This is a genomic window from Embleya sp. NPDC001921, assembly GCF_053594475.1.
This window is the reverse complement of sequence record NZ_JBSFEO010000012.1, coordinates 57672-115342: the sequence shown is the minus strand read 5'-3', so window position 1 is coordinate 115342 and position 57671 is coordinate 57672. Positions and strand designations below refer to the sequence as shown.

Annotated in this window: 46 protein-coding genes and 1 pseudogene (2 of these 47 cut by a window edge); 26 read left to right on the top strand and 21 right to left on the bottom strand. The window is 72.6% G+C overall.

Annotated elements, in window-relative coordinates; genetic code table 11:
* The 3 genes and pseudogenes from ACWCPW_RS16750 to ACWCPW_RS16740 all read right to left on the bottom strand — a co-directional run.
* Positions 1–523: the 5' portion of a fumarylacetoacetate hydrolase family protein gene (locus tag ACWCPW_RS16750; RefSeq protein WP_449762283.1), read on the bottom strand. It extends 332 nt beyond the left edge of the window; 523 of the gene's 855 nt are visible here — the first part of the coding sequence; the start codon lies at positions 521–523; its stop codon lies beyond the left edge, outside the window.
* Positions 520–1437 (bottom strand): DODA-type extradiol aromatic ring-opening family dioxygenase, encoded by a 918-nt coding sequence (locus ACWCPW_RS16745; protein WP_449762282.1) that lies wholly within the window; start codon positions 1435–1437, stop codon positions 520–522. Before ACWCPW_RS16745 ends, ACWCPW_RS16750 begins: the two co-directional genes overlap by 4 nt.
* 5 nt (positions 1438–1442) lie before the next feature.
* Positions 1443–2900: pseudogene (locus tag ACWCPW_RS16740) on the bottom strand (aldehyde dehydrogenase); the annotation flags it as partial.
* 291 nt (positions 2901–3191) lie between these two features.
* Between ACWCPW_RS16740 and ACWCPW_RS16735 the strand changes: the two are divergent.
* Both ACWCPW_RS16735 and ACWCPW_RS16730 read left to right on the top strand, forming a co-directional pair.
* Entirely contained in the window at positions 3192–4673 is a 1482-nt protein-coding gene (locus tag ACWCPW_RS16735; protein WP_449762281.1) for an aldehyde dehydrogenase, read from the top strand.
* 85 nt (positions 4674–4758) lie between these two features.
* Entirely contained in the window at positions 4759–5475 is a 717-nt protein-coding gene (locus ACWCPW_RS16730) for a gamma-glutamyl-gamma-aminobutyrate hydrolase family protein (RefSeq protein ID WP_449762280.1), read from the top strand.
* Between the two features lie 38 nt (positions 5476–5513).
* Here ACWCPW_RS16730 and ACWCPW_RS16725 read toward each other — a convergent pair whose 3' ends face one another.
* A complete protein-coding gene (locus ACWCPW_RS16725; protein WP_449762279.1) occupies positions 5514–7418 on the bottom strand; it encodes an alkyl/aryl-sulfatase in 1905 nt (634 codons plus the stop codon).
* A 191-nt stretch (positions 7419–7609) separates the two neighbouring features.
* Positions 7610–8182 carry a MarR family winged helix-turn-helix transcriptional regulator gene (locus ACWCPW_RS16720; RefSeq protein ID WP_449762278.1) on the bottom strand — a complete coding sequence of 191 codons (573 nt, stop codon included), beginning with the start codon at positions 8180–8182 and terminating at the stop codon, positions 7610–7612.
* A 164-nt stretch (positions 8183–8346) separates the two neighbouring features.
* On the opposite strand from ACWCPW_RS16720, the gene ACWCPW_RS16715 reads away from it, so the two are divergent.
* Complete coding sequence (locus ACWCPW_RS16715) at positions 8347–9819, top strand: APC family permease (protein ID WP_449762277.1); 1473 nt, start codon at positions 8347–8349, stop codon at positions 9817–9819.
* A 173-nt stretch (positions 9820–9992) separates the two neighbouring features.
* Here ACWCPW_RS16715 and ACWCPW_RS16710 read toward each other — a convergent pair whose 3' ends face one another.
* Positions 9993–10799, bottom strand: a complete 807-nt coding sequence (locus tag ACWCPW_RS16710) for an acetoacetate decarboxylase family protein (RefSeq protein ID WP_449762276.1) — start codon at positions 10797–10799, stop codon at positions 9993–9995.
* A 251-nt stretch (positions 10800–11050) separates the two neighbouring features.
* On the opposite strand from ACWCPW_RS16710, the gene ACWCPW_RS16705 reads away from it, so the two are divergent.
* From ACWCPW_RS16705 to ACWCPW_RS16680, 6 genes are all read left to right on the top strand, one after another.
* Positions 11051–12409, top strand: a complete 1359-nt coding sequence (locus ACWCPW_RS16705) for a glutamine synthetase family protein (protein WP_449762275.1) — start codon at positions 11051–11053, stop codon at positions 12407–12409.
* A 149-nt stretch (positions 12410–12558) separates the two neighbouring features.
* Positions 12559–13806 (top strand): cytochrome P450, encoded by a 1248-nt coding sequence (locus tag ACWCPW_RS16700; RefSeq protein ID WP_449762371.1) that lies wholly within the window; start codon positions 12559–12561, stop codon positions 13804–13806.
* A 489-nt stretch (positions 13807–14295) separates the two neighbouring features.
* The gene (lanA, locus tag ACWCPW_RS16695) at positions 14296–14475 is read left to right on the top strand and encodes an SCO0268 family class II lanthipeptide (protein ID WP_395859213.1); all 180 of its coding nucleotides are present in this window, start codon (positions 14296–14298) and stop codon (positions 14473–14475) included.
* 199 nt (positions 14476–14674) lie between these two features.
* The gene (locus ACWCPW_RS16690; protein ID WP_449762274.1) at positions 14675–17866 is read left to right on the top strand and encodes a lantibiotic dehydratase; all 3192 of its coding nucleotides are present in this window, start codon (positions 14675–14677) and stop codon (positions 17864–17866) included.
* Complete coding sequence (locus ACWCPW_RS16685) at positions 17859–19214, top strand: lanthionine synthetase C family protein (protein WP_449762273.1); 1356 nt, start codon at positions 17859–17861, stop codon at positions 19212–19214. Before ACWCPW_RS16690 ends, ACWCPW_RS16685 begins: the two co-directional genes overlap by 8 nt.
* Positions 19215–19375: 161 nt before the next feature.
* Positions 19376–20350, top strand: coding sequence for a PI-PLC domain-containing protein (locus tag ACWCPW_RS16680; protein ID WP_449762272.1), 975 nt, complete (start codon positions 19376–19378; stop codon positions 20348–20350).
* 273 nt (positions 20351–20623) lie between these two features.
* On the opposite strand, the gene ACWCPW_RS16675 is transcribed toward ACWCPW_RS16680, so the two are convergent.
* Together ACWCPW_RS16675 and ACWCPW_RS16670 are read right to left on the bottom strand one after the other, a co-directional pair.
* Positions 20624–21322: an HU family DNA-binding protein gene (locus ACWCPW_RS16675; protein ID WP_449762271.1), complete on the bottom strand. Its 699-nt coding sequence runs from the start codon at positions 21320–21322 to the stop codon at positions 20624–20626.
* Between the two features lie 711 nt (positions 21323–22033).
* Positions 22034–22423 carry an MmcQ/YjbR family DNA-binding protein gene (locus tag ACWCPW_RS16670; RefSeq protein ID WP_449762370.1) on the bottom strand — a complete coding sequence of 130 codons (390 nt, stop codon included), beginning with the start codon at positions 22421–22423 and terminating at the stop codon, positions 22034–22036.
* Between the two features lie 107 nt (positions 22424–22530).
* Here ACWCPW_RS16670 and ACWCPW_RS16665 point away from each other — a divergent pair, with 107 nt between their 5' ends.
* From ACWCPW_RS16665 to ACWCPW_RS16650, 4 genes are all read left to right on the top strand, one after another.
* Positions 22531–23058, top strand: a complete 528-nt coding sequence (locus tag ACWCPW_RS16665) for a gamma carbonic anhydrase family protein (RefSeq protein ID WP_449762270.1) — start codon at positions 22531–22533, stop codon at positions 23056–23058.
* Between the two features lie 599 nt (positions 23059–23657).
* Positions 23658–24830, top strand: coding sequence for a globin domain-containing protein (locus tag ACWCPW_RS16660; protein ID WP_449762269.1), 1173 nt, complete (start codon positions 23658–23660; stop codon positions 24828–24830).
* Positions 24831–25030: 200 nt separating this feature from the next.
* Positions 25031–26137, top strand: coding sequence for a nitric oxide synthase oxygenase (locus ACWCPW_RS16655; RefSeq protein ID WP_449762369.1), 1107 nt, complete (start codon positions 25031–25033; stop codon positions 26135–26137).
* Positions 26138–26359: 222 nt separating this feature from the next.
* Positions 26360–26569 carry a cold-shock protein gene (locus tag ACWCPW_RS16650; protein ID WP_449762268.1) on the top strand — a complete coding sequence of 70 codons (210 nt, stop codon included), beginning with the start codon at positions 26360–26362 and terminating at the stop codon, positions 26567–26569.
* A 134-nt stretch (positions 26570–26703) separates the two neighbouring features.
* Here the strand turns inward: ACWCPW_RS16650 and ACWCPW_RS16645 are convergent, their stop codons facing one another.
* Positions 26704–27084, bottom strand: a complete 381-nt coding sequence (locus tag ACWCPW_RS16645) for a hypothetical protein (RefSeq protein ID WP_449762267.1) — start codon at positions 27082–27084, stop codon at positions 26704–26706.
* Between the two features lie 188 nt (positions 27085–27272).
* Between ACWCPW_RS16645 and ACWCPW_RS16640 the strand changes: the two genes are divergently transcribed.
* From ACWCPW_RS16640 to ACWCPW_RS16630, 3 genes are all read left to right on the top strand, one after another.
* A complete protein-coding gene (locus ACWCPW_RS16640) occupies positions 27273–29258 on the top strand; it encodes an ABC1 kinase family protein (RefSeq protein ID WP_449762266.1) in 1986 nt (661 codons plus the stop codon).
* 173 nt (positions 29259–29431) lie between these two features.
* Positions 29432–30136, top strand: a complete 705-nt coding sequence (locus tag ACWCPW_RS16635; RefSeq protein ID WP_449762265.1) for a hypothetical protein — start codon at positions 29432–29434, stop codon at positions 30134–30136.
* Between the two features lie 248 nt (positions 30137–30384).
* Positions 30385–31143, top strand: a complete 759-nt coding sequence (locus ACWCPW_RS16630) for a class I SAM-dependent methyltransferase (protein ID WP_449762264.1) — start codon at positions 30385–30387, stop codon at positions 31141–31143.
* Positions 31144–31260: 117 nt separating this feature from the next.
* Here the strand turns inward: ACWCPW_RS16630 and ACWCPW_RS16625 are convergent, their stop codons facing one another.
* On the bottom strand, positions 31261–32862 hold the full coding sequence (locus ACWCPW_RS16625) for an ABC-F family ATP-binding cassette domain-containing protein (protein ID WP_449762263.1): 1602 nt from the start codon (positions 32860–32862) through the stop codon (positions 31261–31263).
* 300 nt (positions 32863–33162) lie between these two features.
* Between ACWCPW_RS16625 and ACWCPW_RS16620 the strand changes: the two genes are divergently transcribed.
* The 3 genes from ACWCPW_RS16620 to ACWCPW_RS16610 all read left to right on the top strand — a co-directional run bounded on the left by ACWCPW_RS16620 (position 33163) and on the right by ACWCPW_RS16610 (position 36135).
* On the top strand, positions 33163–33360 hold the full coding sequence (locus ACWCPW_RS16620) for a hypothetical protein (RefSeq protein WP_449762262.1): 198 nt from the start codon (positions 33163–33165) through the stop codon (positions 33358–33360).
* A 641-nt stretch (positions 33361–34001) separates the two neighbouring features.
* Complete coding sequence (locus tag ACWCPW_RS16615) at positions 34002–34868, top strand: tRNA-dependent cyclodipeptide synthase (RefSeq protein ID WP_449762261.1); 867 nt, start codon at positions 34002–34004, stop codon at positions 34866–34868.
* Positions 34869–34929: 61 nt separating this feature from the next.
* Positions 34930–36135 (top strand): cytochrome P450, encoded by a 1206-nt coding sequence (locus tag ACWCPW_RS16610; RefSeq protein ID WP_449762260.1) that lies wholly within the window; start codon positions 34930–34932, stop codon positions 36133–36135.
* Between the two features lie 128 nt (positions 36136–36263).
* Here ACWCPW_RS16610 and ACWCPW_RS16605 read toward each other — a convergent pair whose 3' ends face one another.
* The 3 genes from ACWCPW_RS16605 to ACWCPW_RS16595 all read right to left on the bottom strand — a co-directional run bounded on the left by ACWCPW_RS16605 (position 36264) and on the right by ACWCPW_RS16595 (position 38771).
* Complete coding sequence (locus ACWCPW_RS16605) at positions 36264–37253, bottom strand: DUF6777 domain-containing protein (RefSeq protein ID WP_449762259.1); 990 nt, start codon at positions 37251–37253, stop codon at positions 36264–36266.
* Between the two features lie 487 nt (positions 37254–37740).
* Positions 37741–38049, bottom strand: a complete 309-nt coding sequence (locus ACWCPW_RS16600) for an AzlD domain-containing protein (protein WP_449762258.1) — start codon at positions 38047–38049, stop codon at positions 37741–37743.
* On the bottom strand, positions 38049–38771 hold the full coding sequence (locus ACWCPW_RS16595; RefSeq protein WP_449762257.1) for an AzlC family ABC transporter permease: 723 nt from the start codon (positions 38769–38771) through the stop codon (positions 38049–38051). The genes ACWCPW_RS16600 and ACWCPW_RS16595 overlap by 1 nt, the downstream gene beginning before the upstream one ends.
* A gap of 124 nt (positions 38772–38895) precedes the next feature.
* On the opposite strand from ACWCPW_RS16595, the gene ACWCPW_RS16590 reads away from it, so the two are divergent.
* Positions 38896–39426: a helix-turn-helix domain-containing protein gene (locus ACWCPW_RS16590; RefSeq protein ID WP_449762368.1), complete on the top strand. Its 531-nt coding sequence runs from the start codon at positions 38896–38898 to the stop codon at positions 39424–39426.
* 262 nt (positions 39427–39688) lie between these two features.
* Here the strand turns inward: ACWCPW_RS16590 and ACWCPW_RS16585 are convergent, their stop codons facing one another.
* From ACWCPW_RS16585 to ACWCPW_RS16575, 3 genes are all read right to left on the bottom strand, one after another.
* The gene (locus tag ACWCPW_RS16585; protein ID WP_449762256.1) at positions 39689–40609 is read right to left on the bottom strand and encodes a DUF3152 domain-containing protein; all 921 of its coding nucleotides are present in this window, start codon (positions 40607–40609) and stop codon (positions 39689–39691) included.
* A complete protein-coding gene (locus ACWCPW_RS16580; protein ID WP_449762255.1) occupies positions 40606–41541 on the bottom strand; it encodes a hypothetical protein in 936 nt (311 codons plus the stop codon). The genes ACWCPW_RS16585 and ACWCPW_RS16580 overlap by 4 nt, the downstream gene beginning before the upstream one ends.
* A 285-nt stretch (positions 41542–41826) precedes the next feature.
* Entirely contained in the window at positions 41827–42339 is a 513-nt protein-coding gene (locus tag ACWCPW_RS16575) for a SigE family RNA polymerase sigma factor (protein ID WP_449762254.1), read from the bottom strand.
* Between the two features lie 147 nt (positions 42340–42486).
* Here ACWCPW_RS16575 and ACWCPW_RS16570 point away from each other — a divergent pair, with 147 nt between their 5' ends.
* From ACWCPW_RS16570 to ACWCPW_RS16560, 3 genes are all read left to right on the top strand, one after another.
* Positions 42487–43791, top strand: coding sequence for a WS/DGAT domain-containing protein (locus ACWCPW_RS16570; protein ID WP_449762253.1), 1305 nt, complete (start codon positions 42487–42489; stop codon positions 43789–43791).
* A gap of 295 nt (positions 43792–44086) precedes the next feature.
* Positions 44087–44653: an NADPH-dependent FMN reductase gene (locus ACWCPW_RS16565; protein ID WP_449762252.1), complete on the top strand. Its 567-nt coding sequence runs from the start codon at positions 44087–44089 to the stop codon at positions 44651–44653.
* A 420-nt stretch (positions 44654–45073) separates the two neighbouring features.
* Entirely contained in the window at positions 45074–45571 is a 498-nt protein-coding gene (locus tag ACWCPW_RS16560) for a cupin domain-containing protein (protein ID WP_449762251.1), read from the top strand.
* 254 nt (positions 45572–45825) lie between these two features.
* On the opposite strand, the gene ACWCPW_RS16555 is transcribed toward ACWCPW_RS16560, so the two are convergent.
* Positions 45826–46377, bottom strand: coding sequence for a flavin reductase family protein (locus tag ACWCPW_RS16555; RefSeq protein WP_449762250.1), 552 nt, complete (start codon positions 46375–46377; stop codon positions 45826–45828).
* Positions 46378–46557: 180 nt separating this feature from the next.
* Entirely contained in the window at positions 46558–46989 is a 432-nt protein-coding gene (locus ACWCPW_RS16550) for a DUF2000 family protein (RefSeq protein ID WP_449762249.1), read from the bottom strand.
* Between the two features lie 50 nt (positions 46990–47039).
* On the opposite strand from ACWCPW_RS16550, the gene ACWCPW_RS16545 reads away from it, so the two are divergent.
* On the top strand, positions 47040–47933 hold the full coding sequence (locus tag ACWCPW_RS16545; RefSeq protein WP_449762248.1) for an AraC family transcriptional regulator: 894 nt from the start codon (positions 47040–47042) through the stop codon (positions 47931–47933).
* Between the two features lie 114 nt (positions 47934–48047).
* The gene (locus ACWCPW_RS16540) at positions 48048–52511 is read left to right on the top strand and encodes a hypothetical protein (RefSeq protein WP_449762247.1); all 4464 of its coding nucleotides are present in this window, start codon (positions 48048–48050) and stop codon (positions 52509–52511) included.
* Positions 52512–52563: 52 nt separating this feature from the next.
* On the opposite strand, the gene ACWCPW_RS16535 is transcribed toward ACWCPW_RS16540, so the two are convergent.
* Positions 52564–53586: an ABC transporter substrate-binding protein gene (locus ACWCPW_RS16535; RefSeq protein ID WP_449762246.1), complete on the bottom strand. Its 1023-nt coding sequence runs from the start codon at positions 53584–53586 to the stop codon at positions 52564–52566.
* Between the two features lie 260 nt (positions 53587–53846).
* Between ACWCPW_RS16535 and ACWCPW_RS16530 the strand changes: the two genes are divergently transcribed.
* Positions 53847–55244 (top strand): aminotransferase class V-fold PLP-dependent enzyme, encoded by a 1398-nt coding sequence (locus ACWCPW_RS16530; RefSeq protein ID WP_449762245.1) that lies wholly within the window; start codon positions 53847–53849, stop codon positions 55242–55244.
* Between the two features lie 51 nt (positions 55245–55295).
* Here ACWCPW_RS16530 and ACWCPW_RS16525 read toward each other — a convergent pair whose 3' ends face one another.
* Positions 55296–56981 carry an ATP-binding cassette domain-containing protein gene (locus tag ACWCPW_RS16525; protein WP_449762244.1) on the bottom strand — a complete coding sequence of 562 codons (1686 nt, stop codon included), beginning with the start codon at positions 56979–56981 and terminating at the stop codon, positions 55296–55298.
* A gap of 91 nt (positions 56982–57072) precedes the next feature.
* Positions 57073–57671, bottom strand: partial view of a helix-turn-helix transcriptional regulator gene (locus tag ACWCPW_RS16520; RefSeq protein WP_449762243.1) — the 3' end only. Its footprint extends 2374 nt past the window's final position; only the last 599 of its 2973 coding nucleotides appear in the window; its start codon lies off the right edge, out of view; it ends in the stop codon at positions 57073–57075.

Below are 57671 nucleotides of genomic sequence, written 5' to 3'. Positions count from 1 at the left end.
TGCGCAGCGCCTTGCCGCGGAAGTCCCAGCCCTCGACCAGGCCCGGGCCCAACGGGCACAGCGTGTCCGAGCCCTTGACCCGCAACATCGAACCCGCGTCGGTGTCCCGGAAGTCGTGCAGGCCGTAGTCGTTGGCCACCGTGTAGCCGCGGATGAAGGCGCCCGCGTCGGCGGGGGCGATGTTGCGACAGGTGCGGCCGATCACGATGGCGATCTCGCCCTCGTAGTTGAGGTATTTGCAGCCGTCCGGGCGCACGATCGCGCCGCCGTGGGCGTTCAGCGACGACGTGGGCTTGTGGAAGTAGGTCGGCGCGGACGGCAGCGAGGTGCCGAATTCGGCCACCCGGCTGCGGTGGTTGAGGTGTACGGCGATGATCTTGCCGGGCTCGACCGGCGGCAGGTGCCGGGCATCGGCGGTCTTGGTCATTCGGCCGTCCGCGGCAACCAACTCAGCGCCCTCGTGGACGACTTCGACGATCGCGCCGTCGAGCAGGATGCGACGGTACTCGGTGGTGCGGCTCATGTGGTGGGTCCTTGGCTGCCGGGGGTCGGACCGGCGGACGCGGTCCAGCCGTCGAGGGGTCGGTCGAACCAGACGTGGGCCTGGCCGGTGCCGGTGGCGTTCTCGTAGTCGCCGACCAGCCGGCCGGGCGCGGTGCAGCGTTCCTCGCCGAGCGCGCCGAGCATCATCAGGTAGTGCCCGAAGCGGGCCTCGGGCTTGTGGCGCAGGAACTCCGGCATGCCCGCGAGCACGCTCGCGTGGTCGCCGCGTTCCATCCAGGCGATCCGCTGTTCGTCGGCGGCGCGGGCCTGCGGGGTGCGCACGTGGACCGGGTCGGACGCCTCGTGGGCGCGCAGTTCGCGCAGGTTCCAGAAGGTGTGCGAGAAGGCGCCGGAGGCGACCAGCAACACCTTGCGATCGGTGGCCGCGATGCCGTCGGCGAGCGCGCGCCCGAGCCGCAGGTTGTCCTCGACGTCCGCGGTCTGGCAGCAGCCGATGCCCATCCAGCGCTTGCCGGGCACGCCGAGGTGGTGCCACAGGTTGACGGTGGCGTAGTGGATCGGCAGGTACGGGTCCCCGATCGGGGTGATCCAGGTGCCGTGTCGGTCGGCGAAGCCGGCGGTGGCGTGCGCCAGTTCCGGATCGCCGGGGAAGTCGTAGGGGATCTGCCGCATGCCGCGCGGCAGTTCCTCGGAGGTGTACAGCCCGCTGCGCCGCGGTTGCGCGGCGATCACGTACTCGACGGTGGTCGCCCAGTGCGAGTCGAAGACCACGACGGTGTCGTAGTCGAGCCGCTCGAACACCTCGGCGCGCAGCTCGGCCAGGGCCGGGACCAGGCTGATCTCCTTGCCCTCGTTGAGCTCGTGGCGGACCTCGCTCGGCAGCATGATGGTGGGCGAGTGGGCCAGGATGCCCGCGCCGACGATCTCGCCCATGGTCAGCGCCACCCGTTCGGCGCCGTGACGGTGTTCTTCACGTCGCAGTAGAAGTCGAAGCTCCAGGTGCCGCCCTCGCGGCCGACGCCGGATTGCCGGGAGCCGCCGAACGGGGCGCGCAGGTCCCGGACGAAGAAGCAGTTGACCCACACCGTCCCGGCGACGAGTTCCCCGCCGACCCGCGTCGCGCGTTCGCGATCTCCGGTCACCAGCGTCGCGGCGAGCCCGAATCGGGTGTCGTTGGCGAGCCTGATCGCCTCGGCCTCGGTGGTGAAGGTCTGCAGGGTCAGCACCGGGCCGAAGACCTCCTCCTGGACGATCTCGCCGTCCTGGGCGACGTCGGTGAGCAGGGTGGGTCGGTAGTACAGGCCGCCGAGGTCGGTGTCGCGCCCGCCGCCGAGCAGGGCCTTGGCGCCGGCGTCGAGCGCGCGGCGGACGAAGCCGTCCACCCGGTCCACGTGTTCGGCGTGGATGTTGGGACCGACGTCGGTGGCCGGGTCGCGCGGGTCGCCCTGGACCAGGGTGCGCGCCCTGGCCAGGAAGCGGGTGGTGAACTCGGCGGCGATCGAGGCGTCCACGAGCAGCCGGGTGGCGGCCAGACAGACCTGGCCGGCGTTGTCGTACTGTTCGACCGCGAGTTCGACGGCCAACTCGAGGTCGGCGTCGGCGAAGACCAACAGTGGTGACTTGCCGCCCAGTTCGAGGCTGACCGGGGTCAGATTGGCGGCGGCCGCGGCACCGATGTGGCGGGCGGTGGGCACCGAACCGGTGAAGCTGATCCGACGCACGTCCGGGTGGGCGGTCAGCGCGGCGCCGACCTCCTCGCCGTAGCCCTGGACCACGTTGAACACCCCGGCCGGCAGGCCCGCCTCGGCGGTGATGTCGGCGAGCAGCGACGCGGTCAGCGGCGTCCACTCGGCGGCCTTGAGCACGACGGTGTTGCCCGCCGCGAGCGCCGGCGCGATCTTCCAGGTGGCCAGCATCAGCGGCGCGTTCCACGGCGTGATCAGTACGCACGGCCCGGCGGCGTCCCACGAGACGTGGTTGTCGTGGCCCCGGGTCTCGAAGTCGTCGTGGCGCAACTGCCCGGTGAGCCAGTCCGCGAAGAAGCGGAAGTTGTGCGCGACGCGCGGCATCACCCCGCGCAGGTGCGAGCGCAGCAGCGCGCCGTTGTCGGTGGTCTCCACGATCGCCAGCTCGGCGAGCCGGGCCTCGACCCCGTCGGCGATGGCGTGCAGGAGGCGGGCGCGCTCGGCGGGCGTGGTCGCGGCCCAGGCCGGGAACGCGGCGCGGGCGGCGGCGACGGCGGCGTCCGCCTCGGCGCGGCCGGCCCGGGCGATCTCGCCGATGACGGTGCCGTTGATGGGCGAGACGTCGGTGAAGGTGTCCGAAGACCCGACGCGCTCGCCACCGATCCAGTGCCGGGTGTCGACGCGGACGCCCGCAACGGTGACCTCGGTCATGTGGATAACCCTCCCAATCGTTTGACCCCAAACAATCTAGCCGGCCGCGATCGGGACGGTCAAGGGGTGCGCGCGGACCCGCCCCGGTTCCCGATGCCCGGGTTCGCGGGGGCCGGCCCCGCACCCCCGACGCCCGGCTTCACGGAGTCGGCCGCGTACTCCCGACGTCCGGGCGCGCGGGGCCGGCCCCGCGTTCCCACACCCGGACCCCGGGACCGCGTCGCATTCCCCGCACCCGGCTTCCGTTGTATCGTTTGCTCCCAAACAATCTCGTCGGCGAAAGCGGGCAGCATGTTGCGGCTCTCCCACCAGGACTGGCTCGAACGGGCGGCGCGGCTGCGCCCGGTGACCGTCCATCACATCGACGGCGCCGACCACGCCGGCGACGGCGACACGTTCACCGTGATCGCACCGCGCGACGGGACACCGCTCGCCGACGTGGCGCGGGCCGGGCGGCGCGAGGTGGACCTGGCCGTGGCCGCCGCCCGCCGCGCCTTCGACACCGGGGCCTGGCCCCGACTCGCGCCCGCCGAGCGCGGCCGCGCGCTGATCCGGTTCGCGGACTCGATCCAGGCGCACCGCGAGGAACTCGCGCTGACCATCGCGCTGGAGATGGGCAAGCCGGTCACCGAGGCGTACACCATCGAACTGCGCGCGGTGGCGGCCTGCTTCCGCTGGTACGGCGAGATCGCCGACAAACTGGTCGACGAGGCGCCGCAGACCGCCTCGGACGCGCTCGCGCTGGTCACCCGGGAGCCGGTCGGCGTGGTCGCGGCCGTCGTCCCGTGGAACTTCCCGCTCACCATGGCCGCCTGGAAGGTCGCCCCCGCGCTCGCGGCCGGCTGTACGGTCGTGCTCAAGCCCGCCGAGCAGTCACCGCTGTCCGCGCTGCGCCTGGGCCGGCTCGCCGCCGAGGCCGGCCTGCCGCCGGGCGTCTTGAACGTGGTCGCGGGCGAGGGCCCCACCGCCGGCCGCGCGCTCGGCCTGCACCCGGACGTCGACGTGCTCGCGTTCACCGGCTCGACCGCGGTCGGCCGACACTTCCTGCGCTACGCGGCCGACTCCAATCTCAAACGGGTCTGGCTCGAACTGGGCGGCAAGTCGCCGAACATCGTGCTGCCCGACGCCGACCCGCTCGCCGCCGCGGCGAGCGCGGCGTGGGGCGTCTTCTTCAACCAGGGCGAGATGTGCACCGCGCCGTCCCGCCTGCTCGTGCACTCCTCGATCGCGGACCGGGTGACGGACGCGGTGGTCGAGCGGGCCCGGGCCCTGCGTGTCGGCGACCCGCTCGACCCGGCCACCACCATGGGCGCGCTGGTGAGCGCGGAGCACCTGGTCCGGGTCCGCGAGCACATCGCCCGCGCGCACGCGGCGGGCGCCCGGCTGCGCACCGGCGGGGCGCGGTTGGAGCGGGCCGGCCACTACCTGGAGCCCACCGTGTTCGACCGGGTCGCCCCGGACATGGCGCCGGCCCGCGAGGAGGTGTTCGGACCGGTGCTCGCGGTGCTGACCTTCGACACCGAGGACGAGGCGATCCGGCTCGCCAACGCGAGCGAGTACGGCCTCGCGGCAGGCCTGTGGACCACGAACCTGTCCGCCGCGCACCGGATCTCGCGCGCGCTGCGGGCGGGCACCGTATGGGTCAACTGCTACGAGGAGGGCGGCCTGAACGTACCCTTCGGCGGCGTCAAACAGTCCGGCCACGGACGGGACAAGTCGCTGCACGCGCTGGAGAAGTACACCGACCTGAAGACCACCTGGATCGCGCTGTGACCCGCGGCCCTCGCCGTCCCCGAAGCGACCGACGCCCACACCGCCGCCACCGCCCCCACCGCCCCCGAGACCCGCGGAGCCCGCTGTGATCCGTCCGTTGATCGCGCTGCCGTGCCGGTTCGCGGCCACCACGTCCGCGCTTCGCCACGCCGCCGAGGTGACCGCCCGAGCCCTGGCCGAGGCGGTGTACGCGGCGGGCGGCGAGCCGTTCATGATGCATCCGGCCGAACCGGACGAGGCCGCGTCCCGCCTGTCCCGCGCGGACGGCCTGCTGCTGCCCGGCGGCGGCGACCTGGCACCGAGCAGCTACGGCGCGCGCACCGTGCACGGCGAGGTGTACGACGTCGACGCCGTACAGGACGCCTTCGACCTCGCCGCCGCCCGGTACGCCCTCGCCGTCGGCCTGCCCACCCTGGCCGTGTGCCGCGGCCTCCAGGTGGTCAACGTGGCCCTGGGCGGCACCCTCACCCAGGACATGCCCGTCCACCACCGCCACGTGATCCACCCGGTGATCCTCACCCCCGACTCGGCCACCGCCCGCGCCGCCGGCACCACCGAACTCGACGCCTCCTGCTACCACCACCAGGCGGTGGAACGCCTGGCCCCCGGCCTCCGCGTCACCGGCACCTCCCCCGACGGCACCATCGAAGCCCTCGAACCCACCACCCCCACCGGTTGGTTCGTAGCCGTCCAATGGCACCCCGAAGACACCGCCCGCACCACCCCGGCCCAACAATCCCTCTTCGACACCCTCACCGAGTCGGCCCACCGATACGCCGGCCGGACTCCTTCACCGGCCTGAGCCCGAGCGGCCCGGGCGCGGAACCGGGAGTCCGCGGGTCACGGGGTGACGATGGGGAAATTCGGGTCGAAGGTGTCCAGGAGGGAGGCGAGGGAGGGCAGGAGGGACTTGTCGCCGGTGAGGGTGATCGTGCCGGAGTCGGCCAGGGCGTGGGCGCTGTCGGGCTCGAGGAGGGTGGCGACCAGGGCGGGCTTGGGGCCGGTGACGGTGAGCGCGGCGTCGGGGGACGCGCCGGGGCGGGCGTTGAGTACTCCTCGGCGCACCCACATGGTCCAGGTCCGGTCGAGATCGGTGAAGTGGAAGTCGATGCGCAGGTCCGCGTCCGCCGCCTTGTCGCCGATCACGTGCACGGCCACGAAGTCGAAGAGGATGTCGATCGGCATCGCCAGGATGGTGTCCGGGCTCGCTGACGCGAAGGTGGCGGGTCGGACGCCCTCGCGCAGTTCGCGGGCCGCGGTCAACAGGATGCCGCGCCACTGCGGGCCCTCGGCCTGGTAGCCCAACTGCTCGTAGGCGTCCGCCTGGAGGTCCCGCGCGACGTGGTTGTCGGGATCGGCGAACACCAGGGTGTGCAGGATCTGCGCGGCCCAGCGGTAGTCCGCGGCCGCGAAGGCCCGCCGCCCCTCCTCGACGATCCTCTCCGCACCGATCAGGTCGACGAAGCGCCGCGCGGTCTCCACCGGCGGATGCGGGTACAGCGAGACCGGGTCGCCGTCCCACATGCCCAACTCCTTGGTGTACACCGCCCGTACGTCGTGGTGGAGTGTGCCGTGGTAGCCCCGGTTGTACCATTTGCGGCCGAGTTCCTCGGGCAGTTCGATCAGTTCGGCCGCCTCCAGCGGGGTGTGGCCCTTGTTGGCCAAGCGCAACGCCTGGTCGTGCAGGTACTTGTAGGTGTCGCGCTGGGACTCCAGGAAGGCCGTCACCGCGGCGTTCTCCCACACCGGCCAGGTGTGCGGGCCGTAGTGCACCCGGACGTCGTCGCCCCAGCGCTGGAGCGTCTCGTCCAGGTAGCGGGCGAAGTTGCGCGCGTCCCGGGTCCGCGCCCCGCGCAGCGTCTGGATGTTGTGCAGCGCGTGGTTGGCGTTCTCCGCGCAGGTCAGCGCGCCCAGTTCGGGGATCCAGATGTGCATCTCCTCGGGCGCCTCGGTGTCCGGCGCGTACAGGAACTCGAAGGTCAGCCCGGCCAGGTCGCGCCGGGTCCCGGTCTCGGTGATCGGGTCGGTGGGGGAGAGGTAGGAGATGGTGACGCCGGGGACGGTGGTGATGCCGATCCCGCACGTGACGCAGCCGGTCGGGGACAGATCCAGCAGGCTGCCGAACGCGTAGCCCGCACGGCGCGACATCGCGTTGCCGGCGATCACGTTCTCACCGATCGCGTGCTTGTCGAACGAGGCGATCGTGCCCGGCGCGATGATCGGCACCTTGCCCGACGCGACCTGTTCGGCGCTCAGCACGCCCTTGACCCCGCCGTAGTGGTCGATGTGGGTGTGCGTGTAGATCACCGCGGCGACCGGTTTGTCGCCGACGTGCGCGTGGATCATCGCCATCGCCTGGGTCGCGGCCTCGACCGAGGCCATGCAGTCGATCACCACCAGTGCGTCGTCACCCTCGATCACGGTGAGGTTGGCGATGTCGTTGTTGCGGACCTGGAAGACGCGGTCCGCGACCCGGTACAACCCGCCCTTGCGGATCAGTTGGGACTGCCGCCACAGGCTCGGATGCACGGTGTCCGGCGCCGGCGCGTCGTCGGCGATGTAGTCGAACCGTGCCGCGTCGAAGATGACCCGCCCGTCGGCGCCGTGGAGTCGGTCCGGGAGCGGGGCGATGAAGCCGCGTTCGGCGTCGGCGAAGTCCTGCCGGTCGTCCATGGCGTAACGGGCGACGGCCGCGCGATTGGCCTCGGCGGTCGCCCGGGTGGCGGGCTTGGGCGCGGGGGACATGATCGTTCTCCTGTCCACGACGGCGAGGGGCCGGACACCCCCGAACCGAGGACGGCGCACATGCCCGACCGATCCACACTCGCCCGCCGGCCGACCTCTCGCAACGCGACCGGCGTCGCGGACACCCTGTGCCCATCGGCGATCACACCCGGACACGGACCCGCGCGTCGGGACCGGCCCGTGATCGCGGTTCAGCCCTTCGCGCGCCGCCCGCCGCGGCGGGGTTTGGGGGCGCCGCCGGCCAGCAGGTCCTGGCGGCGCTCCTCGCCCTTGGCCTCCAGGCGGGCCACGATGCGGCGCAGCGAGTCGGCGAGGGTCAGGCACTCGTCCGCGCTCAGGTCGTCGGTGACGAAGGCCTCCTCGGCGTTGAACGCCGGGAAGACCCTGGCCATCAGGTCCTCGCCGGCGGGGGTCAGCGAGAGCAGGACGAGCCGCCCGTCGGTGGCGTGCGCGGCGCGGGCGAGCAGGCCGCGGGTCTCCAGCGTGCGGGCGACCCCGGTGAGCGTGCCCTTGGAGATGCCCGCCTCCTCGGCGACGTGTCGGGTCTCGCTCTCGCCCCAGATCCACACCTCCCACAGCACGGTGAACGCGGTCCAGGTCAACTCGGCGTCGCGCAGCACCGAGTTCTCCAGGTGCTGGCGCACCGCGGCGGCCGCGCGGTAGATGTTCGACACCGCGGCCATCTGCTCGCGCCGCAGCGGGATGTCGCCCAGGCGCGCCTGGACGGCTTTCTCCGTTTCGGTGATGGACCGCTTGCCGACCACGTGCTCCGCCTTCTTCGTCGTTCGCGTCCGAGGGTGACCCGTTACGCCTTCCGCACCCCGAAATCTAGCCCTTGTGGGGACCTGTTTGCATCCGTACGATCAACGGCACCCGCAGATCGTACGGGCCCAAACGAATGGGTTCCCGCCCCTCGGAGGCGCCGGGCATGGCATCCAGACAAGCGTCGACGACCAGCACCAGCACCAGCACCAGCGACCCCGAAGCCGCCCCCGCACGCGGTTCGCTCGGCGTCGCGCACATCGTGTTCTTCGTGGTGGCGGCCTCCGCCCCGCTCACCGTCGCCGCCGGCGGCATCCCGCAGAGCCTCGCGGTCACCGGCACCTCGGGAATCCCCGCGGTCTACCTCGTACTGGCCGCCCTGCTCGCGATCTTCAGCGTCGGCTACGCCGCGATGAGCCGACGGATCACCGGCGCCGGCGCGTTCTACGCGTACGTCGCCCAGGGCCTGGGCCGGGCCGCCGGACTGGGCGCAGCGTTCGTGGCGCTGATCTCCTACAACGCGATGCAGATCGGCATCTACGGCCTGTTCGGCTTCACCACCGCCGACTTCCTGGACGCCAAGCTCGGGTGGCACGTGGAGTGGTGGGTGGTGGTCCTGGTCGGCATCGTGGTCGTGGGCGTGCTGGGCTACCTGCGGATCGACCTCAACGCCCGGGTGTTGGCCGCGCTGCTGATCGCCGAGACGGCGACCGTGCTCGTCTTCGACATCGGCGCGTTCACCCAGGCGCCGGACGGCATCTCGCCGCACCCGTTCTCCTGGGACGCGCTGACCTCGGGCTCGATGGGCGCGGCGTTCTGTTTCGTGATGGCGTCCTTCACCGGCTTCGAGTCGGCCGCGATCTACGGCGAGGAGTGCGTGGATCCCAAGCGCACCGTGGCCCGCGCGACGTACGTGTCGGTCGGCGTGATCGGCGTGTTGTACGCGCTCACCGCGTGGGCCCTGATGAGCGGCGCCGGTACCGACAAGGCGGTGGACGCGGCGACCGAACACGGGCCGAACCTGATCTTCGTCCTGGGCGGCGACCGGATCGGCTCGGGCTTCGCGGACCTGGCCCAGGTGTTTCTGATCACCAGCCTGTTCGCGGCGCTGCTGTCCTTCCACAACGCGGTCGCGCGCTACTTCTTCGCGCTGGGCCGCGAGGGTGTGCTGCCCACCGCGCTGGGCCGGACCCACCCGCGCACCGACTCGCCGCACCTGGGCTCGGCCACCCAGACCGCGCTCGCCGCCGCGGTGGTGATCCTGTTCGCCGTGCTCGACCGCGACCCGATGGCGACGCTGTTCAACTGGTTCACCAACCTGGGCGCGCTGGGCGTACTGCTGTTGCTGGTGCTGACCTCGCTCGCGGTGGTCGCGTTCTTCGCGCGCGACGGCGCCGACGGCGAGAGCGCGTGGAGTCGGCTGATCGCGCCGGCCGGATCCGCGCTGCTGCTCGCGGCGGTGTTCGTCGCCGCGCTGGACAACTTCGGCGTGCTGCTGGGCGTCGACTCCGGCTCGGCGCTGCGCTGGGTGTTGCCCGCGCTGGTGCTCGGCGCGGGCGTGCTCGGCGCGCTGTTCGCGCTGTACCTGCGCGCGGCCCGGCCGGGCGTGTACGCGGGCATCGGACGCGGCCGGAGCTGACCACGCGCACACCCGTGCGCGGCCGGAACCGAACGCGTACGCGCTCGCGCCTGGCCGGAGTCGAACGCGCACGCACTTACGCGCGACCGGGGCCGAACGCGCACGCACGAGGGCCCGAGCACCGGATCGCGGTGCTCGGGCCCTCGTGCGCGTACCGCGCCCCGCACGGCGCCCTACGCCGCGCCCGAGCCGCCGCTCGCCAGGAGCGTGCCGCCGTTCCAGACCACGCCGACCTGGCGGTAGTACGCGCCGATCACCTCGCGCACCTCCAGTCGGGCCAGTTCCTCGGTGGGCGCCTCGAACAGGGTCAACTCCGCGTCGCCCGCCCAGGCCCCGCCGCCCTCGGCGGACTCCGCGCCGGTGGCCACGAGTTCGTCCAGGGCCAGGCCCTTGCCCGGTTCGATCGAGGGCAACCAGCGGTGGTGCGCCATCGGGTGCCCGTTGACGAAGCCGTTGGTCGGCGACGGCTCGCGCAGCGTCACCACGGCCTCGGCCAGCCGCCGGTCGGCGGCGGCGAGCGTGGCGCCGAACATCGCGCCGGCCTCGATCCGCGGCGCCGGGCCGTACGGGTGCGGCCGGGTCTGGTGGATCGACCCGAGCTTCTTCGGATAGCCCTGGTGCAGGCCGCGCGCGATGGCGAAGTCCTTGTCGACCCAGATGTACACGCAGCGCGAGTAGGTCACCCCCGCGTACCGGCAGCGCACCACCGCGAAGCACTCCTTGTACTGCCCGCGCACCGGGTCGAGCAGTTCCGCGCCCGTGGTCGAGCAGGACTGCCAGTCGGCCCAGATCAGCGCCACCGCGCCCGGGTCCTCGTCGGCGAGTGACAGTTGCGGCGGCAGCAGTTCGGCGACCCGCGCGGGGTCGGTGCGGTACTCGATGGTGAGCAGGTCGCCCGAGTACCGCCACGGCGGCGCCGGAATCATCGAGGACCGGCCCGTGCCGGTCTTGGGGTGGAAGAAACCGTGTACACCGGTCATGGCGACTCCCTCGAAGCACGGTGCGGCCCGGAACGGGTTCGGAGCCGATAGGTCGTTTGGGTCCGTACGATATGCCTCCCGTCGCTCGTTGTCACGCGCGTGCGACCACCCGCCGACACCCGCCCCGCCTCCCGCCGCCACGCGCGCAAAGGCTTGCCCCAAACCCTTGTGCGCCACCGGCGACCTCCATATGGTTTGGGCTCAAACGAATCGGCCGTCCTGCCGCCGCCCGTCTGTGCGAGGAGAAACCGGTGAATCCATCAGCAGTGGACCGGGCCCGCGACGTCGTCGCCGACCTGAAGGCGCGGGGCATCGACGTGGTCCGGATCGCCTACCCGGACCTGATCGGCACCGATCGCGGGCGCGACGTGCTGGTGGACCACCTGCCCTCGGTGTGCGCCCACGGCCTTGCCTTCTGTCGGGCGGTCTTCCACACCACCCCACAGGGGCAGACCGTCCCGGTGGCCGGCGGCATCGACGCGGGCCTGCCGGACATCTGCGTGTTCCCGGACCTGGACACCCTCGTCGCGATCCCGTGGGAGCCCGGAGTCGCGTGGTGCCTGGGCGATACCACGGACCCGGCGACCGGCCGGCTCGCCGCCGAGGCGCCGCGCTCGCTGCTGCGCGACGTGCTGACCCGGATGGCCGACGAGGTGGGCCTGCGGCCGGTGGTCGGGCCCGAGTTGGAGTACTTCCTGTGCGAGCCGGACCCGGCCCGTCCGGGCGGTTGGCGGCGCTACGGCGACGCCCCGGGCAACGTGTACGTGGCCGGCCGACGCGGCGACCCGGACGGACACCTGCTGCGCACGCTGCGCGGCCTGGGCGCGCTGGGCATCGGCGCCACCACCGGCAACCACGAGTACTGCTCCGGCCAGTTCGAGATCAACCTGGACCACTCGCCCGCGCTCGACGCCGCCGACCGGGCCTTCCGCTTCAAGGCCTCGATCAAGGAACTCGCGCGCCGGGAGGGCCGGTTGGCCACCTTCATGGCCAAGCCCTTCAACGACGAGGGCGGCTCCGGCTTCCACCTGCACCTGAGCTGCCTGGACCCGGACGACGCCAACGCCTTCGACGACCCGACCGGCCCGCACGGCCTGTCCCCCGCCGCGCACCACGCGATCGGCGGCGTCCTGGCACACGCGCCCGCGCTCGCCGCGCTGCTGAACCCGACGGTCAACTCGTACAAGCGGTTCGGCCCGGACACCCTCGCGCCGTGGCTGATCGACTGGGGCCCGGACAACCGCAGCGCGATGGTGCGGATACCGCCCGAACGCGGCACCGGCACCCGCCTGGAGGTCCGGCTCGGCGACGCGAGCGCCAATCCGTACCTGGCCGTCGCCGGTCTGCTCGCCGCCGTGCACCTGGGCCTGCGCGAGAAGACGACTCCGCCGCCGCCGTTGCGGGGCTACGGCTACGACAGCGCCAAGGCGCCGATCCTGCCCGCGACGCTGACCGAGGCGCTGGACGCGTTCGAGGCCGACACCGCGCTCACCGCGCTGCTGGGCGCGGACTTCGCCGACGCGTTCCTGACCTACAAACGCGACGAGGTCACCCGCTTCCGCCGGCACGTCACCGACTGGGAGTTCACCGAGTACGCCTACCACCTCTGAGCCCGCCGGCGCCGCCGCGCCCGCGCACCCCGCGCACCGCGCCGCCCCGCGGACCCGCCGATCCGCGCCGCCGCGCCCGCACCCCGCCGATCCCCCCGCGAGGAGTCTTCGTGAGCACCCCCACCACCGCCGCCGCGGTCCCCGAGCCGATGCCCCTCGACGAGATCGACCTCGCCGACAACGACCGTTTCCTGGACGGCGAAACGCCCTGGCGGATGTTCCACACGCTGCGCCGCGAGGACCCCGTGCACTGGCAGCCGGAACCGGCCCCCAACAGCGGCTTCTGGGCACTGACCCGGCACGCGGACATCGTCGCCGTCGACCGCGACCCGGACACCTTCACCTCCACGCGGTTCACCAACCTCGAGGAGGTCGACGACTCGCAGATCGCCATCCGCCGCTCGCTGCTGGAGACCGACGGGCTGCGCCACACCGCGCTACGCAAGCTGCTCCGGAAGCAGTTCACCCCGCGCGCGATCGCCGACTACGGCACGTTCCTGCGCGGACTCACCGCCCGCACGCTGGACACCGCGCTGGCCAAGGGCACCTTCGACTTCGTGCACGAGGTCAGTGCCGACTTCCCGATCAACGTGCTGGCCAAGATGCTGGACGTGCCCGGCGAGGACACCGGGAAGCTGATCGACTGGGGCAACCGGATCATCGGCAACACCGACCCGGACTACGCGGACGTGCTCCTGGAGAGCAGCGAGAGCGAGCGCTACCGCGACCTGCCCTTCCGCAGCCCCGCCTCGTTGGAAGTCTTCCAGTACGGAAGGGAGTTGGCCGCCAAACGGCGCGGCGGCGAAGGCACGGACCTGGTCAGCCGACTGGTCAACCAGGCCCCCTCGGACGGTGTCCCGCTGTCCGGACACGACTTCGACAACTACTTCCTGCTGCTGGTGGTGGCCGGCAACGAGACCACCCGGCACGCCATCTCGCTCTCGATGCTCGCGCTGCTGCGCAACCCGGGGCAGTTGGAGCTGCTGCGGGAGAACCTCGCGCTGATGCCGGACGCGGTCGAGGAGTTCCTGCGCTGGGCCTCCCCCGTCTACCACTTCCGCCGCACCGCGACACGCGACACCGACCTGGGCGGCAAGTCGATCCGCGCGGGCGACAAGGTGGTGCTGTGGTTCGCCTCGGGCAACCGGGACGAGGCGGTGTTCGAGAACCCGTACGACTTCGACGTCACCCGCCGCCACGTCGACCACGTCACCTTCGGCAAGGGCGGCCCGCACTTCTGCCTCGGCAACGCGCTCGCCCGCCTGGAGATGCGCGTCATGTTCGAGGAACTCCTGCCGCGCATCGCCGACATCCGCCTGGCGGGCGAGGTCCGCCGGGTGCGGTCCAACTTCGTCAACGGCATCAAGGAACTCCCGGTGACGGTGACCCTGGCGTAGGTCGCGGCCAGGGCCGGTGCCGGAACCGGGCCCGGACCCGGACCCGAAGCCGGAGCCGGAGCCGGAGCCGGAGCCTGCGGCCCGAACGGCGCCGAATCGCTCCCGAAGATCATTTCCGATTCGGTCCGGCGGAGCATTCGAACGCCTTGAACGGAAAGATACGGCGAGCGCCGAAAAATTGCCGAGTGGAATGTTCGCGACGCAGAAGGTGTCGACGAAATCGGTTAACGGTAATTCACCGGCCGACCTCGTCGAGGCGAAGGCAACCCCCTCGTGAAGAAGCCGGACGAGCCCACGCCCGCCCGGCATCCTTGCAGGGTAGGAGCCTGGTCACGGATTCCGCAGGGAGATTTCCAGCCGCTCCGAATGGCCAATAATCGTTCTTGTTCGGCCGCCTATTCAACGCTTAGCGTCCTCCCCGAGATCAAACAGATCTCCTCGAATCGCAGCGCCCACCAAAGCATTGCGACCGATATCGCGGGAGTTGTCATGAACGACAAGATTCTGCTCGAAGAAACCACCGAGACGCGCGACTTCGCCGACCTGGACCTCGACGTCCGCATCGCGGACGGCGAGCTGGAGGCGTCCGCCTTCGGCTCGGCCGGCGGTGGCTGGACGTCGCCGAGCACGTACGGTGTGCAGTCGCGCTGTCCGATCTGCTGCGCCTGACCTGTACTTCCGGGGGCGGGCGGGTCTGCCCGCCCCCGGGTGTCAACCTCCGGCGAGAGCCGCTCACACGGGCATGGGGTCGGTGCGGAACACGGTGCGACACTCCGAGCGGAATGCCGAGCGCGAAGACGGTCCGAACACTGGCCGACACGACGCGCCGAACAGCGAATACGAACCGGCCGGGCTCGTCTTCGTGCGCATGGCGAGTGTGCCGCGCGCGGACACAGACCCGGGCCCGGACCGCGTCGAGCCGGTCGTGGACACGGCCGACGCGCACACCCTCGAGGGACTGCGGCGGATCACCGCCGACCCGCTGCTGCGCGAGGCCGTCAGGGTCGCCAGCGGCAGTCTGTCCGCCGCCCTGGACCGGATCGACGAGGGCATCGACCCCGGCCCGAAGCGGCTGGCCGGCACCGCGCTGTCGGTGACCCGGTACGCGCTGCGGATGGCCGGCCGACCCACCCCGTTCGGCCTGTTCGCGGGCGTGACCGCGGCCCGTCTGGGCGCGTCCGCCCAGGTGAGCGTGCGCGGCCCCGGTGACAAGGCGGTCCGCCTGGACGCCGGTCGACTCGACGAGCGGGTCCGGGACTGGCTCGCCGCCCCCGAGATCCGAGGCCGCGTCGACGTGCTGCTCAACGACCTGTGCCGGGTGCGCGGCGACCGCCTGGTGCTGACCGGGCCCGAACGCGAGATCTCGGTCCGACACAGCCCCCTGATCGCGCACCTGCGCACGATCGCGACCCACCCCGTCCCGTACGAGACCCTGCTCGACCGGGTCGGCGAGGCCTTCCCCGGCGCGCCGCGCGATCGCCTCGACGCCTCGGTGGCGCAACTGCTGCGGCACGGCTTCCTGCTCAGTTCGATCACCCCGCACCGCCTGGACGACGCGCTGCTCGATCGTATCGACGCCGCCGTCGAGGAAATGCCGGACGTGGCAAGGGAGTTCCGGGCGACCCGGGCCGCCGTGCGCGAGTACGAGAAGGCCCGGCCCGGCGAAGGCACCGCGCCCTGGCGCCGGTTGATGACCCTGGTCGATCCGCACACGAACGCCGCCCATCCGCCGATCCAGGTGGACCTGCGGATGGACGCCGAACTCACCCTGCCCCGGGCCGTGGCCGAGGAGGCGAGCACCTACGCCGGCGCGATGTGGGCCCTGTCCGACGCGTGGGTCACCCACGAACACATGCGCGACTACCGCAACCGCTTCGTCGAGCGGTACGGCACCACCCGCACCGTGCCGCTGGCCGAACTCGTCGACCCACACCGCGGCCTGGGCTTCCCGACCGGCTACGGCGAACGCCTCGCCGTGGGCGACCGGCCGACCACCGGCTACCGGCCCGGCCGCGACCGACGGGTACTGACCGCCGAACTGGTCCAGGACGCCCTGCTGCGCGACGATCGCGAACTGCGGCTCACGCCGGAGCTGATCGACCGGCTGGCCGACACCGCACAGTCCGAGCACGGCGAGCCCGCCGCGCCGCCGAACTCGCTCGATCTGTGCTTCCAACTGCTCGCGCACGACGTCGCCGCCTTGGACCGGGGCCGGTTCAAGCTGGTCGCCACCCCGCACGCGGGCTCGTGGGTGGCCGGCTCGATGGCCGGCCGCTTCGCCGAACTCACGGACAGTACCGCCGAGTTGGCCAAGCTGGTGCGCGCCGCGGCGGACCCCGGCACGCTGCCCGCCCAGGTGACGTTCCGGCCGCACACCGCCCGTGCGCTGAACATGATCCAGGTACCCGAACTGCTGCCCCACCAGATCCCGGTCGGGGTGTACGCCGATCGGCGCGATCCGCACTGTCTGGACTGGCGCGCGTTGCTCGTGGGCGTCGACGCCCACGGTCTGACGCTGACTTCGGCCGAGACCGGACAACGTGTGATGCCCGTGGTGCCGCACATGCTGGCGCTGGATCGCGAGGCGCCCAAGGTGGTCCGGCTGATGGTGGACATCGTCTTCGGCCGGTCCCGGACCTGGACCGGCTGGGACTGGGCGGGTCTGGAGGCGCTGCCGCTGCTGCCCCGGGTGAGCTTCGGCCGGGTCGTCGCCGCGCCGCGCCGCTGGACCCCGGACCACGCGATGCGCGCGGCGGTCGAGGATCCGCGCGAGTTCGACCGCGCGCTGCGCGAATGGAGCGATCGGTACGGCGTGCCGGACCGGGTCCAGGTGGTGCACTGGGATCGGGTCTACGGGCTCGACCTGGGTGAGTCCTGGCACCGCACGCTGCTGCGCCACGAGGTGCGCAAGGGCCGGCTCGCCCTGTTCGAGGACCTGACCGAGGACGGTCGCGGCTTCGGCTGGGCCGACGGGCACGGCACCGAGGTGGTCGTCCCGCTGACCCGCCGACCCGAGGCCGGGACCGCGACCGCGACGGCGACGGCGACGGCGACGGCCGGACCCGCCGACGCCGACTACCGTCTGCCGGGCGAGGACTGGCTGTTCGCGAAGCTGTACGCGACCTCGGACACGCACGACGAGCTGCTCCGGGTGCACCTGCCCGCGCTGCTCGCCGAGGTCGGGGAGCGGGTCGACCGCTGGTTCTTCATCCGCTACGTGGACCCCGAACCGCACATCCGGATCCGGCTGCACGGCGATCCGGCGGCGCTGGCCGAGCGCGTGCTGCCGGAACTGGCGCGACGCGTACGGGCGATGCGCGAGGCGGGCGCGATCCGCACGATGGCGCTGGACGTGTACGAGCCGGAGACCGAACGCTACGGCGGGCCGGACGCGTTGGCCGCGGCCGAGCGCCTGTTCACGCTGGACAGCAGGTCGGCGCTGGCCCAACTGGGCCTGCGGGCGCGCGGCGCGCTCGCGGTGCCGGACGAGGTGCTGATCGCGGTCAACCACGCACTGCTCCTGGAGAGTCTGGGCGACTGGGACTGGCCCTCGTGGGTGCGGTACGCGTTCGCCAAGGAACCCGACCAGAGCGCGTTCCGCCGGCATCGCGCCCTGGTCCGGGAGCTGATCCGGCCGGGCCGCACGGCCGCGGCGGTCGGCGAGCGCCTGGGCGTCCCGGCGCTCGCCGAGTTGTGGTCCCGGCCGCCGTACGGCCGGGCGTACGGGGAGATCGTGCTGTCCGACGCGGGCCGCCGTCCGGCCGGTGCCGCGCACGAGAACGCCGTACTCGGGCTGTTGCACATGCAGCACAACCGGCTGCTCGGCATCGACCGGGCGGGCGAACAGCGCGGCTACACGATCCTGCGCGGCATCGCGTGCGACCACCTGGGCCGGCTCGCGCACGCGCCGGCGCGGACCGGTACCGCGCACCCGGGCGCCGCCGGCTCCACTGCCGCGCACGCGGGTGCGGGTGCGCGATCGAGCGTCGAGAACGCGGCGGGCGCCACCACGGGTTCCGGTGCCGCGAACGACACGGAGAGGGGCGGTCGGGATGGCTGAGCCGACGGCGGCCGGCGGCACGGCGGTCGGCACGACCGCCGAACCCCGCCACGCGGGGCGGGCGCGGGTGATCGTGGCCCGGGTCTTGGACCGGCTGGCCGATCCGGCGGCCGTCGCCGCCGACACCGAGGTGCTGGCCGGCGCCTCGCGGGACGGCGGCGAGCAGCCGCTGTGGACGGACCTGTCGCTCTCCAGCGGGTTCCCCGGCGTCTCCCTGGCCTTCAGCGGCAGCACCAGGCGCGCTCCCGGGCACGCCGAACGCGCGCACGCCCACCTGGCTCGGGCGATGGCCGTACTGGCCCGGGAGCGCTTCCCCGCGGGCGGCATCTTCACCGGACCGGGGTCGGTCGCCTTCGCCACCCTGGTCGCGCACCGGGCGACCGGCGGGTACGTGAGCGCGCTGACCCGGATGGACGAGCACCAGCGCCGGGTGGTCCGGGCAGCCCTGCCGCGCCCGCGCACCAACGCACCGCTCGCCACCAACGGCGAGTTCGAGACCGTGCGCGGACTGACCGGGATCGGCCGCTACCTGCTGGCCCGCGACGCCGACGGCGACGAGTTGCGGATGGTGCTGTCCCACCTGGTCGGGCTGGCCGAAGGCGAGATCCTCCACCGCGGTCGCAAGGTGCCGCGCTGGTGGACCCTGGCGGCGCCCAAGCTGGGCCAGGAGGTCGAGATGCCCGCCGGGCATCTGAACCTGGGCCTGTCGCACGGCGTCGCGGGACCGCTGGCCTTGCTCGCGCTGACCTGGCGCGCGGGCGTACGGGTACCGGGCCAACACGCCGCGATCGAGCGGCTGGTGGCGCTGCTGGCCGGATGCGCGGTCCCCGCCGGCGACGGCCTGTGGTGGCCGGCGTATCGCACCCTGGAGCAGTGGGCGTCCGAGCCCGACCCCGACTCCCCGGCGCAGCGCCCGTCCTGGTGCTACGGCGTCCCCGGGGTCTCGCGCGCGGTGCAGTTGGCGGCGCTCGCCCTCGACCGGCCCGACTGGCACGAACTCACCCGCCGTTCGTTGTCCGGTCTGCTCGGCACGCCGATCACGGAGTGGGGCATCGACGATCCGGCGCTGTGCCACGGCTGGGGCGGACTGTTGCACCTGCTCGGTTTGCTGGCCGAGCACCTGGACGACGCCCGACTGCCCGCCGTCCGGGACGAGTTGGCCGCGTTGGTGCTCGCCCGATATCGCGACGAGTACCGCTTCGGCTTCCGCTCGACGATGACCCGCGTCGCGCGGGGCGTGGACGTACCGGCGTTCCTGGAGGGCGCGGCGGGTGTCGTGCTCGCCCTGGACGCGTACGCCGAGGGTCGCCCGACGGCGGGCTGGGATCAGGCGCTCCTGGTGGTGTGACGCCGGTGCGCGGAGAGGGGTCAAAAGCCGGATGGTCCCGTGTACGTTCCCCTGCCATGGACTCTTCCAGCGGTATATCGGCCGCTCCACCCGGATCCGGCGGACCTCCTCGGTCCTCCGGCGGATCCCGCCCGGCGGGCCGGCCCCGGAACGCGCTTCTGGTGGTCGTGCTCGCCCTCCTGGCCGCCCTCGTCCCGTCCGCGGCCTCCGTCGCCACGACCACCCGTGCCACCGCGGCCACCCTCACCGCCGCGGAGCAACGGTGGGGCAACGACCGTCTCGACCAGGTCACTTCGCTGACCACGCACAACTCGTTCACCAACTACGAGGATTCGCGGTGGTCCTCGGTCAACCAGTCCGAGTCGGTGCGCGGGCAGTTGGATCGCGGCGTGCGCGGGCTGATGCTCGACACGCACTGGTACGAATACAGCACCGGCCTGTGCGTCATCAGCTTCGGCAGCGACTGCTACCCGAGCGACGTGTACCTGTGTCACGGCGACTGCAAGGCGTTCGCGGGGGTGACCTACGCGCTGCCCCGGCAGAGCTTCGCGGCGACCATGCAGACCGTGGTGGACTTCCTGAACGCGAATCCGCTGGAGGTGGTGACCGTGTTCCTGGAGGACTACGTCGACACCGATCGGCTGCGTCGGTCCCTGGAGCGGGTGCGCGGGCTGCCGGAGCTGCTGTTCCGGCCGGACACCGCCGGGGTGCGGGACAGCGGCTGGCCGAGGGTGGCGGACCTGGTCACCGCGAACAAACGGCTGCTGGTGTTCTCCGACAAGCCCGGCAAGGAGCGCCTGGGGGTGATGTACGACAAGGACTGGACCGTGCAGAACTACTGGAGTCTGGGCGACCTGGGCAACGACCTGGCCTGCACGAGTCGATGGTCGGACGTGCCGCTGAACCGGACCGAGCCGGGCTTTCGTCGGTTGTTCGCGATGAGCCACTTCCGCAATGTGCCGACGATCGGGACGGCCGCCCTGGACAACGGGACCAAGCTGCGTGATCGCATCGCACAACAGTGCGGGACGGCCGCGGGCCGAAGCCCGAACTTCGTCGCCGTGGACTTCCATCGGCAATCCGACGGGAGCGGGCATTCGCCGGCATCGATCGTCGCGGAGCTGAACGCGGGCTGAGCGGGCCGGCGGATCAGGGCCGTACGGGTGACCGGGCTCGTACGCATGGGCCCGACCCGCACGAATGGGCGAGTCGGGGCGGTCGGGCGGGCCGAGGCGGACGGGCGGCCGAGGCGGACGGGCTCCGACGGCGGCGTTGACCGGCGACACGAGTGTGCCGGGCGAACCGCCGTCGGAACGCTCCGTCGGGACCTCCGAGGCGTTCCGTCACGGCGCCCCCGGTCGGACCGCCCGGCGCGGGCGGTCCGACCATCGCATCCGACCGGGTGGTCCTCAGGCGCGCTTGGCGGTGCGAGCGCTGGTCGTGCGCTTGGCCGCGGTCGTCTTGCGGCCGGGCGTGCTGCGGCTGGTGGGCTTGGCGGTGGTCTTCTTGGCGGTGGTCTTCTTCGCCGTCGCCTTCGCGGTGGTCTTCTTGGCGGTGGTCTTCTTGGCGGTGGTCTTCTTCGCCGCGGTCGTCTTCGCGGCCGTGGTCTTCGCGGCCGCCCTGGGGGTGGCCTTCTTCGCCGCGGTCTTGCGGGCCGGGGCGGCGGTCTTGGCCGCGGTGGCCCGCGTGGTCGCCTTCTTGGCGGTCTTCTTGGCGGTGGCCTTCTTCGCGGTGGTCTTCTTCGCCGCGGCCTTCTTGCCCGCGACGGTGGTACCGCCGGTCACCGTGCCCGGCGAGGCCTTCTTGATCGCGGTCTCGCCCCGGGTCAGCTTCTTGGCGCCGCCGGTGAGGTCCTTGAAGCCCTGGCCGGGGCGGAAGCGCGGCACGGAGGTCTTCTTGACCCGAACCCGTTCGCCCGTCTGGGGGTTACGGGCGTACCGGGCGGCGCGCTCGACCTTCTCGAACGAGCCGAAGCCGGTGACCGAGACCCGGTCCCCGGCGACGACCGAACGGATGATGGTGTCCAGGACCGCGTCGACCGCTTCCTCGGCCGCAGCCCGGCCGCCGAGCTTGTCGGCGATGGCTTCGACGAGTTGTGCCTTGTTCATGAGACGCCTTTCGTGGTGCGGGGGTACCGATCGCTTTCGACCGGCCGGACCATCCGACCGATCGGGTCGAACGCCGTTGCGCCAGTACCCATTTCCATGACTGTAACTCTCCGTCACACGGGGGGCATTTCGAACCGCAGCAAAGTAGCGCTCGAAACACCCCCTTGGATCAACGACGGGGGCCCGTGCGGAGATCCGCGCAACGCTTCACAAATCCTGGTGTCCGGTCCCGATGTTGACCGAGCGAGGGGCGGTTTCCCCTTGTGGCACAAGGCCCGAGGCGGTGCGGACGGGTGGTGATCCCGGCCCGGCGGCGGCCTTCGGGGGGTGCGGTAATCGGGAAATACGCGCCGACTCGCGCATCCGCCGAACGGATTTCGCGCATTCGGCGTGGCAACGGCCGTTCGTGGCCCTGATCCGCGCCCCGAGCCGCCGGCAACTCACCGAATCCGACCCACAATCGATCGCCCGCGCCCCGCGCCCTCCACAACCGCCGGACAACGCCGGAATCGGCTGTCGCCGGACCTGCCGCGACTGCCCGAAAGGGCCTTTGACGTGCACCGATACCGGTCCGCCGGATACCCGGCCGAACCGCCGAAAGGCGCGCTCCGAAGCCCGGCGAGCGAATCGGCCGTCGCCGGCCGGATTCCGCACCGCTCGGCACGCCGCGCACGGCCCGCCGGCCCCGGCTTTTCGGCTCCCCAGGGTCGCCTAGACCCCTTCCGGCCGCTGACCCGGCCAGTCCAGTTTCAGGCGTTGCAGCTTCGGCAGTTGGGCGACCACGAGGTCGTACGAGTCCTCGATCAGATCGCGCACCAGCGTTTCCGGCAGCGAGCCGTCCAGGATCACGGTGTTCCAGTGCCGCTTGTTCAGGTGGTAGCCGGCCTCGATCGCCGGGTGCTCGGCACGCAGCCGGATCGCCAGTTCCGGGTCGCACTTCAGGCTCACCCGCAACGGCTCCGGGTCGGTCAGCGCCGAGAACGCGAAGATCTTGCCGCCCACCTTGAACGTGGACAGGTCCGGATTGCGCCCGAACGGAAACTCCTCCACGGCCCCGTTGAACCCGAGGCACATCCCCCGGAGCCGCTCCGCGCCCATCATCGGCAACCCCTGCTTGTCGACCATCCCGCCAGTATGGCGCCCATCCACCGCACTAAAGTGCGACCGCGACGGGCCCGACCGAGGTCCATCCGCCGAGGAGGAGGACCATGACGAACCCGCTGATCGCCGCGGTGGGCGATCGGGAACCGCAGATCGACCCCGGCGCCTTCGTGGCCCTGAACGCGACGGTGATCGGTGCCGTCACCCTCGCCGCCGGCGCGAGCGTCTGGTACGGCGCGGTGCTGCGCGGCGACGCCGAATCGATCGTGGTGGGCCCGGACACCAACATCCAGGACAACTGCACCGTGCACAGCGACCCGGAGTTCCCGACCGCGATCGGCGCCCGCGTGTCCGTCGGCCACAACGCGGTGCTGCACGGCTGCACGATCGAGGACGACGTCCTGGTCGGGATGAACTCCACCGTCCTGAACGGCGCGCACATCGGCGCGGGGGCCCTGGTCGCCGCCGGTGCCGTGGTCCCCCAGGGCATGCGGGTGCCGCCCGGCGTGCTGGTGGCGGGCGTACCGGCCAAGATCAAGCGCGAACTCACCGAGGACGAGCGCGCCGGCATCAAGGTCAACGGTGCGGGATACCTGTTCCTGGCCCGGGCCCACGGCGAGATCACCCCGCGCTGACGTCGTCCGCCGAGGTCTGCCGAGGTCCGCTCCGGCTTCGCCGAACCCCGCCGGGTTCGGCGGAGTTCGCGCGTCGGCACACGCTCCGCGTCCCGGTGTTCCGCGGACCGTGTCGAGGAACACCGCATCCAACCCCACCACCGGCCGGCGCACAAGGGTGCTCCGGTCGGCGGTCGTCGGCGCGGCACCGGACATCGAGGCGCCGGGCGTCCGTCCTCCCGATGCTCGACCCGGGTCGGGCGCTGTGCCCGGCACCCCCATGCCCCGCCGCCGCCCTCGCCGAACCGACCCAGCCGCGCGCCGGCCCATCCGGGCGTCTTCGCGGCTTTCGCCCATGCTCCGGTGCCGGCTTGAATTCGGCCTCCCACCAGGCAATTCACCCAGCCATACGTGACCGTATGGATGCGGAGAGTGGGGTGCGAACCGCCACCAACCATCCCATCAAAGACTTCTGTTCATCCGTAACCGGAACCGGGCCTTCGACTTGACGCCGGTACGACAAGCCCATGATCGTGTTCCGGCCGCCGGTGTTCCGTGAAGGACTCTCGACGGACCCGGCCGGACAACCCTCATGCGGAAGGGCTACCGATGGGCCGATTTTGGAATCTCAAGACGCAGAACTCATCCGACAAAATCTCGCGGCCGTCGCCCCCCAGGCCGCAGATGTCACGTCCCACTTCTACGCTCTCCTGTTCCTGCGGCAACCCGCGCTGCGCGACCTGTTCCCCCCGGCGATGGACGTCCAGCGCGATCGTCTGCTGCACGCGCTGATCCGCATCGTCGGTGACCTGGACAACGCTCCGGCACTGAGCGGATTCCTCGGCCAACTCGGTCGTGACCATCGCAAGTTCGATGTCATCGCCGAGCACTACGACCTGGTCGGCGAGTGCCTGGTCGCCGCACTCGCGCGATTCAGCGGCGATACCTGGAACGACGCCGTGCAGTCCGCCTGGGTGCGCGCCTACGGCGCCGCGGCGGGCATCATGATCGGCGCGGCCGACGAGGACGCCAAGACCAACCCCCCACACTGGACCGCGGAGATCGTCGCACACGAGAAGCCCGCCGACGACATCGCGGTGGTCACGGTCCGCCCGGACCTGATGTTCCCCTACCGGGCAGGCCAGTACACGTTCCTGGAAACCCCGTGGTGGCCACGGGTATGGCGGGCCTACTCGATCGCCAACGCACCCGACCCGCAGGGCCTGCTCACCTTCCACGTGCGCTCGGTGCCGGCGGGCTGGGTGAGCAACGCCCTGGTACACAAGGCGAAACCGGGTGATCGGATCAAACTGGGCGCCGCCATGGGCGAGATGGTCGTCGACCACCTGGCACCCAACCCGGTGTTGTGCGTGGCGGGCGGCACGGGACTGGCGCCGCTGAAGGCCATGGTCGAGGAGATGGCCTACTACGGCACCGATCGTTTCGTCGACCTGTTCTACGGCGCCAGTGCGCACAGCGGCCTGTACGGGCTGGAGGACCTGCTGCGGCTGTCCCAGCGGGTGTCCTGGCTGCGCGTGCGGCCCGCGCTCGACGACCTGACCTTGGCGGGGATCAGCGGAGGGGTCTCCGACGTGGTCAGGGAGTACGGGCCTCGCTACGACTGCGACGCGTACCTGAGCGGGCCGCCCGCGATGGTGCTGGACAGCGCGCGCGTGCTGCGCAGGCTCGGCCTGAGCCGCAGACAGATCCACCACGACCCGGTCGTCGGGGCGTACGCCGCCCACCTCGCGGCCGAGTCGGCCACCCCGGTCGGCGCGGAGGTGCCGGGCTGATCCTTCGGCCGCCGACTCCCACGCGTACCCCACCGGATCCGAAACAGGCTCCCGCGACCCGTGGTCGCACCGAGCCGGTTCCCAGGAGAACCTTGACCGAGCAGAGCATCACCCGGCTCCGCGGTGATCAGCCGTCGTGCCCCGAACCGCACCACGAAGTACCCGCCCCACCCGCCCCGCCCGCGCGGGCCCACGGCGCCGTGGACCTCGCGCAGGCCCTCGCGTTCCTGGACCGCTTCCATCAGGAGAGCAACTCGCCCACCGATCCCGAGGCCCGCCGGCGGGAGATCGCCGAGCAGATCCGGGAGACCGGCACCTACACCCACACCTCGGCCGAACTCACCTGGGGCGCCCGGGTCGCCTGGCGCAACTCGGCCCGCTGCATCGGCCGGTTGTACTGGAACAGCCTGTCCGTGCGCGACCGCCGGCACGTCAGTCGCCCGGACGAGGTGGCCGCCCAGTGCGCGGGACACCTGCGCGAGACCTGGCGCGGCGGCCGGATCCGGCCCACGATCACCGTCTTCGCGCCCGACACCCCCACCGGGCCGAAGGTGCGGATCTGGAACGAGCAGCTCATCCGCTACGCCGGCTACCGCCGGACGGACGGCAGCCTCGTCGGCGACGGCCGCAACCTGGGCATCACCGAACTCGCGTGCGAACTCGGTTGGCACGGGGCCGGCACCGACTTCGACCCGCTACCGCTGATCGTCGAGGACGAGGGCGGCAGGCTCCGCGCGTACGCACTGCCCTCGGACGCGATCCGCGAGGTGGAACTGTCCCATCCCGAGCACCCCGGGTTCGCCGCGCTGGGCCTGCGCTGGCACGCGGTCCCGGCGATCTCCAACATGCGCCTGGAGATCGGCGGCGTCTCCTACAGCGCGGCGCCGTTCAACGGCTGGTACATGGGCACCGAGATCGGTGCCCGCAACCTGGTCGACGCGGATCGCTACGACATGCTCCCGGCGATCGCCGCGCTGTTCGGCCTGGACACCTCCAGCGAGCGCACGCTGTGGCGGGACCGGGCCCTGATCGAGCTCAACCGCTCCGTGCTGCACTCGTTCGACGCGGCCGGGGCGACCATCACCGACCACCACACCGAATCCGAACGCTTCCTGCGTCACGTGCGGCGCGAGGCGGAGGCGGGCCGCACGTGTCCGGCGGACTGGAGTTGGATCGTGCCGCCCGTCTCCGGCGGTCTGACGCCGGTCTATCACCGCTACTACGACGACTACGACGAGACCACCCAGAGCCCGGCCTTCCTGCTCGACGAGGCGGCCGCCCACCGCTCGGCGGGCCGGCACCCCTGAACCGCCCGCCGGTCGGGCGATCGAGTGAATCCGGCGGACCGGGCGCATCCCGCCCGGTCCGCCGGAGCCGGGAGCACAGAGCCCGTCGCACCGCCGGGCGCCCGCCACTTGGGTGTTTCACCGATGCCGGGGCGGGAAATCTCGGGGGCCGCGGTCGCGATGAGGCTCCGGCCGACGCGTCACCCACGACGCGTCGTGGTCATCAGGTGAAGGAATGGATAGATGGCAACAGGCAAAGTGAAGTGGTTCAATGCGGACAAGGGCTTCGGCTTCATCGAGCAGGACGACGGCAGCCCGGACGTGTTCGTGCACTTCTCGGCCATCCAGAGCACCGGCTTCCGGCAGTTGGAGGAGCACGACCTGGTCGAGTTCGACGTCACCCAGGGACCCAAGGGTCCCCAGGCGGAGAACGTCACCGTCATCAAGGGCTGACGCGGCGCGCGTCGATCGGTCGACGACCGGGGCATCTTCGGGATCTCGTCCCGACGATGCCCCGGTTCACGTTCCGGGCCGCGGCGGCGCGAATCGCCGCGGGCCGGTCCGACCCGGGTGTCGCGGGCGTGCGTTCAGCCGCGGGTGCGCGTTGCCCGGGTCGGGTCGCGGCGGTCGCGGCGGCGGGCGACGGTGAGGCCGACGAAACCGCCGACGGCGAGCACGGCGGTGAGCACGGACAGGGCCAACAGCAGGTCGACCGTGCCCTGATGGTTGTCCCACAGGTACCACGGGACCGCCCCGCCGTCCCCGTACGTGGTGGTGTCGGATATCGACTTGTGTACCCGCATACCGGACCAGACCACCCCGGCGGTCACCAGGGACAGGCCGCTCAGCCCGGCCGACAGGGCGGGCGCGAGGTACCAGGCACCGTGCGGGCGCACCGGCACCATCCAGGGGGACGGCGGCTGCCATGCCGGGGGTGGCGGGGTCGGGTACGACCGGCGGTTGATCATGGACCTCATCCTGGGCCACCGGCGGATCGGCCGACCTGAGTACCCGTACTCGGATTCGCGTCGTGTTCGCGCCCGGACGATAGGTTCTCCTGCGCACTTGCGTGATCACTCGGGGAAGGTCTCATCGGCATGTCGCGAAGATTGTCGCCGTCCGGCGGCGGACGCATCCAACCCGATCGCTTCCGGTGGTGCCCGTGTTGAGCGCGGCCGACGCCGAGGTGAACCCCGCCGTGTTGTGGCCGGCCACCGCGATCACCGCACTCCTGCTCACCCTCGGACTGGCCTGGGGCGCCCGGCGGTTGCTCGGGCTGCCCGTGGGCACCCGCCGCACGCTCGCCGCGGGGCTGCTCGGACTCGTGGTGTCGTGGGCGCTCGGCGGCAGCGTGCAACGGCACAATCCCGGCGTCTTCATGACCATCACGCTCGGCGTGGCGCTGCTCGCCGCGATGACCTTCATCGTGGTGTCCGAGGCGCTCGTGCCGAGCGGATCGTGGCCGGGCACGGTCGAGTTCGTCCGCGGGCTGCGCCGGCGCTTCGCGCGCGGGCGCCGCTATTCGCAGATCAGCCGGATCGCGGCCAGGCACGGACTCGGGCCCTACCTGCGCGGGCGGCGGGCCGATCAGGCGAGTCGGCGGGCGGGTCTGGCCCGCTCGTTGCAGGAGGCGCTCCAGGAAGGCGGGGTCACGTTCGTCAAGCTCGGCCAGGTGCTGTCCACCCGCCGCGACCTGCTGCCGGTCGAGTTCGTGGACGCGCTCGCGCTGCTCCAGCACCGGGTCGCGCCCGCGCCCTGGGCGGAGGTGGAGCGGGTGCTGACCGCCGAACTGGGCGCGCCGGTGACCGAGGTGTTCGCCGAGTTCGATCCCGAGCCGCTGGCGGCCGCGTCGATCGCCCAGGTCCATCGCGCCCGGCTGCGTTCCGGCGTCGAGGTGGTGGTCAAGGTGCAGCGCCCGGGGATCGGGCCGATCGTCGAGCGGGATCTGGACATCCTGGCCCGGCTGGCGACGAGCCTGGACCGGCGCACCACGTGGGGGCACGCGCTGGGCCTGGTGGAGCTCGCCGACGGCTTCGCGGTGGCGCTGCGCGAGGAGTTGGACTTCCGGATCGAGGCGCGCAACACCGCCGCGGTGACCGCCGCCGGCGCCGGACGGCGCGACGCCCGGCTGATCCTGCCCGGGCTGCATCCCGAGCTGAGCACCGCGCGGGTGCTGGTGCTCGACCTGCTGGACGGCATACCGCTGGGCGGCGCCCTCGCGACGCTGGACGAGCGCGGCGTCGATCGGGGCGAGTTGGCCCGGATGTTGTTGGGCGAGTTGTTGCGACAGCTCATGTTCGACGGGATCTTCCACGCCGACCCGCACCCGGGCAACATAATGCTGCTCGCCGACGGCCGGTTGGCGCTGCTCGACTTCGGCTCGGTGGGTCGGATCGACGCGCAACTGCGGGCCGGGCTCCAGGAACTGCTGCTCGCTCTCGGGCGCGCCGATCCGGCCGCGATGTCCGACGCACTGCTCCAGGTGGTGACCCGCCCGGCGGAGTTGGACGAGCAGCGGCTGCAACGCGCGCTGGGCCAGTTCATGGCCCGCCATCTCAGCGCGGGCCTGACGCCGGATCTGGCCATGTTCACCGACCTGTTCCGGCTGGTGTCCGCGTTCGAGCTGACCGTGGCACCGGAGATCGCCGCCGTCTTCCGCGCGTTGGCCACCGTCGAGGGCACGCTGACCGGCATCGAACCGGGCTTCGACATCTTCGCCGAGGCGCGCGGCTACGCGACCAAGCACGTCACCGACCGCTTGGAGCCGGCCGGTCTGCGCGATGCCGCGACCAGCGAACTGCTGCATCTGCTACCGGTTTTGCGCCGCCTTCCGCGCCGGTTCGAGCGGGTGACGGGGGCGCTGGAGGAGGGCCGGCTGGGGGTCAACGTGCGTTTGCTGGCCGACGAACGCGACCGCCACGTGCTCACGTCCATGCTGCACCGGACGCTGCTGACGGTGCTCGGCGCGACGGCCGGGATCATGGCCGTGCTGCTGCTGGGCACCGAGGGCGGGCCGCGCGTGGGCGACAGCGTGGGCCTGTACCAACTGTTCGGCTACAACCTGCTGGTGGTGAGCTGCGTCCTGGTCCTGCGCGTGCTGTTCGGCATCTTCCGGGCGGAGCGCGCGGACGCGCGAACGTGATGCCGGGGGCCGGCAGCGGGGACCGCCGGCCTGGACCGGCAGCGGGCTCCGGCGCGGGAATCGGCTTCGTTCCGCCCGCGGTCGGCGCCGCTTCGGTATCTTGAGCGTTTCATGATCATTTCGTTCGGCGTAATGCCGTCCCGCACCACTCGGCCATCCCAGGGGGAACCTCGATGAAGCGTTGGCCCGCGGCCCTCGTCCTCGCGTTCGGCATCACCATCGGCGCCGGCGGCGCCCGGACCGCGGTCGCCGCCACATCGCACGCTCCCGCGTGCGCGGCCGACGCCTCGCCCGGTCACACCCGCCGACACCTGCCGGACGCGGAGATCTTCGTCACCGACAACACCGCGGTGATCAGCGATCCGAACGATCCCCGGCTGAACACCCGGTTGAACCGGTTCGCGTGCGAGGTGCGGGCGATCGTCCGCGCGCACGGCGCCGACCCGGAGAAGTCCTCGCTGCTCGACGGCGTGTTCTGGTCCGGCGACCTGCGGAAGGCCACCTACGAGCGCTCGCGCGAGTTCGACGTCGACGACATCGACGCCGCGCGGCTCAACCACCTCGCGGAGGTGCTGCGCAAGCGCTACGCCCAGGAGTCGGTGCTGACGTTCGAGTACCTGCGGGCCGACTCGCCGCGCGCGGACGCGATCGAGGTCGAGGTGCCGGGCGTGACCGTACAGCGCCTGCACGACGGGCTGGCCGCCGACCCCGAGGCGCGCGACCGCCTGTTCGGCGGCTCGGTCACCGTCCGCGGCGGCACACTGATACTGGTCGCGGACCGCGCGGACAGCGACCTGGTCCGGCGCTTCGTCGGCACCCTGGGCGGCGACTGGTCCCAGGCCACGATCCACCACGGCGATCGCGAGTTCGTCGGCTAGGTCGGATGGAAACGCGTCGGGTCGGGTCGGGACGGGTCGGGACGCATCGAGTCGGGACGGGACGCGTCGGGTCGGGTCGGTTTCGGATGAGGCGACGGGTGGCGGACGACAGCCGGGCGGGAGCTTCGCTCGGGATTCGAACCGCCCTGGTGTGGAGAGATTCGCCCAGTCGGAACCGGCCCGTCGGCCGAACCGGGAGGCGGGGCGGAATTCTTGGTATTTCGATCATTCACGGTAATGATTCGGCTATGTCAGGCACCTTTGAGGATCTGTCGGCCGAGGCCGAGGCGGCGTCCGTGGACGGCTGGGACTTCTCCTGGCTCGACGGGCGAGCCGTCGAAGCGCGCCCCTCGTGGGGCTACCAGCGACTGATGGGCGAGCGGCTGGCGGGCGTGTCGGCGGCGCTGGACATCCAGACCGGCGGGGGCGAGGTGCTCGCCGGCGCGCCGAAGTTGCCGCCGACGATGGTCGCCACCGAGTCCTGGCCGCCGAACCTGGCCAAGGCCACCCGGTTGCTGCACCCGCTCGGCGCGGTCGTGGTCGCCGACCCGGACGAGCCGCCGCTGCCGTTCGCCGACGCCGCGTTCGACCTGGTCACCAGTCGGCATCCGGCCACGGTGTGGTGGACCGAGATCGCCCGCGTGCTGCGCCCCGGCGGTACCTACTTCGCCCAACACGTGGGTCCCGCGTCGGTGTTCGAGCTGGTCGAGTACTTCCTCGGGCCGCAGCCCGAGGCCCGCGAACATCGACACCCCGACACCGAGAGCGCCGACGCGCGGGCGGCCGGGCTGGAGATCGTGGATCTGCGCTCGGAGCGGCTGCGGATGGAGTTCTTCGACATCGGCGCGGTGGTCTACTTCCTGCGCAAGGTGATCTGGATGGTGCCCGGCTTCACCGTGGACGCCTACCGGGACCGGCTTCGCGACCTGCACGAACTCATCCAGCGCGACGGCCCGTTCGTCGCCCACTCGGCCCGGTTCCTGATCGAGGCGCGACGGGCCGGCTGAGCCGGTCGGCGGTGGTCGGGGCCGGTCGGAGTCGGCGGAGCCGCATAGGGCCGGTCGGAGCCGGGTGGCGGACGGGTCCGGGTGGGTCGGGCCCGTCCGCCGACGGTCGCCGGTGGGTCAGGCGAGCGCGACCAGGTCCAGGTAGTCCGTGCTCCACAGGTCCTCGGCGGCGTCCGGGAGCAGCAGCACCCGGTCCGGGCGCAGCGACTCGATCGCGCCCCGGTCGTGGGTGACCATCACGATCGCGCCGGGATAGGTATCGACCGCCGCGAGCACCTCGTCCCTGGAGGCCGGGTCGAGGTTGTTGGTGGGCTCGTCGAGCAGCAGCACGTTGGCGCCCGAGTGAACCAGGCCGGCCAACGCGAGCCTGGTCTTCTCGCCGCCGGAGAGCACCGCGGCCCGCTTGTCCGCGTCGTCCCCGGTGAACAGGAACCCGCCCAGCACCCGCCGTACTTCGCCGTCGCTCAGGTGCGGGGCCGCCGCGGCCAGGTTGTCGCGGACCGAACGGACGGGGTCCAGGGTTTCGTGTTCCTGGGCGAAATAACCCAGGCGCAACCCGGAGCCGGCCACCACGCGACCCCCGTCCGGCCTCTCGTGCCCGGCGAGGACGCGCAGCAGGGTGGTCTTGCCGGCACCGTTGCGGCCGAGTACGACCAGCCGGCTGCCCCGGTCGACGGCCAGGTCGACGCCGGTCAGCACGCGGTGGTCGCCGTAGGACTTGGTCAGGCTGATCGCGCCCAGCGGGATGCGCCCGCAGGGGGCCGGTTCGGGAAACCGGATGCGGGCGTGCCGGTCGGCGCGCCGGGCCGGTTCCAGGTCGGCCAGCATCCGGTCCGCGCGGCGGGCCATGTTGCGCGCGGCCACCGCGGTCGCGACGTTGGCGCGCATCCGATCCGCCTGGGCGTGCAGGGACGCGGCCTTGCGTTCGGCGTTGGCCCGCTCGCGGGTCCGCCGGCGTTCGTCCGCGGCGCGCTGCGCGAGATGGCCGGACCACCCGGTGTTGTGCACATCGAGTGCGGCGCGTCGCGGGTCGAGGTGAAAAACCCGATTGACGGTGGCGGCGAGCAGCGACGTGTCGTGGCTGATCAGCACCAGACCGCCCCGATGGGCGAGCAGAAAGCCGCGCAGCCAGTCGATCGAGTCGGCGTCGAGGTGGTTGGTCGGCTCGTCCAGGAGCAGCGTGCCGTGGTCGGCGAACAGGATGCGGGCCAGTTCCACGCGGCGCCGTTGGCCGCCGGAGAGCGTGCCGACGGGCTGATCGAACACGCGTTCCGGCAGGCCGACGCCGGCGGCGACCCGGGCCGCCTCGGCCTCGCCCGCGTACCCGCCGCGCGCCTGGAATTCCGCCTCGGCCCGAACATAGGCGCGCATCGCCCGCTCCAGCGCGGCCGGGCCGGGCGCGTCGGCCAACGCGGTCTCGGCCGACCGCAACGCGCGGTCCGCCCGGTCCAGGCCGCGTGCGGATCGGATCCGGTCGGTGACGGTGACCGTCGGGTCGGCCGCGCGGGAGTCCTGGGGCAGGTAGCCGAGCGAACCGGTACGGGTGACGGTTCCGGCGGTCGGCCGGATCCTGCCGGCCACGGTCTCCAGCAGGGTGGTCTTGCCCGCGCCGTTGCGGCCGACCAGGCCGATCCGGTCGCCGGGGGCGATGTGGAAGTCGACGCCGGACAGCAGCAGGCGGGCGCCGACGCGTACGTCGACACCGCGAAGGGTGATCATGGAATTACGCTCCGAGATGGCAAGAGGACACACGGGTGACGTGTAAGCGGGTCCTCTTGCTAGGACACTCGGGGCGTAGACATGCGGGCCAGGCTAACAACCCGCGCCCGGGGGCTGTCCAAGCTTTTTTGTTCGCGTACGGGGACGGGCCGTGTGTGGGCCGGGCCGACGAGCGGGCGGCGCCGGTCGGGGTCGCTCCTTCGGCCGACGACCGCGGCCGGCAGGGATTCGGGCCCGGCGTACGGGTCCGGGTGGGTGACAGGGCGTAGCCCGGGGGGCGGTCTCGGCGTTGAGCAGGCTATGACACACACTCGACGCATTCTGGCCGGCATCCTGCTGACCGCGGGGGCCGCCGCGCTCGCCGCGCCGGTCGCGAACGCCGCACCCGGCACGGACATCGCCCTGAACACCCCGGACCACACGCCACCGGCGAGCGACGGCGCCGACGCGGCCCTCGACGCCGCGGTGTCCTCGCTGATGGGCGGCCTCAAGCACTGACGCCGGCACCGGCCCCGGCCCGGGCCGATCCCCGCGACCCGGCCGGGCGGCGGACGTTTCCCGACGGGAGGCGACCGCCGCCCGGCACCGAGGTGATTTTCGGCCGGGGCACCGCGTGTTCCCGCCAACTTGCGACCGCGAAGCTGACTCTCCGGAGATCACCGGTAACTTGTGGTTGTCGCCGCCACACCGGGAGCGCGAGGCTCCATTGGGACATGCGGCGCCTGGGGGGATCCACCTTGCGCACCCGCCACTTCGCGGCGGCCGTCGGTACCGACACGACACCCGCGTCCGGGCGCAACACGCACGTGCACGACCACCGCATCGGCCTCGAAGCCCCTGGTGCGGTGTACCGGCAGAGGCTGTCCATGTAGCCCGCTGATCCGCGCCTTTCGCGCGCGTCCTTCCCGTTCCGGCCGCCGGTCCCGCGGCAGGGTCGATCATCCCTGCCCCGGAGACCGCGCCGCGGACGGTACGTCTTCCGCTCCCCGGCACCCGTACGCGCCGCGCCCCCGCCCCGGGCCCGCGTCCCGCTCGCCGCCCGTTCGCGCCCGGCCCGAGACCCGGGCGGCGCGAGCGCGCGCCGGCGCGGTGTGCCGAGGGGTGTCCTCCGCACGTTCACGTGACCGGGAGTCCGAGCCATGAGCCGATCCGTGCTGAACCAGTCCTTCCCGACACCGTCCATATCGCGTCCACCCCGTTCCTTGCCCATCGACGCCACGCCCCGATCCCATCCGGTGGACGCCTCGCCCCGATCCCGCCCGGTCGACGCCGGGCCCCGCCCCCTCTCCTTCGCGGCCACCCCGTACAGCGCGACCTGCCGGTCGATCTGGGATCGGGGCGAGCACCTGCTGATCGGAGTGAGCCCGGGCAACGGCTACTTCACCCCGCAACGCGTCGCGGCCCTGCTCGCCTGGGCGGACCCGCGCTTCGCCGCGATCGACGTGGTCTACGCCGACCTGCACGTGGACACCATGTTCGAGACCTTCGGATACACCCCCGAACACGCCGCGAGGCGGGCCGCCAAGGACCTCAAGGCGGTACGGCGCAGGGTACTTCGCGGCGTCGAGGAGGCCGGCACGCTGTCCCGGGTGCCCGGCGTGCACGCGTTGTCCGAGTTCGCCGACGACCCGGTGTATCGCGAACTGCACGACCGGGCCCGGATCGCGCTGCGCGAGGACGGCGCGGTCCGACGCGCCTGCGACGACATGGTGCGCGAGTTCCTGGCACCCCGACTGCGGCCCGGCGACCGGGTGACGCCCGAGCAGCGGCGCGCCTGTGTCGCCTACATAGCGGCCGAACTGCCTTTCTTCGTCGACACCCCGGCGATTCTGGGGGTCGCCTCGTCGGTGTCGTGCTACCACTCCGTGCTGCCGATGACGGGCGTGTTGTTCGGCGCCACGCCGGGCGCGGATCGCACCGACGGCCGGGCCGACGCGTGCGACGCGTTCCGCGCCCGTCCGAACCAGGCCTACGCGCTGGTGCGGCCGGACGGCGTCGACGCGTGATTTGGCACCGCACCCCGGCAACACCGGGTCGTCCAACGCCCATTACCGATCAGGAGCCCACGTGACCATCGAACTTCCCGCACCCACACTGGATTTCCCCTTCTCCCGGCGCGGTGACGAAGTCCCTGCGGAATGCGCCGAGTTGCGCGAGCACCGGCCGATCACCCGGGTCCGCACGCTGACCGGCGACCCGGCCTGGCTGGTCTCTGACCACGCGCTGGCCAAGCAGGTGTTGGAGGACGAGCGCTTCAGCCTCCAGGACACCGCCGCACCCGGCGTGCCCAGGCAGTACGCGCTGACCATCCCGCCGGAGGTGGTCAACACCATGGGCAACGTGCGCAGTGCGGGTCTGAACACCGAGGTGATGCGTGCCCTGTCCCCGCGGGCCGACGCCGAACTCGTCGACTGGTTGCGGGATCAGGCCGATCTGCTGCTCGACGCCCTGATCACCGAGGGTCCGCCGGCGGATCTGCGCGCGGGCTACGCGGATCCGTTCTCCGCCGCGCTGCACTGCAGGGTGATCGGTGTCCCGTTCGCGGACCGGCGGCGGCTGATGGCGGGCCTGGACATCGCGTTCGTGACCAGTCCGCGGGCCTTCGAGGGAGCGGGCGCGAACTGGCGCAAGGATCACGCGTACATGCGCGCCCGGCTGAACGCGCCCGCCGCCGAACAGTCCGGCCTGCTGGCCCGGCTGGCCGAGTTGCGGCGCACGGCCGGGCCCGACGAAGGGCTGACCGACGACGCCTTGGCGAGCGTCGCGCTGTCCCTGTTCGGCGCGGGCGCGGTGAGCACCTCGGCGTTCCTGGTGCACGCGGCGCTCGCGCTGGTCCGGCAACCGGAGTTGGTGCGATGGCTGCGCGATCGTCCGCAGGACATCGGGGTCGCCGTCGAGGAGCTGCTGCGGGTCAACCTGTCCATCGGTGACGGGCTGCCGCGCCTGGCGCTGGCGGACGTACCGGTCGGCGACGTGGTGGTGCGCGCGGGCGAACTGGTCCTGGTGTTGGTCGAGGGCGCCAACTTCGATCCGGCGGTGTTCCCGGATCCCGAGCGGATCGACTTCGGCCGCACCGTCAACCCACACCTGTCGTTCGGCGCGGGGCGGCGCTACTGCCCGGCGACCGCGCTCGCCCGGGTGCACGCCGAAGTGGCGATCTCCGCCCTGGTGGACCGGCTTCCCGCACTGCGTCCGGCCGTTCCGGTGGATCAGCTGGTCTGGCGGACCGGTTTCATCAAGCGCATCCCGGAGCGCCTGCCGGTCCTGTGGTGAGCGTACGGGCGGCGAAGGATCACTGATCCGCCTCGGCCCGGCCGACGTGCCCGCCCCGCACGTCGGCCGGGCCCGGGATCCGCGGCGCGGGGGTGGGTCGGCGGGAGCGTGTCGACCCACCCCGGGCGTCAGCGGAGCGCGGGGGCCACCGACGCGGCGGCCGGACCGGCGGGTTTGGCGGACGTGCCACCGGTGCCTGTCGACGTGGGCGGCCGGCGGGTACCGGTCGAGGTCGACGTGGACGTCGAGGTGGAGGTCGAGGTCGCGCTTCCGCTCGGTCCGGTGACGCCGGCGGTGCCCGTGGGGCCGCTCGGAGTCGCCTTCTTGCCCCGCTCGGGCAGCGGCGGCGGGGGCGCGGTGGGCGCGTCCCGGTCCCCCGCGCTGCCGGGCGGTCGGGCGACGGCGAGGTCCGGCCGGGTCGGGTCGGTGATCACGAACGTCTTCACCGGCTGCTTGGCCTTCTTCACCTTCGTGGGCTTGGATCCGGTCCGCTTCCAGGCCGCGTCGCCGGTGTCGAGACGTACGTGGGCGGCGTCCTTCTCCGGCTGGGCCAACGGATTCCCGCAATTGCACTTGACCACCGGCTGCCCGAGCTCGTCGATCAGCACCGCGGTACCGGCTTGGAGAATCGCGTCGAAGGCCACCAGCGCGCCGTTCTTGAGCGTGTGATTGCGCACGAGGGTGTCGGTGCGCAGGAGGACCGGCGTGAGCCGCGTCACGAACGCGCGGATGGCGGGTGTGCCGGCGACCTTGAGCACCTTCATCCACCGGGTCGCGGGCACCAGGTTGGCGGCCAGGCCGAGGAATTGGATCAACTGTTCCTTGTCGCAGATCCGCGCCTTGTTCGAGCCGCCGAACAGGCCGGGGGTGTCGCCGGACAGGTTGGCGGCGGACACCTTGGGACGCAGACCGAGTGCGTCCTGCCCGAAGTTGACCGAGAAGAACGGATCGGCGCCCAGGTCGCCCGCCACGACCCCGATCACCTTCGACACCTTCGGGTCCTCACAACCGGACGTGGCACCGAGCAGCAGCGCACACGCGGTGAACACGGCGACGAGCGCGGCGTACCAGGGGCGACGGCGAACCCGCCCACCGACGCCGCCGGTTCTCCTTCGCACAGGCGGTGGCCAAGCCTCCATCGCATCCCCCCGAAACGACGGCGCGGAACCTCCCGGTCCCGCTCTCACTTCACATGATGCGACAAATCGCCCCGTGCGGTGAGCCAAATCCCCATCTTTCGCGATTCAACCTCGCGACGAGCCTGGCGGCGCGGCGAGGGCAGCGAGGCCAGGCGGCGCGGGGGGGTGAAGGAGCCTCTGGGGGACGGGAGTTGCGGAGTGACGCGGCGATGGGGCGGCACCGAGCGGGAAGCCTGACACGCGCAGGTCGACGGGGCGATGGGGCGAGGCCCGAGATCCGACCACCCTCCGAGACCGCGGGCGCGGCGTGGGCGGCGAGGCCGGGTGGGGCGGGGGCGAGTGAAGAAGCCTTTGGGGGCGTGGAGTTGCGGAGCGGCGCGGCGACGGGGCGGGGAGTTGCGGGATGGCGCGGCGATGGGGCGGGCCGAGGTCGGTGGCGGGGCGCCAGCCGAAGGAAATTCGTGGATCAGGACGCGCCCGCCAGACGCAGCAGTGCGGTGGTGGCGATCGCCGCGAGCACCACCACCGGGAACGGCGCGCGGCGAATGGCCAGGATGCCCGCGACCAGGACACCGGCCGGGCGGGACCACCCGGCGAAGTCCTGCGTCTCGGTGAGGGTGCCGGTGGTGGTCAGCGCGATCAGGAGCACGGCCGCGGCCATCGCGAGCAGGCGGTGGGTGTGGTCGGGAAGGTGCAGGCGGTCCCGGCTGAGCGGGCCGACCAGGCGGAAGGCGTAGGTGCCGGCGGCGAGGAGGGCGATGGCGAGCAGCGGCATCAGGACGGCTCCCGGGTCGGATCGGTGGGCGTGCGCGGGGCGGCGGGGCGGGAGGCGCGCAGGTAGGGGGTCAGGCCGACGAGCGCGAGCAGGACCGGCAGACCGGCGGGGAGGAACGGGGTGCAGGCGAGCGCGACGGCCGCGCCGAGGAGCGCCGCGTTGCGGGTGTCGCGGTCGCGGAGCGCGGGCAGCACCAGCGCCAGCAGGACGGCGGGAAAGGCCGCGTCCAGACCCAGCACGGCGGGGTCGCCGAGGCCGGTGCCGGCCAGTGCGCCGACCGCCACCGACAGGTTCCAGACGACGAACAGGGCGACCCCGCAGACCCGGAACGCGGCGCGGCGAAGCGCCGGGTCGGTGTGCCGCAGCGCGAAGGCCACCGTTTCGTCGGTGATCAGGTGCGCGCCCGGCAGTCGGGTCCACCCGCGTCGGCGGTCGTCCAGTACGTCCGCGACGGCGAAGCCGAAGGGCAGCAGTCGGGCGTTGAGGACCAGTCCGGCCAGGACGGCGGCCACCGGGCTGCCACCGGCGAGCACGACGCCGACGGCGGCGAACTGGGCGCCGCCCGCGAAGACGAGCACGGACATGACGATCGGCACCCACGGTGCGAGCCCACCCGCGACGGCGATGGCCCCGAAGGAGGCGCCGACCACGGCGTCGGCGACGCAGACGAGGAGGATGTCACGGAGGGTGGCAGGATCGAGTGTTCGGTATGACGAACGCATGTCCGGTACAGTGAACGAAGTGATATGCGTTCGTCAAGCCGAACAAAGCGACGTCTGGAGCGAACACGTGGCCGGCAATCTGCCCTCCGACCCCGCCGCCGAGCCCACCGCCGGCCCGATCGCGATGATCGCGGCGTCCGTACGGCGCGAACGCGAACGCGCGGGGGTATCCCTGACCGAACTGGCCAGGCGCGCCCGGATCGCCAAATCCACGCTGTCCCAACTCGAAGCCGGCGTCGGCAACCCCAGCGTGGAGACGTTGTGGGCGCTGGCCGTCGCGCTCGGTGTACCGTTCAGCCGACTCGTGGACCCGCCGCACTCGAACGTCCGGGTGATCCGCGCCGGCGGCGGCCCGGTCACCCACTCGGAACAGGCCGACTACGCGGCCACGCTGCTCGCCACGAGCCCGCCCAACGCGCGCCGCGACGTGTACCGCGTGGTGGCCCAGCCCGGCGAACCGCGAACGTCCGAGCCGCACGTGCCCGGCACCACGGAACACGTCGTGCTCGCCACCGGCCGCGCCCTGGTCGGCCCGGTCGAGGCCCCCGTCGAACTCGCACCCGGCGACTACATCGCCTACCCCGGCGACGCGCCGCACATCTTCGAGGCCCTGGCACCGGACACCTCGGCGGTCCTGATCTCGGAACACATCTGACGCCCGAGGACATCTGACGCCGGGCCCATCCGATATCCGAACGCGTCGGACACCTGAGCACATCCGACACCCGGACAGATCGGACGCCCAAGCACATCCGACACCCGCGACGGCAGCCAGGACGCACGCGCCGCCGGCGCCTCGGACGTCGACGAGGCCGGCGCCGACGAGCCACCGGCGGTCCCGGGAGGCCCGGGACCGCCGACAACCGGAAGGACCGGATGGACCGGCTGGACCGGAGGAATACAACAGTTGGCGGCGCTCAGGCAGCGGCGGCGGGGTAGGGCCACGGATTCGCGACGCACAGCTTGCCGTTGTCCGCCTCGCGGCTCTTGGTCTGCTGCATCATCACCGGTGCCAGGCCGCCCGGCCCGCATCGGGTGTTGTGCTGGTGCCCCAGGCGGTGCCCGACCTCGTGGTTGATCAGCATCTGCCGATAGCCGAGGATGTCGTCGCCGTACGCGGTCGACCCCTGGGCCCAGCGCCAGCCGTTGATCATCACCCACGGCGTCCCGGTCGCGTTGCACGACACATTGGACACGCTGGTGTCGCCGACGATGGGCGAACAGATCCGGTGCAGGGTGCCGGGACTGGACAGACGCACCACGAACGACACGTCCGCGCCGTCGGTACGGTCGAACACCCTCCCGTCCCGGGCCCAACCGCGCGGGTCGTTGAGGGACTGCCGGATGATCGCGGCGAACAGCGCACCGTCCAGCGCGAGGCCCTCCTCGATCTCCACCCGATACTCGATCCGCTGCGCCCCGGCGGGCCCGGAATCCTTGCCCGGCAAGGTGACGAACTTCCCGCCGAGCCGCAGCGTCGGCTCCAGCGGGAAGCGCAGGCCGGCCTGCGTCAGGGGGTCCGGCGGCGCGGACGCCCGAACCGGCAGATCCCTTTGGGCCGACGGCTGTTCCGGCGCCGGGACCGCCACCGGCCCACCACTCGGCGCCGGCACCGGGGTGGCGCCGACGTCGACGGTCGACGCGCCGCCGCCTCCGGAGAACCCGGGCAGCGCGGCGAGCAGGAACACCAAGGCGGCCACCGCGCCCACCCCGAACAACACCCGTCGCACGCCGCGCGGGCGCGCACCCGAGCGGGCCCGGGCGTGGGCCCGGGTGCGGCCACGGTTGCGGGCGGCGGGACGCGACTTGGCCCGACGCCCGGTGCCGTGCCCGCTCACCCGATACCCGTGCCGGCGTCCAGGAGCCGCCGGGCGACCGGTTCCCAGGCCGCGTTCCGGGCCATCTCCATACCCTGCTCGTCGGCCAGCGGCATCCTGCCCTTGGCGGTCACCACCCGCTTACCGTCCAGCGGCCCATTGGCCCAGAGCAGCCGCAGCACGGTCGGGCCGATCGGCAACAACACCCCTTGCCCCCGGAAGACGCCCTCCGGGACGCGCAGACCCTCCGTGGCCATCCACGTGCCGTTGCGCTCCGGTTGCGAGCACTTGACGGAGTGCACGACTCCGTGTTCGTCCGTGCGCGCGGCCGGGGTCGGGCCGTCGGCTCGGCACTCCGGCAACGTGCCGGATCGCAGCGACACGAACACCACCCCGGTCGGTCCGTTGCCGTCGTTGATGGTCAGCTCGGCCGAGATCCCGGTTTCCGGGAAGTACCCGGTCCGCACCGTCGATCCCGTCCCGCCCGGCACCAGGGCGGTGAGTACGTCGCCGAGATCGCGGGCGATCGCCTGGCGGACGGCGTCCACCCGGCCGTCCGTCGACGGGCTCGGCCGGGGCTCGGCCGGCGACGCCGGTACGACCCGCTCGGACTTCGGGCCGGCCTCCCGGTCCAGGGCGACCGTGGCCGCCCCTCCGATCGCCACCACCGCGGCCACCGAGGCCGCGATGCCGGCGCCGGTGCGCATCAGCACACGCCGTCGGCCCCGGGAGGCCGCGCGGGCCACCACGTCGGCCATCGGGCGCTTTCCCTGGTGGGCCAGTTCGTCGTGGAGCTGCCGGCGGAAGGCACGTTCCAGATCGGGGTCGAGGCCCGGTTCCAGGGCGAATTCGAGGCCCGGTTCGAGGTCGGGTTCGAGGCCCGCCGTGAGGTCGGCTTCGGCATCGGCGCCGAGCGAGGCGCGGGGTGCGGGTGCTGCCTTGTCCGGTGTCATGGCCACCTCCTCTGCTGATCGGTCATCGTTCATCGTTCGGCTCCGTCGCGTGCCTTCGATGCAGACGCATGTCGTCGATACCTGTTCCGCGATGCGTGTCTCGGGTGCGTGTCTCGCGTGCCTTCGGTGCGTGTCTCGGGTGCGTGTCTCGCGTGTGTCTTCGGTGCGTGTCTTCGGTGTGCGTGAACTTCCGTGCATGACGGCGACCGACGGCTGCCGCGCGCCCGTCCCGGACGTGTGTCGTCCGCGGACGTACGCGACGGCAGTCCGAGCCCGCCGGCCGACTCAACCAACCAGCGGATTGACCGCGAGCGTGCCGCGCAGCCGGGTCAGTGCGCGCGGACCCGCGCTCTTGACCGCGGAGACGGACATACCGAGCATCTCGGCGACCGCCTCCACGCTGTGGTCCTCCCAATAGCGCAGGACCACCACCGCCCGATCACGCGGTGACAGCCGCATCAGCGCGTCGATCAGCGTGAGCCGAATGTCCGGGAGGTCAGCGTCGGCCGCCTCGTCCGGTCGGCGCTCCAGGGCCTGCGCGTCGATGCCGGGAACCTCGGTCGAGCTCCGGCGGCGTCTGCGATCGAGGTAGGCGTTCAGGAGCACACGTTTCGCGTACGCGTGCGGTTGCTCGGTGTGTTCTATCCGACGCCAGGCCAAGTACAGCTTCTCCAAGGCGATCTGGGTGAGGTCCTCGGCGAGATGCCAGTCACCGCACAGCAGATACGCCGTCTGACACAGGCGGTGCGCCGAGGTCCGGGCGAACTCGGTGAACCCTTCGCGACCCTGTGGGCCCATCCCGACCTCCCTTCCTGCCGCCGCCGTCCCTGATCCATACGCAGCCGGGGGGTGCGGAGGATGCACGTGTTCTGCGTCACAATGGGCAACGGCCCGAGCCGCGCCGGGCCGACGGCCCGCCCGCGACCCACCTCGGAGGCTCGGAACGTGCCACCAACCCCGCCGCGTACGGCCCATCCGGCGCCGGGCGACCTGCCGTTCGTCGTGCACGAGTGGTTCGGAGGCTCCGGAGACCCCTGGTTCTTCGCCCTGGTGCGCTTGCGCGGCGCCGCGCCGAACGCACGCGATCTGCGCGAACTGGTCCGGGACCGCTGGGGGTCGGTGCCGCGGCTGCGGCTGCGCGCGGGCGCGGTCCTACCGGGGCGCCGGCGCGGGCGACCGCGCTGGTTCGTCTCCGACGACTTCGAACCCGACCGGTACGTGGTCGCCGCGCCGGTCGCGCCCGGCCCGAACGCGCTGCGCGAGCGCGTCGGGGAATTGCTCGCCGAGCGCATCCCGCCCACGCGCGCCTCCTGGCGGCTGTACCTGCTGTCCGGGCACGAGCCCGACGGGTTCGCCGTGCTCTTGCGGATGCATCACGCGGTGGCCGACGGGGTCACGGTGATCCGGCTGCTGGAGCGCCTGATGGGCGCCGGGAGCGATGCCGCGGCGGGATCGGCGGGGCCCGGCCCGGCGGTACGCCGGGTGCCGCCGGGCCGGGCGTCCTTGCGCGGGCTCGCGGCGACGGTCGGCGGCGTACTCGGCCGAAATTCCCGGCTGCCGTTCAACGGCCGGATCGGCACGGGGCGCCACGTGACCTGGGTGAGGGTGTCCCCGGAGACGGTACGGGCCGCCCGGCGCGCGGCCCCGGGCAGTGGGCGCCCGACCGTCAACGACGTGTACCTGGCGGCGGTCGCCGGGGCCCTGCGCGCGGTCGCACCGGCGGGTCCGGCCCCGCCGCGCCGCGTCGCGGCGCTGGTCCCGGTGAACATGCGCACGACGGGTGAAGCGGCCCGGATCGGCAACGTGGTGTCCTTCTTCCGGGTCCCGCTGCCGCTCGCCGAACGGGATCCGGGCGTGCGACTGGCCCGGGTGCACGCGGCGACCACGCGTGCCAAGGCCACCGGGCAGGCAGCCATCGCGCGGGCCGCGATCGAGGTGAGCGCCCGGCTGCCGCTTCGGGTCGGCCGGCTCGCCGGGCTGGTGACGATGTCCGCGGGCTACGCGAACACGAGCTGCACCAACATCCCCGGCCCGGACGTACCGCTGGTCCTGCTCGGCCGACCGGCGGTCGAACTGGTCGTGGCCCCACCACTGATGGGCGCGCAGGGCGTGGTCTTCGGCTTCACCGGGCTCGGGGACGCCTTCACGGTCTGCGTCACCGCCGATCGGGCCCACGGCGCGACGGCCGATCGGCTGGCCGAGGCGATCCGCGTCGAGTTCGAGGAGCCGGCGCGGATCGCGGCCCGCTGAGCGGAACCAGGTCGGCGCCGGCCGGTCCGGCCTTCGACCGTGATCGACACCGACGACCACCGGTCCGAACGCGCCGGCGTGATCGGTCCCCTCTGTGGCATGTCGGGCCATCCGTGTCGGGGGTGTCCGGGTCGTACGTTTCTTCCATACCCGGGAACGGGAGCACCGCCGACCGGCCCGGTCGCCGGTCGTACCGTCGCGGTCCGAACTTCGCCGGTGGTGCGCGGCGCTCGATCCGACCGCCGCGCGGCGCCCCGATCCGACCGTCGAAGACCCACGAAGGAGCACTCTCGCGATGAGTGACGTCAAGATCCTGGCGATATCCGGCAGCCTGCGCGCCGAGTCGCACAACACGCGGCTGTTGCATGCCGCGCGGAAGTTCGCGCCGGGCGGCATGGACATCGAGATCTACGAGGGCCTGCGCGAGATCCCGCCCTACGACCTGGACCAGGACAACGCGAACGACCGCCCCGCCGCCGTCGCCGAGCTGCGCCGGCGGATCACCGAGGCGGACGGTCTGCTGATCGCCACGCCGGAGTTCAACTACTCGATCCCCGGCGTGCTGAAGAACGCGATCGACTGGGTGAGCACCGACTGGTCCCGGACCGAGGGCCTGCCACTGCTGCACAAGCCCGCCGCGATCATGGGCGCGGCGCCCACCAACTTCGGCTCGGTGCGCGCGCAGCTCGCGTTGCGTCAGGTGTTCGTCTGGACGCACACCGACGTCGTGGTGCGGCCCGAGCTGATCGCGTTCCGCTCGCACGAGCGCTTCGACGACGCGGGCAACCTGACCGACGAGGACACCATCGGGTTGCTCCGCGACCTGCTCGCCGCGCTGGCGGAGAAGATCGACGGCAAGTGAGGGATCGCGCGACCGGGGCCGCCGCCGTGCGGGCCCGGAGGGCGCGTCCGCCGTCCGCCGGCGAGGTTGTTCGCCATCCGGGCCGCCGGGATCCGACCGCGGGGAGCGCCGTCGGGCCATGATCGCGGTCGGATGCGCGCGAGGAGGGGTTTCGCCGTCACGGGGCGGCGAAACCCCTTTTTTCCGTCGACACGCCGTCACGCCCGCCGGGGGTGGACGCCCGCGACGGTCGGACGCTCGCGAGAGGTCGAATTGACCCGTCGATTCGTGGCTGGAATGAACCATTCGATGGGTCGAAACGCGCCGTAGATTGGTACCACCGAACAGCGGGGCCGGGCGCCGAAGGGCACCTCACTCGACGCACATCGACCGGCCCGCCGTTCCCCCCGATCGACCCGACCAGCCACACCGGGAGTCACCATGTCCACGCACGCCCCGAACGCCGCCGTCCCCGCCTCCATCCTGGTCCGTACCCAGGAGGCGGAGGTCGTCCAGGACGGTCCCACCAGCCTGATCACGCTGCTGGCCGACACCCCCGGGATGACCGCCAACCTGGCCGGCTTCGACAAGGGCTCCCCCGGTGCGCCGGCCCACTTCCACACCAGGGCCGACGAGATGTTCCACGTCCTCGAGGGCACCATGCGCATCCTGCTCGGCGAGGAGATCGTCACCCTGGAGACCGGCGACTTCCTGCTGGTGCCGGCGCGCACGCCGCACGCGTTCGCACCGGCCCCGGACACCGCGGCGAAGATGCTGGTCGTGTTCACCCCCGGGATGGACCGCTTCGACTACTACCGGCTCCTGGAGCGGGTCTACCGCGGCGAGGCCGACGTCGCCGAACTGCGCGCGACCTCGGAGCGGTTCGACAACCACTACGTGGACAGCCCGGTGTGGCGCGAGGCCCTCGCCGGAGCCTGACCCGGCGTGCCGGTACTCAGGACGCGTGTTCGGTACTCGGCTTCGCGGCCGAGTAGCCCTACGGATGCCCCCTGTCGGCGGGCCCCGCCAGGATGTGGAGTGCGGGCAGCGAGCGCGGGTGGGGCGGAACCGCCGACACGGGGTGGCGGAACGAGCGTCGAAGCACGGTGGGGTCGGTGCGAGGGGAGGGGGTGCGCCGCCACGGGGGCGGCGCACCCCCTCCCCTCGTTTCGTCTCCCCCGGTTCACGGCGGATCAATTCCGGGGATGACCCGCGTCCAGGTCCCGGACGTCGGAAAAGGTCAGCAGGTCGGGCCGGGTCGGAGCCGGATGATCCGGAGCCCGGACGGGCGCCACCACGAAACCGGTGTGGTCGCCCAGATCGACCGCCTCCAGGACACGACCCACGAACCGCCGGGGGCAGTCGCTCAGGAGCGGTACGCCGAACGGGCCCTCGGTCCACGCGCAGTGCGCGAACTTGTCCGTGCGGTCGCCGGTCTCCTCCCCGAACAGGGCCGCGAGCGGGTGTTGCCGCGAATCGGGCGCGTGCACCGCGATCACGCCGGCCGCGGCGACGACGGCATGAGTGTGGTTCGCGGCGGACACGCAGACCAGGAACCGCCGCGGGTCGATACCGCACTGGGTGGCGAAGCCGACCAGGCATCCGGAGCGCTCACCGGTGTCCGGCCGGGCCGCCGTGACGATGAACATCGGGTAGTCGAGCGCCCCCACAAAGGAGTCGAAGTCGGCATCGGCACCGGGACCGGGTTCCGCGGACTCGGATCGACCTTGCGGCGGGTTGCTCACCACATCCACCCTCCTCGTCGCGACCGTCGCACCGTTGCGACTCTCGCGACCGGCGCGGTGGCCGCGCCCGTCGCGACCGGTCGGATCCTCGGTTGTGCTCCCGACCCGAGGGCTACTGCCCACCACCACCGCCGCTACGCCCCACCGGGCGAAATCCGGCCCCGCTCCCCGGCCGATCCGCTACGGATGCATCCGGGCACCCTTGAGGATCTTGTCGACCGCGTTGCGCGGGCCGTGCACCGCCATCCCGACCAGGTCCAGATCCGCCCGCCGGACGGCCCGGACCGCGGCACGGTTGTCCCGGTCGTTGCCGGTGGCGAAGAGGTCCGAGGTGAACACCGCGACGGGAAGTTCCCGACCCACCGCCCGGGTGTGTGCCGCCGTCAACACCTCCTTGGCGCCCTCGAAGACCATCACCGGCTGCCGGAACATCGGCAGGTAGCCGGTGTCGTCGGCGTCCGCGTAGGGCTCGCCGATCACCTCCGGGATCCGCGTGCCGAGGCCGCTGACCAGGAACGCCGTGACGTTCAGCCGCTGCCATGGGGCCAGGTCGGCGCGCAGCACCACGGCGATCCTGGTGTCGAAACGAACGGGTTCGAGCTCGGTTTCCATGCCTCGCATCGTGTCGGGGCCGGTCGGGGGCCGTCTTGTACGATCCTGACATGGTTGCCGGCGCGGAGATCGTGGCTTGGCGGCCGGCGGTGGCCGGGGTGCGCGAGGTCCTGCACGCGCACATGACCGATCACACCTACCCGATGCACACGCACGCCGCGTGGACGCTGCTGATCGTCGACGACGGCATGGTCAGGTACGACCTGGACCGGCACGAACACGGTGCCCTGCGCAGCACCGTGAGCCTGCTGCCGCCGCACGTCCCGCACAACGGGAGCGCGGCCACGCCGACCGGGTTCCGCAAGCGGGTGTTGTACCTGGACTCCTCGCACGTGGCCGACGAGCTGATCGGCCCGGCCGTGGACCACCCGGTGCTCGCCGACCCAGCGCTGAGCCGGCGGGTACACCGACTGCACACCGCGCTGCTGCGGCCGGGCGAGGAGCTGGAGGCCGAGAGCAGGCTCGCGTTCATCGCCGAACGGCTGCGCGGGCACCTGGTGGGTCGGGTCGCCGCGCCGCCCGCCGTGCGTGATCCGAATCTGGCCCGTCGGCTGCGCGACCTGCTGGACGATCGATTCGTCGAGGGCGTCACGCTCGCCGAGGCCGCCCGCTTGTTGTACGCGCACCCGACCCACCTGGTGCGGGCCTTCGGCCGGGAGTTCGGCATCGGTCCGCACCAATACCTGACCGGGCGCCGGGTCGATCTCGCCCGCGGACTCCTGCTCGACGGCATGCCGCCGCACACCGTCGCGGTGACCGCGGGCTTCTACGACCAGTCGCACCTGAACCGGCACTTCAAGCGTGTCCTGGGCACCAGCCCCGGGCGGTTCGCCCGCGGCGGGAGGCTCCCGGTGGTCACCGGCGAAGCGGACGAGGCGAACGGACCGGTACCGATCCACGACCGCCGAAACCCGCGTTCGCGCCACACCCCTATCGCCCCCTAGCGTTCGTCCCGGGGCGGCCGGCCGTCGGTGTGCTGTGGTGGGGTGGTCCTCGTGACACCGCCCGGGACGGGGGGCGACGGCGAACGGGTCGGCCCGACGAGGGGAAAGCGAACAGTGACGCATCAAGCCGCGCGCCGGTACGACCCGGCCGCCGAGGTGCTGCTCGGACTCGCGGTGGCGAGTGGCGAAGCCGGGGACGCGGGTCGGCTGCGCCACCGGCTCGGCGAGAACGACCCCGCCTACCTGGCCGACGCCTCGCTGCCGATCGCCGCGCGGGTCAAGGCCGTTCGCGATCCCGACGTGCTGGTCCGGCGCGCGGTGGCGCGCAACCCGGAAGCCTGCACCGCCGATCTGGCCGCACTGCTGGAGCGGCCGGACCCGGTCGTGGATCGGCTGGTGTACCGACACGCCACCGCCCTGCCGTGGATGCGCCGCGAGGTGCTCGCGCCGGGCCGACATCCGGATCCGCACGCGCTCGGCGTGTTGTGGGAGGAGATCCGCGCGTGTGCCGAAGACCCGCCGGACCACCCGCACTTCATCGGCGCCGCCGTGGTGTCCGGGATCCCGGCACTGATCGAGCACGCGCTGCGCGCCTGCGCCGCGCGGCTCACCACCGCCGAGCAACTACGGGGCCTGTTGGGCCTGTTCGCCGACCCGCCGCGACTGGCCGGGCTGCTCGCGGAGGTGGACTTCGGTGGCACGCCCACCGGCCCGGCGGCCGGCGGCCCTCCCCCGCCCGTGCTCGATGTGGCCGCCCTCGCCGCCCGCGCGCTGGAGAGCGGCCGGACGGACGAGCTCCAAGCCGCGGTGGCCGCCGCCGAAGGCCCCGACGGCCTGATCGCCGGCCTGCGCGCCGGCGAGCCGGAACCCGCCTGGCGCCGCGATCCGCACTGGAGCCGGCTGCTGGACGCCCAACGCGCCGAGCCGCTGCCCGAGGCCGCCGCGGCGGCGCTGGTCGCGCGCGCGGACTGCCCCGACGCCCTGCTCGTGGAGCTCTACCGAGCCCACCCGGCCGCGGTGGCCCGGATCGCCCGCCCCTCGGCCGCCCTCCTCGAAGCCGCCGCACGCCACCCCGGCCACCCCGAGGCGGCCCGGATCGCCGCCTCGGCCGGCGCCGCCGGACGCACCCGCGAGCGGCACGCCGCCCTCGTCCTGGACACCGTCGCCCCCGCCCGGACCGCCGTCGCGACCCTGGCCGAACTCCCCTTCGTCCGCCCGCTCACCGACCTGCTGCACCATCGGCTGGGCGGCTCGGCGAGTCGTTGGGCCACCCTGCGGGTGCACCTGTCACGGCACCGGGGCACCCTGGCCGAGTTGCTGGCCCGGATCGCCGACGGATCGATCCCGGACGTCGGATCGACCGTGCCGCCCGCGCTGTCCAGGCCCTACCGATTCCTGCTCTACGCCGCCGAACCCGAGGACCTGCGCGGCCTGTTGCCGCACCTGCGCGACGAGCTGCTGCGCGATCTGCTGGGCAAGGGGCCGCTGCCCGCGCACGCGCTCGACGTCGCGCTGGCCACTCGCGATCCCCGGGTCTGCGCGGCCGTCGCACAGAACGCCTGCCTGGACCCGCGCGAGCTGGGCCGGCTCACCGCCCTGGACGACCCGTTCGTGAACGCCGCCGTGTACCGCAACCACCACACCCCGCTCACCCTGCGCCGCAGCATCGCCTCCGGGGTTCCGCGCACCCCGGGGCGCAGCGAACTCGTGCCGCTGGACCCGCGGTTGCGGGCCGAACTGCTGGACTGCCGGGATCAGCGCCGGCTCACCCCGCTGGCGGTCAGCGGCGACCCCGAGCTCGTGCACGCCGCGCTCTTCACCTTCCCGTCCGCCGACGCGCGCGGCTTCGCGTTCCTTCGGGTGTGGGAGCGCGGCGGCCCCGACGCGGTGCGGCACCTGGTACGGCTGCTCGGCGGGCCGGGCCACTCGAACCAGGCCGCCGCCGTCCTGGACGCGCTCGAAGCCCCGGACGGGCCGGGCAGGTTGGGCTCGCCGCGCGTTCCGTACGAGGATCCCGACGCCCTGCCGCGGGTCTTCGCCACCGCGCGAGGACGCAACGCCACCCGGCGACTGATGGCCACGCTCGTCCACGAGCCGTACGTGTACGACCTGCCGCGCCTGGTGGCCGGGCACCGCGAGACTCCGTACCCGCCCGAGCCGATCGACGAACTCCTGCGCCACGAGCACGCCGAGGGCGAACCGGGCCGGTTGCTGCGGCTCGCCGTGGTCAACCGCTCGTGCGGCTCCACCGCCGAGGACCTCAACCGCGAGCCGATCGACCGGCTGACCACAGTCGCGTTCGGCCGCGCCGACGCGGCCTGGGTGAACGACTGCGTCGAGCACGAACTGCTGGACCCGGTACGGCTGGTGGATACCGCCCGGCCGGCCGGCGAGGTGCTGCGCGCGCTGCCCAAGCTGGCCCCCGACGCGGCCGCGCCCGTCCGCGCCCGGCTGGCGGAACTGGTCGGCACCCACCTGGCGGGCCACGTCGAGGCCACCGTGATCGGCCTCGGCCTGCTCGACTCCTTCGCGGGCACCGTCGCCGAACTGATCACCGTCGCCGCACAGGCGGCCGGCCGGCCACCGGATGCCGCGCAACGGGCTCTGAGCGACGCCGAGATCGCCGAGTTCGCGGACACCCTCGCGCGCCGCGCGCCGACCATCCGCGGCCGCGAGCAGGCCGGACCGACGCTGCCGACCAGGCGCGGCCGGCGCAACACCCCCGACCGGGGCTGCGCGCTGGCCGCGGCGCATCTGCTGCGTGAGATCGTGCCGGGCGCGCCGATACCCACCGACCCCGCGGTGCTCGCGGTGTTCGCCGAGACCCTGGAGGCGGACGTGCCCGACCTGTGCCACCCGGTGTGGCTGGTCGCGGCGTGCGCGGCCGCTCCATCCGAGCTGCCGCGCGAGCGTCTGGTCCGGCGCGATCCGATCGGCTTCCGGGACACCGCCTCGGCCTCGGTGCGCTACCGCGCCGGTCTGGTCGGCCCGGCCGACCTGATCGCCACGACACCCGCACGCGCGTTGAGCGCCGCCCGCCCGGGCGAGTTCTCCCAACTCGCCCGCGCACCGCTCACCCGGGCCGTACGCGCCCTGCTCGCCGCCCGACTGGGCCACGATCGCGAGCGCTGGTCGGCCGCGCTCGCCGCGATGGACACGGAGCGCGGCGAACTGCCGCTGCCCGAACTGCTCGACCGGGTGGCCGCCGGTCCCGGCCCGCGACCCGCTGCCGCGCCCGCGACGCTGTCGAGCGCCGGATCGGCCCTGCTCGTCTACGCCGACGCGCACGTTCTCCGCGCGCTCGTCCCGCTGCTCGGACCCGGGTCGGCAAGCGCCCTGGCCCGCGACGCGGAGCGCACCCGGCACGTCACGGACGACCTGGTCGCCTACGTACTGGAGTTGGCCGACGTCGCCCCCGCGCTGATCCTCGCGGACGGCGAGGCCCGCTCGCCGCACACCCGGCACGTGCGCGGGCGGCTGCTCGACCGGCGCGATCCGGTGCTGGACGACCGGCTGTACGGCGATGTCAGGCGGCCCGGCGACGCGGCCGAGCGGCGCCGGATCCTGGCCCGCGCGGCACAGGACGCCCGGCCGCTGTCGCCGGTCCTGCGCGAACGCCTGCTCGCCCCGGGGGTGTTCTCGAAGTATCGGACGGACGCGCTGCGGGTGACGGTGGAGGCGGCCGACGCCGACGTGGTCGAGCGCGCGCTGGAGGCGATGTCCGGGAAGTTGTCCCTGCTCGAGCAACTGATCGCGGCGCGCAACGCGTTGCGCTTCGGCGGGCCGCACCGGCTGCGCGCGCTGATCGACCGCGGCCTGTTGGGCAGCGGCGCCGCCAAGGTCGCGGCGAAGGCCCTGGCCGGCACCGGAGATCCGGCCGAGGCCGCCGTCGCGGTGCTGACCTCGCGGATCGACCGGGAGTCGTCGCCGGCCCGACTGGTGGCGAGGCTGCGCGCGTGCGACCGGCTCGCGGACGCCGAACGGGTCCTGGACCGGCCCTACCGGCGCGACTGGGCACTGCTGGCCCGCGAGCACGCGCGCGAGCCGTGGCCCGCCGGGGTCCGGCGCGCGCTCGCGAGCCGACCGGACGCGCCCGATGAGATCCTCCTGGCGATGCTCACCGACCTGCACCCCGCCGAGGCGTTCGCCGCGGCCCGGCGCGGGCCGCGGCCGGCCCGTACCGTCGCCGCGTGGGTGCTGCCCGAAGGCGGTACCGCCGAGTGGCATGTCGAGATCGAGCGGTTGATCGAGGCGGGGCTGCTCACCGGCCACGACCTGGTGCACGAGGTGGGTCACGCCGATCGTGTGCTGCGCTATGTCGCCGACGCCCGGGTACGCGTGGACCCTTCCGAGCCGGTACGGGCCGCGGTCCAGGCGGCGTACGCCGAGATCGGCGCGCTGACCGCGGATCTGCTCGGCACCGAGGAACGGTGCTGGCAACGTCTGTTCGCCGCGCTCACCGAGCGCGACGAACACTGGCGCCGGGCCGAGGGGCCGGCCGCGGGAGTCGCCGCGCTGCTCGCCCACGCGGCACGCGAGCCCCTGGGGCGTGTCTGCGCTCCCCCGACGAGCGCCTGACCCGGATCGCCCGGCGGCACCGGCCGGTCGATCCGGATCGGGCGGATCGACCTCAGCCGAGCAGGTTCTTCTCCAGGTCGCCCAGGATCGCGTTCGCCGCGACCACGCCCAGGCCGAGGTACCAGGTCTCGTCGGGGACCGTGACGGCCTTGCCCTTCTCCACCGCGCCGAGCTTCTTCCACAGCGGGTTGTCGGTCACCCGCGCCTGCGCGGTCTTGTCCGCCGGGCCGTAGGTGCCGACGAAGATCCTGTCCGCGTCCGCCTCGGTGATCCGCTCCTCGGACAGTTCCACGGCCAGGTCGTCGATGTTCTGGTTCGCCGGCCGGGGCAGACCCACGTCCTGGAGCACGGTGCCGATCAGCGACTTGTTCGCGTACAGCCGGATCTTGCCCGGCATGAACCGCACCATCGAGATGGTCGGCTTGTTCGCGCCCAGCTTGTCGCCGAGCGCCTTGGCCCGGACCTGGTAGGCCTGCAACTGCGCTTGGGCGTCGGCGGTCTTGTCCAGGGCCGCCGCGTTGAGCAGGAAGTTCTCCTTCCAGGTGTAGCCGGGACGCACCGAGAACACCGTGGGCGCGATCTTGGACAACACCGGGTACTGCTGCTCCGCGCGCAGCTTGCTGCCCAGGATCAGGTCCGGCTTGAGGTTCTCGATCGCCTCGAGGTTGAGGTTGTTGATCGTGCCGACCTTGGCCGGCTTGCCCGCCTTGCCGTCGAGGTACGCCGGGAGTTCCTGCGACCCGTCGGTGAACGCGATGCCGATCGGCTGGACGCCCAGTGCCGCGACGTTGTCGAGTTCGCCGGTGTCCAGCACGACGACCCGCTTGGGCTGCGCCTTGAGCGTCACGTCGCCCATCGCGGTGCGGATCGTACGCGGGTACTGTCCGGGCGCCGCGTCCGTGCCCAGGCCCGTGGACACCTGGCCGGCGCTGCCGAACTCCTTGCCGCCGGCCGCGACGGCGGGCTTGCCGCCGCCCTTGTTCCCGTCCGAGGAGTCCGAGCCGCAGGCCCCGGTGAGCAGGGCGGCGGACAGGGTCACGGCTACGGCGGCGATCCGGCGGCGAGGTATCGGCATGGGTCCTGGTTCCTTGGCGCGTGAGGGACGCGGACCGGGCACCACGACGACGCGGCGATCGGCCCGCACTGCTGGACAGGCTCGACCGCTGAGGTAAGCCTTACCTTGTCACCCTAGGGGATGCTTGGCGCGGATCAGCCATCAGGGGTGAGAACGGGCATCCGGCCGACCGGCCGCGCGATCGCCGATCCACCCGGCCGAACCCGTTGACGCCGCCTCGCGGGCGGCGCGAGACTCGGCTCACCCGGGGAGGTGGGGCCGTGGTGGTGGCCGACGTGCTCGGTCCGGACTTCGACGCGATCCGACGCGAGGAGTACGGCTATCTGGACGACGCGGGGCTGGTCTACCTCGACCACACGGGCGCGGGGTTGGCCGCACGCCGCCAGTGGCGCGCGCACGCGGCGCGGATGTCCGGCGCCACCTACGGCAATCCGCACTCCGAACACCCGGCCTCGGTCGCCTCCACCGCGCTGGTGGAACACACCCGCCAGGCGATCCTGGAGCATTTCAACGCCGACCCCGACCGGTACGCGGCCGTGTTCACCGCGAACGCCACCGGTGCGTGCCGACTGGTCGGCGAGGCGTACCCGTTCCGCCGCGGCAGCCGCTTCGTGCTGCCGATCGACAATCACAACTCGGTCAACGGCATCCGCGAGTACGCCCGCGCCGCCGGCGCCCGCACCCGGTACATCGGCCTGACCGGCCCGGAACTGCGCCTGGACGGCGACGCGCTGCGCACCGCGCTGGCCCGCCGCCGAGGCCTGTTCGCGTTTCCCGCGCAAAGCAACTTCACCGGGGTCCGGCACCCGCTGGAGTGGATCGACGTCGCCCACGGGCACGGCTACGACGTGCTGCTGGACGCGGCCGCGTACGCACCCACCAATGTGCTCGATCTCGGCACGGTGCAACCCGAGTTCGTGGCGGTGAGCTGGTACAAGGTGTTCGGCTACCCGACCGGTGTGGGCTGCCTGCTCGCCCGCCGGGACGCGCTCGCCCGTCTGCGCCGGCCGTGGTTCGCGGGCGGCACCATCGAGGCGGTCAGCGCGCAGGGCGGCTGGCATCGCATGGCCGACGACGAATCCGCCTACGAGGACGGCACCCTCAACTTCCTCGCCATCCCCGACGTCGCGCAGGGCCTGGCCTGGGTGCACGAGGTGGGCATGCGGGCCGTGCACGAACGGGTCGACCGACTCACCGCGCATCTCCTGTCCGGGCTGGCCGAGTTGCGCCATCACCGCGGCGAGCCGATGGTGCGGGTGTACGGACCCGGCGCGGTGGACGCCCGGGGCGGCACGGTCGCGCTGAACATCCTGGACGCCGCCGGGACGGTGGTCGACGAGCGAATCGTCGCCCGGGACACCGCGGCCGCCGGGATCTGCGTCCGCACCGGCTGCTTCTGCAATCCGGGCGCGGGCGAGGCGGCGTTCTCCATCGCCCGCCGCACGCTGCGCGGCGCGGTGCTGCGTACGGCCGCCTCCGGCGGGACGCTGGACGACTACCTGACCCGGCTCGGACTGCCCTCCGGCGGCGCGGTGCGGGTCTCGCTCGGGTTACCGTCCACGATCGCCGACGTGGACGCCTTCCTCGACTTCGTCGCCCGCACCTACCGCGACCGGCCCGTCGACCCCCGGGGGCTGGCACCGAGGCTGCGCTGCTGAACCGACCGCCGAGTCGGCCGATCCGCCGGACCCCGGCCCGATGATCCGCCGTCAGGCCCCCGCTCGCGGGCACCTGCGGGCCAGCACCGCGCAGGTCGCGACCAGGAACAACACGGCACAGCCCGCGAGTACGGCCCAGCCGAGCACCGGCGTGTGGTCGAAACTGTCCCCGTAGGAGGCGAGCAGCGGCGGCCCGAGCGCGGACCGGCTGTGCGCCCAGCGCCCGGGCAGGTCCAGATCGCTGCCCAACGCCTCGAACGCCCACCGGTTGGTCATCGCGTAGCTGAGCGCGTGTCCGATCGCGGGCATCCGGGGCACCGGCACGAACGCCCCGGAGAAGAGCACCTGCGGAAAGCACAGCAGCGGCAACATCAGCGTGGCCTGGCCCACTTCGGTCACCGCCGCCGAGGTCAGCAACCCGAGCGCGAGCGCCGCCGCCGACGCGAGCAGCAGGGTCACCAGGAGGGATCCGTACACCTCCCAGGACGCGGCGGGCAGCCGGTCCAGCGCGCGCAGCACCGCGAGCAACAGCACGTCGGCGAGTGCGAGGATGGGCAGCAGGACGGTGCACTTGGCCGCGACGTAGGGCCCGATCCGCAGCACCGTCAGGCGTTCGCGCCGCACGATCGGCAACTCGACGCAGATCTGCAACAGGCCGTAGGTCAGCCCGAAGAAGAAGCCGCCGAACGCGATCCAGAACAGGATCATCGCGGCCCCGGAGGGACTCGGGTCGGCCGGGTCGAACGCGCCGGGCCGAAAGAGCATGGCGAACATGGCCACGATCACCAGCGGCGAGCCGATCAGCATCGCGGCGGCCGGCCGGTCGCGGGTGATCAGTTCCAGGTCGCGGCGAGCCAGGATGGACCATTGGCGAAGCGCGCGATCGGCCCGGGGCGCGGTGCGTGCGACCGGCTCGACCGACGCCGGTGCGGACTCCGCCGGCCGGTCCAACTCCGGTTCCAGCGCCCCGATTTCCGGCTCCAGTGCCAGCTCCGGCTCGCGCTCCGCGTCCACGCTCGCCCCGCGAGCGGCCACCGCCGCGTACACGTCGGCCTCCGTCGCGACGCCGAAGTGCGCGCACATCGCCCTGGGGTCCCCCACGTACGCGAGCCGGCCGTCCGGCGCCAGGAACGCGACGCGGTCGCAGCGGGCCAGGTCGGCCGGCGCGTGCGTGGTGAGCACCACAGTCGTACCCGCCCGGGCCAACTCGCGCAGCACGGCCATCAGTTCGGCTGCCGCTGCCGGGTCCAGGCCGGAGGTCGGTTCGTCCAGGAACAACACGCGGGGTCGGGTCAGCAGCTCGACCGCGATGCTCGCGCGCTTGCGCTCGCCGCCGCTGAGCGTGTCCACCCGGTGGTCCGCACGCGCGGTCAGTCCGAGCACGGCCAGCGTCCGCGCGACGGCGGCGTCCACTCCCTCGTCGGCCGGCTCGCGCAGCGCCGCGGCGTAGCGCAGGCTGTGCGCGAGCGGCAGCGCCCGATGCAGGATGTCGTCCTGCGGCACGTACCCCAAGCCGCGCGCGTCCGGTCGGCCGCCGTCGTGCCGCACCTCGCCCGCGTCGGGCGGCCGGAGCCCGGCCAGGGTGTCCAGGAGCGTGGTCTTGCCCGCACCGCTGCTCCCGGCGATCGCCGACACCTCACCGGCCTCGGCCACCAGCGAGGTATCCCGAAGTACGGTGCGCCCACCGATCGTTCGGGTCACCCCGCTTGCCGCGACCCGTACCCCGTGCTCCCCCACGACCACCCCCGACGGCATGCCCCCGAAACACCGAACGGACCATGTATAGCCCGTCCGCCGCGCGAGGACACCCCGCCCGCGCCGATCCGGTTCAGGGAGCGTCGTCGACTCGGGGCGAGTCCTCGACCAGGCGCATCCGGTGGGCCAGCGCGGCGGCCTCGCCGCGGGTGGCCACTTCGAGCTTGGCCAGGATGTTCGAGACGTGCACGCTGGCGGTCTTGACGCTGATGAACAGGGTCTCGGCGATCTGTCGGTTGCTGCGTCCCTCGACCAGCAGCCGCAGCACCTCCCGTTCCCGGGGCGTCAGTTCGCCGACCTGGTGCGCCGCGCGCCCGGCCGCGAACCCGGGATGCCCGGGCAGGTCGATCCGGGCCCGGCGGGCGAGCAGTTCGATCTGTTCGCGCAGGGGCACCGTGCCCAGCACCACCGCGGTGGCGTGCGCCCGGGCCAGCGCCGCGCCGGCCTCCACCCGATCGCCGGCGGCCACCAGCGCGGCGCCGAGGTCGGCGTACGCCTGGGCGGTAGAGTACGGCTGGGTGGTCGCATCCCAGGCCGCGACCACCTCCTGCCACTGTGCGACGGTGTCGGTGCGCTCGGCCCGGTCCAGGTGCGCGTTCAGCGTCAGCGCCTGGGTACGGTCCAGCGCGCAGTCCAGTGACAGCGCAGCGCCCGCCGCCCGGATCCGGCGCA

Bases quoted from the DNA above. Each gene is read 5' to 3' on its own strand.
- ACWCPW_RS16745 (WP_449762282.1), bottom strand. From the start codon at position 1,437: ATGGGCGAGATCGTCGGCGCGGGCATCCTGGCCCACTCGCCCACCATC.
- ACWCPW_RS16580 (WP_449762255.1), bottom strand. From the start codon at position 41,541: ATGACACCGGACAAGGCAGCACCCGCACCCCGCGCCTCGCTCGGCGCC.
- ACWCPW_RS16615 (WP_449762261.1), top strand. From the start codon at position 34,002: ATGAGCCGATCCGTGCTGAACCAGTCCTTCCCGACACCGTCCATATCG.
- ACWCPW_RS16670 (WP_449762370.1), bottom strand. From the start codon at position 22,423: ATGATGGGCGCGGAGCGGCTCCGGGGGATGTGCCTCGGGTTCAACGGG.
- ACWCPW_RS16690 (WP_449762274.1), top strand. From the start codon at position 14,675: ATGGCGAGTGTGCCGCGCGCGGACACAGACCCGGGCCCGGACCGCGTC.
- ACWCPW_RS16545 (WP_449762248.1), top strand. From the start codon at position 47,040: ATGGTTGCCGGCGCGGAGATCGTGGCTTGGCGGCCGGCGGTGGCCGGG.
- ACWCPW_RS16535 (WP_449762246.1), bottom strand. From the start codon at position 53,586: ATGCCGATACCTCGCCGCCGGATCGCCGCCGTAGCCGTGACCCTGTCC.
- ACWCPW_RS16600 (WP_449762258.1), bottom strand. From the start codon at position 38,049: ATGCCGCTGCTCGCCATCGCCCTCCTCGCCGCCGGCACCTACGCCTTC.
- ACWCPW_RS16715 (WP_449762277.1), top strand. From the start codon at position 8,347: ATGGCATCCAGACAAGCGTCGACGACCAGCACCAGCACCAGCACCAGC.
- ACWCPW_RS16630 (WP_449762264.1), top strand. From the start codon at position 30,385: ATGTCAGGCACCTTTGAGGATCTGTCGGCCGAGGCCGAGGCGGCGTCC.
- ACWCPW_RS16575 (WP_449762254.1), bottom strand. From the start codon at position 42,339: ATGGGCCCACAGGGTCGCGAAGGGTTCACCGAGTTCGCCCGGACCTCG.
- ACWCPW_RS16700 (WP_449762371.1), top strand. From the start codon at position 12,559: ATGCCCCTCGACGAGATCGACCTCGCCGACAACGACCGTTTCCTGGAC.
- ACWCPW_RS16645 (WP_449762267.1), bottom strand. From the start codon at position 27,084: ATGATCAACCGCCGGTCGTACCCGACCCCGCCACCCCCGGCATGGCAG.
- ACWCPW_RS16710 (WP_449762276.1), bottom strand. From the start codon at position 10,799: ATGACCGGTGTACACGGTTTCTTCCACCCCAAGACCGGCACGGGCCGG.
- lanA (WP_395859213.1), top strand. From the start codon at position 14,296: ATGAACGACAAGATTCTGCTCGAAGAAACCACCGAGACGCGCGACTTC.
- ACWCPW_RS16665 (WP_449762270.1), top strand. From the start codon at position 22,531: ATGACGAACCCGCTGATCGCCGCGGTGGGCGATCGGGAACCGCAGATC.
- ACWCPW_RS16635 (WP_449762265.1), top strand. From the start codon at position 29,432: ATGAAGCGTTGGCCCGCGGCCCTCGTCCTCGCGTTCGGCATCACCATC.
- ACWCPW_RS16675 (WP_449762271.1), bottom strand. From the start codon at position 21,322: ATGAACAAGGCACAACTCGTCGAAGCCATCGCCGACAAGCTCGGCGGC.
- ACWCPW_RS16560 (WP_449762251.1), top strand. From the start codon at position 45,074: ATGTCCACGCACGCCCCGAACGCCGCCGTCCCCGCCTCCATCCTGGTC.
- ACWCPW_RS16685 (WP_449762273.1), top strand. From the start codon at position 17,859: ATGGCTGAGCCGACGGCGGCCGGCGGCACGGCGGTCGGCACGACCGCC.
- ACWCPW_RS16650 (WP_449762268.1), top strand. From the start codon at position 26,360: ATGGCAACAGGCAAAGTGAAGTGGTTCAATGCGGACAAGGGCTTCGGC.
- ACWCPW_RS16735 (WP_449762281.1), top strand. From the start codon at position 3,192: ATGTTGCGGCTCTCCCACCAGGACTGGCTCGAACGGGCGGCGCGGCTG.
- ACWCPW_RS16620 (WP_449762262.1), top strand. From the start codon at position 33,163: ATGACACACACTCGACGCATTCTGGCCGGCATCCTGCTGACCGCGGGG.
- ACWCPW_RS16725 (WP_449762279.1), bottom strand. From the start codon at position 7,418: ATGTCCCCCGCGCCCAAGCCCGCCACCCGGGCGACCGCCGAGGCCAAT.
- ACWCPW_RS16595 (WP_449762257.1), bottom strand. From the start codon at position 38,771: ATGCGTTCGTCATACCGAACACTCGATCCTGCCACCCTCCGTGACATC.
- ACWCPW_RS16625 (WP_449762263.1), bottom strand. From the start codon at position 32,862: ATGATCACCCTTCGCGGTGTCGACGTACGCGTCGGCGCCCGCCTGCTG.
- ACWCPW_RS16565 (WP_449762252.1), top strand. From the start codon at position 44,087: ATGAGTGACGTCAAGATCCTGGCGATATCCGGCAGCCTGCGCGCCGAG.
- ACWCPW_RS16550 (WP_449762249.1), bottom strand. From the start codon at position 46,989: ATGGAAACCGAGCTCGAACCCGTTCGTTTCGACACCAGGATCGCCGTG.
- ACWCPW_RS16590 (WP_449762368.1), top strand. From the start codon at position 38,896: ATGATCGCGGCGTCCGTACGGCGCGAACGCGAACGCGCGGGGGTATCC.